This window comes from Pseudomonas sp. DE0010, from assembly GCF_007680745.1.
Classification (GTDB): Bacteria; Pseudomonadota; Gammaproteobacteria; order Pseudomonadales; family Pseudomonadaceae; genus Aquipseudomonas; species Aquipseudomonas parafulva_B.
On record NZ_VEJQ01000001.1, the window covers coordinates 1 to 57671 of the forward strand.

Below are 57671 nucleotides of genomic sequence, written 5' to 3' on the forward strand. Positions count from 1 at the left end.
TTCTACGCTTTCCTCATTGCCTGTCAAGCGTTTATTTTGAAGTTTATTTCGAGAAACTCGTTCAACTTCAAATACTTGACTCGCTTCGATCTCTCGTAGCGGGAGGCGAATTCTACAGCGTTTCAACACGCTGTCAACCTTCTTCTCAACCGCTGTCGATCTGTTCGATCGCAGCCCCTACAGCACCACCCGAACTAGCTAACCCATTGAATCTCAAGGAGTTTCGCGTTCCGATGTCGCTGGAAGTGGGGCGCATTATAAGGGGATTCGAAACCGCGTCAACCTTTAATTTCATATAAATCAAAAGCAAAGCGGGGGGCTGCCGCCCCCCGCTTATCTATAGATGCAATGACCCGCTAGATCACCCCGGCCACCCGCAGTCGTTCCACTTCGGAATCCGGCACGCTCAGCAGCGCCTTCAATACGCCCTCCGTGTGCTCACCTAATAGAGGTGGCGCATGCCTGTACTCAACAGGCGTCTGCGACAAGCGAATCGGCGAAGCGACCTGGGGCACTGTCCCCGCCAGCGGGTGCGCCATGGCCACCGCCAGTTCTCGCGCCACTACCTGGGGATCACTAAACACCTGCGCCAGGTCGTTGACGGGCCCGCACGGCACACCTACTGCTTCCAGATCACTCACCCACTGCGCCGTCGTTCTGAACACCGTCACCTGGCGGATCAAAGGCACTAGTTCGCCTCTATTGGCCACACGCGCCTTGTTGGTAGCGAACCGCGGATCATCCGCCCACTGAGCATTTCCAGCCACCTCTGCAAACTTACGAAACTGGCCATCGTTGCCCACGGTGAGAATGAAATCGCCATCGGCCGTGGGAAAGTCCTGATAAGGCACGATATTCGGGTGCGCGTTGCCCAGTCGCCGCGGTGGCGCGCCCGTTGTCAGGTAATTCATCGCCTGATTGGCCAGGCACGCCACCTGGACATCCAGCAGGGCCATGTCGATGTGCTGACCTTCACCACGCTGCTCCCGATGAGACAGTGCCGCCAGAATCGCCACCGTCGAATACAGCCCGGTAAGAATGTCCGTCAGCGCCACCCCAACCTTCACAGGCCCCGCACCCACCTCACCCTCCGGCAGCCCTGTCAGGCTCATGAGCCCACCAAGTCCCTGAATCATGAAGTCATAGCCCGCACGCTGCGCGTAGGGACCTGTCTGCCCGAACCCGGTGATCGAACAGTAGATGAGCTTCGGATTGACAGCCTTCAGGCTGGGATAATCCAACCCATAGCCCGCCAAGCCGCCTACCTTGAAGTTTTCAATGACGATATCGCTCTTGGCAGCCAGCTCGCGAATCAGTCGCTGGCCATCGGCCTGGGTAAAGTCGATCGTGATCGAACGCTTGTTGCGGTTGGCCGCCAGATAATAGGCCGCCTCGCCGGTACTGCCGCCCTCGCTGTCCTTGAGATAAGGCGGCCCCCACGCCCGCGTGTCATCCCCCTTACCTGGGCGCTCGACCTTGATTACATCGGCACCCAGGTCCGCAAGGATCTGACCAGCCCATGGCCCCGCCAGTACCCGTGACAGATCCAGCACGCGTAGATGCGAAAGCGCTCCCATGACCGCCTCCTTATCAATAGAAAGCCTGGATACCCGTCTGCGCACGCCCCAGTATCAGAGCATGCACGTCATGGGTGCCTTCGTAGGTATTCACTACCTCAAGGTTCACCAGATGACGCGCCACGCCGAACTCGTCCGAGATGCCATTACCGCCCAACATGTCACGCGCCAAGCGGGCGATGTCCAGCGCCTTGCCACATGAGTTGCGCTTCATGATCGACGTGATCTCGACAGCAGCCGTGCCCTCATCCTTCATGCGCCCCAAGCGCAAGCAGCCTTGCAGCGCCAAGGTGATCTCGGTCTGCATGTCGGCCAGCTTCTTCTGAATCAGCTGGTTGGCCGCCAGCGGCCGGCCAAACTGCTGCCGGTCCAGGGTGTACTGCCGCGCTGTGTGCCAGCAGGCCTCGGCAGCGCCTAGCGCTCCCCAGGAAATCCCGTAGCGCGCAGAGTTCAGGCAAGTAAAAGGCCCCTTGAGCCCGCGCACCTCAGGGAACATGTTCTCCTCGGGCACAAACACGTTGTCCATCACAATCTCACCCGTCACGGAGGCGCGCAGCCCGACCTTGCCATGAATGGCCGGTGCACTCAGGCCCTCCCAGCCCTTTTCCAAAACGAAACCGCGGATGTCACCTGCATCATCCTTGCCCCATACCACGAACACATCAGCGATAGGACTGTTGGTGATCCACATCTTGCTACCGGTCAAGCGATAGCCGCCCTCGACTTTCCGGGCACGCGTGACCATCGACCCCGGGTCCGACCCATGGTTGGGCTCAGTAAGGCCAAAGCAACCGATCCACTCGCCACTAGCCAGCTTGGGCAAGTACTTCTGCTTCTGTGCTTCGGAGCCGAATTCATTGATCGGCACCATCACCAGCGACGACTGCACGCTCATCATCGAGCGATACCCCGAGTCGATGCGCTCTACCTCGCGTGCAATGAGCCCGTAACACACGTAGTTCAGACCGCTCCCACCGTACTGCTCCGGAATCGTGGCGCCCAGCAGCCCCACTTCACCCATCTCACGAAAGATCGCTGCATCTGTCTTCTCGTGACGAAACGCTTCAAGCACACGCGGAGCCAGCTTGTCCTGGGCGAACTGATAGGCACTGTCTCGAACCATGCGCTCCTCTTCAGTGAGCTGTTGATCCAGCAAGAGGGGGTCGATCCAGCTAAAGCTTGCTTTGGCGGCCATGAGTGCATTTCTCCCAGAACGGTGGATGACGTATGCCGTGATCCTAGGCCGGGCAAGCGGCGAGGACAAACGACGTTTGTGCACCCAGGAGTGCTATTTTCTCACTCATAAATAAGTGAAAGCCCAAAAATCGATCATCCACGAGTGAGGGATAGGCATGCGTCGGAAGATACCCAGCACTACCGCCCTGGTTTGCTTCGAGGCTGCCGCACGCCACGAAAGCTTCACCAAGGCTGCTCAGGAACTGTCGCTGACCCAGGGTGCTGTGTGCAGGCAGATCGGCAGCCTTGAGAGCTTTTTGAACGTCGAGTTATTCCGCCGCTCACACCGGGGCGTGAAGCTGACCGAGGCAGGGCTGTCCTACAGCCGGCAAGTGGCGGCGCAACTCGATGCGGTAGAACGCGATACGCTGTCGGTGATGCGTCAGCAGGGCGCCAGCGTGATCGAGCTTGCAGTGGTGCCCACCTTCGGCACTCAATGGTTGCTGCCGCGCTTGATGGATTTCCAGCAGCGCCAACCCGATGTCACGGTCAACCTGACCAATCGCACAAGGCCTTTCCTATTTGCCGATACCAGCTTCGATGCCGCCATCTACTTTGGTGACGGTGATTGGTCAGGCACTCAGTCGCACAGGCTGATGGGTGAAAATCCTGTCCCTGTCTGCAGCCCCGCATTGCTCGGTGGCAGGCAAACCCTCCAGGCTCACGACATTGCACAACTCCCCCTGCTGCAGCAAAGCACCCGGCCCTATGCATGGCGCCAGTGGTTCAGTAGCGTCGGCATTTCTGTAGCCACCGACATGACCGGCCCCCGCCTTGAGCTTTTTTCAATGCTCGCACAAGCGGCCATGCACGCAATGGGGGTCGCGCTCATTCCACCCTTTCTGATTCAACGCGAGCTCGGCGAGGGTAGGTTGGTGGTCGCTAACAGGCATGTTCTACGTAGCGACAGGGCCTACTATCTGATGATTCCGGAGCGCAGGATCGAATCGACCACGCTGGATGCATTCCGTGAGTGGCTGGTAGCGCAGGCGGCGAACTACGCGGACGCCAAAGAAAGCTGACCCCGTAGTCAATTATAATTGACACCTACAGATATAATGATCTGTCGCATTTAAATAACTATATTGCAATGCTCCTGACGGTGATAAAGTGCTTCCGCGTTCTTCAATCAGGCATCTTTTTGCGACATTCGCCTGCTTAAATACGAAAAATTCAGATTTTCCGCTGAAAATCGTCCTAGTCTGCCGAGTAAACGTGCTTGAGTGCTTGCTACAGATTAGCTGCGACATCTGGTCACATGGTGACTTGTAGCTATTAGTTGGTTTCGCTCCAGATTCTATTGAAGCCCGTTCGGTTCGTCTGCAAAATGCTGTGCCCGCCCAGGATCGGGCGGTAAGGCCCTTAGCCGCTCCGGCGCACCCTACGAAGTGCGCTGGCCTCACAAATATAAAAAAGGTCATCGCAGGAGAAATAGTCGTGCACATTGGTGTTCCGCTCGAGACGCAGGCCGGCGAGACAAGGGTCGCCGCGACGCCTGAAACCATCAAGAAAATGATAGGTCAGGGTCATCAGGTTACGGTCCAGCAAGGCGCTGGGGTCAATGCCAGCATTCCGGACAGCGCCTATGAAGCTGTCGGTGCCCGCCTGGGCTCGGCGGCTGAAGCCTATGGCGCGCAGTTGGTGCTCAAGGTAGTCGCGCCAACCGATGATGAACTGGCGCTGATGAGCAGCGGCAGCCTTCTGGTCGGCATGCTCAACCCGTTCAACAACGACGTTATCGCCAAAATGGCCGCGCGCGGCCTCACGGCTTTTGCGCTGGAGGCCGCGCCGCGAACTTCCCGGGCACAAAGCCTGGACGTGCTTTCGTCCCAAGCCAACATCGCCGGCTACAAGGCTGTATTGCTGGCCGCGCATCACTATCCGCGCTTCATGCCGATGCTGATGACAGCCGCCGGCACGGTGAAGGCCGCGCGCGTCTTGATCCTGGGGGCAGGGGTGGCGGGGCTGCAAGCCATTGCGACGGCCAAGCGTCTTGGCGCCGTCATCGAGGCATCGGACGTGCGCCCTGCGGTGAAGGAGCAGATCGAATCGCTCGGTGCCAAGTTCATCGATGTACCGTACGAGACCGATGAGGAGCGCGAATGCGCCCAAGGCGTCGGCGGCTACGCCAGGCCCATGCCGGCAAGCTGGATGCAGCGCCAGGCTCAGGCCGTACACGAGCGCGCTCGGCAAGCAGACATCGTCATTACCACCGCACTGATCCCGGGCCGCAAGGCGCCTACCCTGTTGAGCGCCGACACGGTTGCCCAGATGAAACCAGGTTCGGTGGTCATCGACCTGGCAGCGGCCCAAGGCGGCAACTGTCCATTGACCGTGGCCGACGAGGTCGTGCATGCCCATGGTGTCACCATCGTGGGCCCAACGAACCTGCCAGCCCTGGTCGCAGCGGACGCTTCGGCCCTTTACGCACGCAACCTGCTGGACTTCACGAAACTGCTGTTCGACAAGGACGGCGCCCTGACCATCAACCTCGAAGACGACATTGTCGCGGCCTGCCTGATGTGCCGCGACGGTCAAATCGTCCGCAAGAACGGCTGAGGAGCACGACAAATGGAAGACATGCTGATTTCCCATGGCATTTATAACCTCATCATTTTCGTGCTGGCCATTTATGTGGGTTACCACGTGGTCTGGAACGTTACACCGGCCTTGCACACCCCGTTGATGGCAGTCACCAACGCAATATCGGCCATCGTTATCGTGGGTGCCATGCTCGCCGCTGCGCTGACGGTCACACCTGCCGGAAAGGTGATGGGCACGCTCGCCGTGGCCCTGGCTGCAGTCAACGTATTTGGCGGGTTCCTGGTCACCCGCCGCATGCTTGAAATGTTCAAGAAAAAGGTCAAGAACGAGGGGCAGAAGTCAGCATGAGCATGAATCTGGTAACGCTTCTGTATCTGGTCGCCTCGGTGTGTTTCATCCAGGCGCTCAAGGGCCTGTCCCATCCCACTACATCCCGGCGTGGCAACCTGTTCGGCATGATCGGCATGGGTATCGCGATCCTCACCACGGTCGGCCTCATCTATAAGCTCGGCACTGAGCTGGCCACGGCCGGCATCGGCTATGTGATCGTCGGGTTGCTGGTGGGCGGCACCGCGGGCTCGGTGATGGCCAAACGTGTCGAGATGACCAAGATGCCTGAGCTGGTCGCCTTCATGCACAGCATGATCGGCCTTGCCGCGGTATTCATCGCCATTGCCGCGGTGCTCGAGCCCCAGTCGATGGGCATCGTCGCTGCCATCAGCGATCCGATCCCTACGGGCAACCGCCTGGAGCTGTTCCTGGGGGCAGCCATTGGTGCCATTACTTTCTCTGGCTCGGTGATCGCCTTCGGCAAGCTGTCGGGCAAATACAAGTTCCGTCTGTTCCAGGGTGCGCCGGTGCAGTTTGCCGGTCAGCACAAGCTCAACCTCATTCTCGGCCTGACTACCATTGCGCTGGGGCTGCTGTTCACCTTCACCGGCCACTACAGCGCCTTCACCCTCATGCTGGTTCTGGCGTTCATCATGGGCGTGCTGATCATCATCCCGATCGGCGGGGCGGACATGCCGGTAGTGGTGTCGATGCTCAACAGCTACTCGGGCTGGGCGGCGGCAGGGATCGGCTTCTCGCTGAACAACTCCATGTTGATCATCGCCGGTTCGCTGGTAGGCTCGTCCGGGGCGATTCTGTCCTACATCATGTGCAAGGCAATGAACCGCTCGTTCTTCAATGTCATCCTGGGCGGCTTTGGTGGTGATGCCGAAGCTGGCGCTGCCCAAGGGTCCACGGAGCAGCGCCCGGTGAAGTCCGGTTCGGCCGACGATGCAACCTTCCTGCTCAGCAACGCCGACAGCGTGATTATCGTTCCCGGCTATGGCCTGGCTGTAGCACGCGCCCAGCACGCGCTTAAGGAACTGACCGAGAAGCTCACGCACAACGGTGTCACCGTCAAATACGCCATTCACCCGGTGGCAGGGCGTATGCCCGGGCACATGAACGTGCTGTTGGCAGAAGCCGAAGTGCCCTACGACCAGGTCTTCGAGATGGAAGACATCAATGCCGAGTTCGGCCAGGCCGACGTAGTCCTGGTATTGGGCGCAAACGACGTGGTCAACCCGGCCGCCAAGAATGACCCCAAGTCACCCATTGCCGGCATGCCGATTCTCGAAGCCTTCAAGGCCAAGACCATCATCGTCAACAAGCGCTCCATGGCCAGCGGCTACGCAGGCCTGGACAACGAGCTGTTCTACCTCGACAAGACCATGATGGTATTCGGCGATGCCAAGAAGGTCATCGAAGACATGGTCAAGGCCGTGGAGTGAGGCAGGTTCGGTTCTGACCCTGTGAACGAGAAGCCCTGGTCGGTAACGGCCAGGGCTTTTTCAATTATTGATCCGGATCAACGGCCATGAAGCGGCGAGGGTAATACGACCATGGTCGCGGGACGGCACCGGTCTAAATCACTAGACTGCGCTGCAGTAGCTTAGTAGCCCGAGATAACAATCCATGTACCGTGATCGCATCCGCTTGTCCTCCCTGCATAGCAAGGTAATGAGTGCGGCCGACGCCGCTGGCCTGATCGAGGACGGCATGACCGTCGGCATGAGCGGCTTCACCCGCGCCGGTGAAGCCAAGGCCGTCCCCCACGCGCTGGCCCAACGCGCCAAGCAGTCGCCACTGCAAATCAGCCTGATGACCGGCGCGAGCCTTGGCAACGACCTGGACAAACAGCTGACCGAAGCCGGTGTACTGGCCCGCCGCATGCCATTCCAGGTGGACAGTACGCTGCGCAAGGCCATCAACGATGGCAAGGTCATGTTCATCGACCAGCACCTGTCGGAGACCGTCGAGCAACTGCGCAACCAGCAACTGAAGCTGCCCGACATTGCCGTGATCGAAGCGGTGGCCATCACCGAGCAGGGGCATATTGTGCCGACCACCTCGGTTGGCAACTCGGCAAGCTTTGCGATCTTTGCCAAGAAAGTGATCGTCGAGATCAATTTGTCGCACAACCCGAATCTAGAAGGGCTGCACGACATCTATATACCTACGTACCGTCCTACTCGTACGCCCATCCCATTGGTCAAGCTAGACGACCGCATCGGCAGTACCGCCATTGCAATCGACCCTGCCAAGATCGTGGGCATCGTCATCAGTGACCAGCCCGATTCGCCCTCGACGGTACTGCCACCCGATGACGAAACCCAAGGCATTGCCGACCACCTGATCAGCTTCCTGAAGAAAGAGGTGGAAGCAGGGCGCATGACCAACCGGTTGGGCCCCTTGCAGGCGGGGATCGGCAGCATTGCCAACGCCGTGATGTGCGGGCTCATCGACTCGCCGTTCGAAGACCTGACCATGTACTCCGAGGTGCTGCAGGACTCCACCTTCGACTTGATCGATGCGGGCAAGCTGCGCTTCGCCTCCGGCAGCTCCATCACCCTGTCCAGTCGCCGCAACGCCGACGTGTTCGGTAACCTGGAAAAGTACAAGGACAAGCTGGTGCTGCGCCCGCAGGAAATCTCCAACCACCCCGAAGTGGTTCGGCGCCTTGGCATCATCGGTATCAACACTGCCCTGGAATTCGACCTCTATGGCAACGTCAACTCCACGCATGTCTGCGGCACCCGAATGATGAACGGCATTGGGGGTTCCGGCGACTTCGCCCGTAATGCACACTTGGCCGTATTCGTGACCAAATCGATTGCCAAAGGCGGCGCCATCTCGAGTGTGGTCCCCATGGTCAGCCATGTGGACCATACCGAGCATGACGTGGACATCCTGGTCACCGAGCAAGGTCTGGCCGACTTGCGCGGCCTGGCTCCTCGGGAGCGCGCCAGGGCGATCATCGACAACTGCGTGCACCCTGACTATCGCGCGGCCTTGAACGACTACTTCGAGCGCGCTTGCCTGCGGGGCGGACACACGCCGCACATCTTGCGTGAAGCGCTGGCATGGCATGAAAACCTGGAAGAAACAGGTCGCATGCTTGCCCTGTAACACGCGCTGAAGTATGCACAAACCTCAAAGGGTCGCTTGGCGACCCTTTTTTGCGTGCTCAACAAAACAGATACCAGCAAGACTCTATAAAACTGTACTACTGTACTGGTTTTTAAACTCAAGCCTGTCAACGAACCAAGCAGATTGTATAAATTTGCACCATATTTGTGCGCACCAGTACAGTTAAGCCACTTTCGAGTGCAACAGTAGCGTTACACAGTTAACTGGCTTGCCGTCTTTACCTGCAACTGTATCTACTGTTATGGACAAGAGGGGAGGATCATTGGCATCAGTTAAATCACTATCTAATGCCGCCATAAGCGGAAGGATGATCATCATGGAACGTACCCTCAGTTCCGGTCTGGTTTTTGAAAGCACCGCCAAGCAATCCAACGCTTCGTTCCCCCTGCGCGTAGCTTCCACTCTGCTGCTTTGGCAGCGTCGTATGGCCAGTCGTCGTCAACTGGCTCGCTTGGATGCACGCCTGCTGGCAGACGCCGGTATCAGCGAATCGCAGCGCTACGAAGAGTTGAGCAAGCCTTTCTGGCGCTAAGCGCCTGTGCTAGCCTGACTGGCAGCGTTAATCTCAAAAACCCGTCGCAGGGCCCTGCGACGGGTTTTTTGCTTCTGCTTTAAAGAAAACCCGCGCGACCGGTACAGTTATTTTAATGGATTTATCAGGCATAACAGTTGAGCAGCCCTCTATCATTAACATCTTGATACAGCACAGCGTGATACGCTTCGCTTAACTGTCTGGTAGAACCGACTGTCATACCCTAGGCAAGGGCCGTTGCCCACGTTCCCAGCTGGATTTCCTTACACCAGGAGCTAACGTTCATGACCCGTAATTACCTCATTGGCGCTGCGCTGATGCTTGGCCTGGCTGGTACAGCCAGTGCCAGCAGTTTCGTCGTCACCACCGACACCGTGGTACGAGGGGTCGCTGCCTCTACCAACGCCACCTCCGATGCGTCTTCATCTTTGCGCGACAACAAAATCGTGCAAGCAGCCCGCGACGACGCCGCCAGCTTCGTCGCCAGCCAAGGCAGCATCCGAGGCGCCAAACTCGAAAGCGCGCTGGCTCACATCCGTGCCCAGGCACCTGCCTTGCACGCCAGCGACGCGCAGCTGGCTCAAGCCATCCTGGCTCTCTGAGTCAGCAGGCCGCCCCCAGCTGATCGCTCATGCGTTTTCTGCTATTACCCCTGCTCTGGATCGCAGGCATAGCCACGGCTCACGCGCTGGACACCACTACCCAAGGCCTGGTGATCTCGGGTTACGTCACGACCCAGGTCACCACTGCACCTTTTGATCGCAAGCTCATAAGCGCAGCGCGCGACGATGCGGCAGTGTTCGTCGCCACCGAGGGTCGCGTGCGCGGCGCACGGCTTGAGGCAGCCCTTGAAGCCATTCGCGTGCATAAACCCGCGCGCTCTGCCAGCGACCTGGAACTGGCGCGAGCAATCCTCGTCGAATGACTATCCTTTTCCTCCCAGTATTTTCGGAGATGCTCCATGCGTAAACCGCTGATTGCCGCTACTCTCGGCATGTTTCTGCTGGCCGACCTGGCCCAGGCCCAGACCTTGGTGGCCACCAGCAACATCATCGTGCGCGCCTTTGGCCGTTCGATCGACTTCACGTCAGATACCACGACATCCATTCGCGATTCCAAAGTGGTACGTGAAGCTCACGACGATGCAGCCAGCTTCGTAGCCAGCAACGGCGATATCCGTGGCGCGCAACTGGAAGCGGCGTTCACGACGTTGCGCGAGCGTGTGCCACAGGCACGCGATGCCAGTGACCAGGTATTGGCCGAAGCCATTCTCGCGCTGTGAAGTTACTGCGTGCCGGGTGGTTCGGCTGCCTTCTGACACTGCTTGGCACGCCCGCGCTCGCAGACTTGCACCTTGACCTGCAAACCGCCGACCTGACCCCGCAGCAGGTCAGCGCCAGCCAGGCGCTGCTCGACCAAGCGATGGCCAGCCTGCCACCCTCGTTCAAACAGCGGCTTGATCGCACCGTCAGCGTCAGTTGGAGCGACCAGATGCCGCCTGACGCCTACGGCCAGGCATCACTGGTGTCCAGCTTGATGCTCAATCGCCGCCTGCTACCCAGCCTTGCCGACGGTACCGCGACAACTGAGCTGACGCATCGGCCCCATGGCACTGTGCGCAACGAACTGTTGGCGACCGTGGTGCACGAGCTCACTCATATCTACGACCGCGCCCGGTTATGGCCGGGGCAACAGCATGCCGTGCTCACTCGATGCAACCGCCTGCAAGGCACTGTCGGGAACATCGGCCTGCCCGGAGAGTGCCGCGGCCAGGCGGGGCGACGGTTCACGCTCAGCGATGACCCACGTCTGCTGGACCTCGCCGGCTGGCCCCAGTACGTAGGCCGGCGCGGCGAACGCGAACAGCATAACGGCCAGTTCGTGCGCAGCCCCGACCGCTACGAGCTGAGCAGCCCGAAGGAATACGTCGCGGTCAATATGGAGTACTTCCTTCTCGACCCCAGCTATGGCTGTCGCCGCCCCGCGCTCAATCGGTACCTGACACAACACTTTGGCTGGAGCCCACCCCAGGACGCCTGCGCCAAAGGCCTGCCGTTCATCAATGCCGGTAGCGATTTTGCGCGCCAACCCCTGGGTGAAGTCGACCCCGAGCGGGTGTACGAGGTGGATTACCTGCTGGCCGAGGCCAACCAGAACCTGGTCAGCCGCTGGGGGCACAGCATGCTGCGCCTGGTCATCTGCAAACCCGGCCGGCCGCGAGGCCCGGACTGCCGCCTGGATCTCGATCAAAGTCTGGTGCTCTCGTACCGCGCTTTCGTCAACGACGTCCAGTTGTCCAGTTGGGATGGGCTGGTCGGCGTCTACCCCTCGCGGCTGTTCGTGCTGCCGCTGGGACAGGTGATCGACGAATACACCAAGACCGAACTGCGCAGCCTGGCCTCGGTGCCGCTCAAGCTCAATCGAGAGGAGATCGAGAACCTGGTCCGCCAGGCCGCCGAGATGCACTGGAGCTACGACGGCAACTACTGGTTCCTGTCCAATAACTGCGCGGTGGAATCGCTGAAGCTGCTGCGCAGCGGTACCGCCAACCCAAAACTCAACGACCTCGACAGCATCATGCCCAATGGCCTGCTGGCCGTGCTCGACGGGCGTGGGCTGGCTGACACCAGCGTGCTGGAGGATCCGCGAGAGGCACTGCGCCTGGGCTACCGCTTCGACTCGTACCGCGACCGTTATCAGGCCATGTTCGACGTCCTGAAGAAGCAGCTGCCGGTGAAGCAGACCAAGGTGGAGGATTGGTTGGCCCTGGACGCCGAACAACGCAAGCCTTGGTTCGACCAGGCTGACCTGCGCACCAGTGCAGCCTTGCTGCTTCTGGAACAGGCGGGCCTGCGACGGCAACTGCTATTGGCCCAGGACGAGGTCAAGCAACGCTACCTCAATGCCGCAGCGCTCAAGGATGGCAGCGTCGACAAGGCCGATGCCACCCTCAAGCAGATGCTCGCCAACAGCGGTTTCCTGAGCCGCCCGGCTGAACTGCTCGATACCACCGGCTACGGGCTGCCGCAGCAAGCAGAGCGGGTTCACCTGGAAAAGGTCAGCAGCGAACGCCAGGCGCAGCTGCTGCGCTTGAGTACCAACCTGGACAAGGAGGTGAGGGCGCTACTGGAGCCTTCCCGTGCAAGGCAGATAGCGGCAGTCGAAGCCAACGTGAAGCACATTGGAGAGCATCTTCGCGCATTGCACAAGGCAGCGGGTGGGCTGCAGCTGTAGCGGCACGACAGCCCACTCACGCGCCTTCCCTACCTTTTGTCACCCCTGTTCGAGCGAAAGCTGGCTGAAAGCTTGCGCGCATAGGATAGCCCCATTGCCGGCACAGACCGGTCAGCCAGGGCGAGGTACGTGCCCCGCCCGGCGCATCCAACAACAACAATGGTGATACCGATGCCTTTCCGTGCCCGACTTCTCTCAGTCTTGTTCGACCCACTCCACGCGCAGCGTCCTGCACGCTGACCCGCCCGAACCGTCCTCTTTTTCGTCGCGCCTCGCCTGGAGTATTGCCATGCTGACCTTCCTCGGCTTCGCCATGGTCGTCACGTTCATGTACCTGATCATGACCAAGCGCCTGTCGGCCTTGATCGCGCTGATCCTTGTGCCCATTCTGTTCGCCATCTTCGGCGGTTTCGCCAGCAAGATCGGCCCCATGATGCTCGAGGGCATCAGCAAGCTGGCGCCCACCGGCGTCATGCTGATGTTCGCCATTCTCTACTTTGCCCTGATGATCGACTCCGGCCTTTTCGACCCTGCGGTGCGAAAGATCCTCAAGCTGGTCAAGGGCGACCCGCTCAAGGTGTCGGTAGGTACCGCCGTGCTGGCCCTGGTGGTATCGCTGGACGGTGACGGCGCCACCACCTACATGATCTGCTGTGCGGCCATGCTGCCCATGTACAGCCGCCTGGGCATGAGCCCGCGCATCATGGCGGGGCTCATCATTCTTGCCGGCGGGGTCATGAACATGACGCCATGGGGCGGGCCCACAGCGCGGGCGGCCAGCGCCTTGCACGTGGACCCTTCCGATATCTTCGTGCCCATGATTCCAGCGATGCTGTTCGGCGTAGTGGCAATTCTGGCCATTGCCTACCTGTACGGCAAACGCGAACGTGCCCGCCTGGGCGAGCTGCACCTGCCAACCGACGATGTCGATCACAGCGACATCAGCGTCTCGCAATATCCAGAGGCACGCCGGCCTAAGCTGCTGTATTTCAATGGCGCACTGACCGCTGCATTGATGGCAGCCCTCATCGCCGGCCTGCTGCCGTTGCCAGTGCTGTTCATGATCGCCTTCAGCATCGCCATGATCGTCAACTACCCATGCCTGCAACAACAGAAAGACCGTATTGCAGCCCACGCCGGCAGCGTGCTGGCGGTCACCGGTCTGATCTTCGCCGCAGGCATCTTCACCGGCATCCTGTCAGGCACCGGCATGGTCGATGCCATGTCCAAAAGCCTGCTGGCCGTCATTCCCGAAGCCCTGGGCCCGTACCTGGCGGTGATCACGGCGATCGTGAGCATGCCGTTCACCTTCTTCATGTCCAACGACGCCTTCTACTACGGTGTCCTGCCGGTGCTGGCCGAAGCGGCAAGCCACTATGGCATCAGCCCGGTCGAAATGGCCCGTGCATCCATCGTCGGGCAGCCGGTACACCTGCTGAGCCCGCTGGTACCCTCGACTTACCTGCTGGTCGCCCTGGCCGGCATCGAATTCGGGGATCACCAACGCTTCACGCTCAAGTGGGCAGTGCTGGTGTGCCTGTGCATAATGTTCGCCGCGCTGATCATGGGCATTTTCCCGCTGTTCAGCAGTCTCTGATAACAGACCTCTCTCCACCGCAATGCGCCTCGATGCAGGCGCATTGCCTATACCGCTCAAAGGAAAACACATGGAATGGCTGACCAGCCCGGAAATCTGGGTTGCCTTTTTCACCCTGACCGCGCTTGAAATCGTTCTGGGCATCGACAACATCATCATGATCTCGATCCTGGTCAGCCGCATGCCCAAGCACATGCAGCCGCGCACCCGGATCTTCGGCCTGGCCCTGGCCATGGTGACCCGCATCATGCTGCTGCTGTCCATCACCTGGGTAATGCGCCTGACCGACGATCTGTTCGTGGTCCTGGGGCAGGGCATATCCGGACGTGACCTGATCCTGTTCTTCGGCGGCCTGTTCCTGCTCTGGAAAAGCTCGCAGGAGATCTACCATGGCCTGGAAGGCGAAGAAGAAAACGCCGATGAACCCAAGGGCTCTGGCGGCAAGTTCCTCTACACCATCATCCAGATCGCGATCATCGACATTGTTTTCTCGCTCGACTCGGTGATTACCGCTGTTGGGATGGTGTCGCACGTGCCGGTGATGATCGCCGCAATCATCGTCGCCGTGCTGGTCATGATGGCGTGCGCCGGCACCATTGCCGACTTCATCGACAAGCACCCTTCGTTGAAGATGCTCGCGTTGTCGTTCCTGATCGTGGTAGGTACCGTGCTGATCGCCGAAGCATTCGATGTGCATGTCCCTAAAGGCTACGTTTACTTCGCCATGGCCTTCTCCCTGGCGGTTGAAGCCATCAATATCCGCATGCGTACATCGTTGGCACGCAAAGCCGGCAAGGAACACGAGGCCGTGAAACTGCGCAAGGATGTGCCGGGTCAATAACCCTGCGCGTCTCGAGAGAAAGGGCCCTGCGGGGCCCTTTTCGCATCCCGCCAGCCCTGGCCGCGGATGTTTCAAAATCATGACAACCATGCGAAGCTGGCGGCAGTGGCATATTAGAACTAAAGCTTGAACAGGCCTGTGCAAACAGCACTGCGCCCACGTCTTTTCGACTGGCCAGCTTGGCCGGTGCAATCAGGGGGCTCTCGTCATGCTGACCCTACTCAATCTGCTTTCGGCAGTCACATTGCTGGTATGGGGCACGCACATCGTGCGAACCGGCATTTTGCGGGTATTCGGTTCGGACCTGCGACGCATCATCGGCCAGAACATGGACAAACGTCCGCTGGCCTTCATCGCGGGCATTCTCGTCACTGCAATGGTGCAGAGCAGCAACGCAACCGCAATGCTGGTTACCTCATTCGTGGGCCAGGGCCTTATGGCCATGACCCCGGCGCTGGCCATCATGTTAGGGGCTGACGTGGGCACCGCGCTCATGGCCCGTGTACTGACCTTCGACTTGTCCTGGCTTTCGCCCCTGCTGATTTTCCTGGGGGTGATCTTCTTCCTTTCACGCAAGCAGACCCGTGCTGGCCAACTTGGCCGCGTCGGCATCGGCCTGGGCCTGATCATCCTGGCGCTGGAACTGATCGTCCAGGCAGCTGCCCCCATCACCCATGCCCAGGGCGTAAAGGTGCTTTTCGCCTCCCTGACCGGCGACATTCTGCTCGATGCCCTGGTCGGTGCATTGTTCGCCATGGTGTCGTATTCGAGCCTGGCCGCCGTCCTGCTCACCGCCACACTGGCAGGGGCCGAGGTGATCAGCCTGCCCGTGGCCATAGGCCTGGTGGTCGGCGCCAACATTGGTAGCGGCCTGCTGGCGTTCATCAGCACCAGCATGCAGAACGCCGCTGGCCGCCGCGTGGCGCTGGGCAGCCTGCTGTACAAGCTGATCGGCCTGCTGTTGATCATCCCCGTGCTCCACCCGCTGGTGGACTGGATGGACACACTGAGTTTCAGCCCGCAGGAGCTGGTCATCGGCTTCCACTTGCTCTACAACACTGCCCGTTGCCTGATCATGCTACCTACGGTCAAGCCCATGGGACGGCTGTGCAACAGCCTGTTGCCAGAGCGCGAGCGCGACAACGGGCAGATACGCCCGCGCCATCTCGACGCCTCGGCCTTGGAAACGCCCAGTCTGGCGCTGGCCAATGCTGCCCGGGAGACGTTGCGCCTGGGGGACATCGTCGACAACTTGCTCGAAGCCATGCTTGGCGCACTGCGCGGCACCCAGGCTGCATTGCCTCAGCAGGTGCGTGCACTGGGGGAGGATGCCGATGCCCTGTACAGCGCCATCAAGTTATACCTGGCGCAGATGACCCGCGAGGACCTCAGCGAACACGACAACCGTCGCTGGGCCGAGATCATCGAGCTGGCGATCAACCTCAAGCTGGCCTGCGACCTGATCGAACGCATGTTGCGCAAAGTCCAGCAGCAGAAGACCAGCCAACGACGCGCCTTTTCCCAAATGGGGCTGGAAGAACTGACCGGGTTGCAAGAGCAATTGCTGGCCAATCTGCGCCTTGGCCTCTCGGTATTCCTCAGCGCCGACCCGGAAAGCGCGCGTTTGCTGCTGCGCGAGAAGCGTCGTTTTCGCGCCCAGGAGCGGCGCCTGGCCCATGCCCATGTCAGCCGCCTGCAGCGCAAAGTGGTACAGAGCATCGAGACCAGCTCCATCCACCTGGAGCTCATCGCCGACATGAAGCGGTTGAACTCTTTGTTCTGCAGCAGTGCCTATGTGGTACTGGGCGGCTCGGACACGGGCGGGCTGATGCTCGACAGCGTGCCGGACGAAGCCCCGCCGCCGTGATGTCGCCGACCTGAGGACCCCCGCTCGCCCATGCGTTGCCTGATGTTCATCTGCCTGCTGATGTTTAGCCTCTGCTCCTTTGCCCTGGACCGCGCTCGCGTGGAGGGCTACCTGCTGCCCAACGGCCTGCAGGTCATCCTCAAGGACGGCTACGAACGCGACCATGTGTCCATTCGCCTGGTCGTGGGCGTGGGCCTGGACGACTTCGGCTGTGATCAGAAAGAACTGCCGCACCTGTTGGAGCACTTGCTGTTCAGTGGGGTGGACGACACGGGCGAAGGAGGCCTCGAAGAGCGCCTGCAGGCACTGGGTGGCGAATGGAATGCGTTCACGGGCAATGCCGACACCACGTTCGTGATCGAAGCGCCCGCACGCAATCAGCGCAAGGTACTCGACCTGTTGCTGTCGATCATTCGCGACACCCAGATCGACGCCAAGGCCCTGGCGACTGCCAAGCGCATCATTGAGCGTGAGGACGGTGGCCACTACGGGCATCTACAGCGCTGGCTGGACCGGCAAGACATCGGTCACCCCGCCGGGCAGCAATTGGCAACGGAATTGGGCTTGAAATGCCCCGAGCGTTCCAATCTCGACGACATGACCCTCGAACAGGTCCAGGGCCTGCGCGAGCGTTGGTACGCGGCCAACAACATGACACTGATCATGGTGGGTGGGCTGGACCGCCTGTTGCCCGCCTACCTGGAAAGAACCCTCGGCGAACTCCCGGCCACCGAGCCGGAAGACCGCCGCGACCTGGAATCGATCAGCCAAGAGGCCAAGCAACGGCGCGACCTGATGCACGGCTGGCTGGGCGACACGGCCAAACTCCACTGGCTGTTCATCGAGCCGGTGCTGGACAACGACCACCAGGCCACCCTGGATCTGCTCTCCCGTTATCTGGACTGGGCAGTATATGACCAGCTGCGCCTGCGCAATGGCCTGTCCTATGGCCCCTCGGTCCAGCGCGAGAGCTTCGGTGATACCGGCCTGCTCAGCCTCAACGCCGACCTTGAGCGCGATGATATAGGAAGGGCGATCGAGGTCATGCGGCGCTTGTTCGATCACTTGCGCGAGCAGGGCCTGGACCCGGACACCTTTGCCCGCATCAAGCAAGCGAGCATCGCCAAGGAAAGTTGGGCAACCCAGGGCAACAGTGCCCTTGCCGATTACTACTGGGGCGCACTGAACGACTACACCGACGGCCGCTTCGCCAGCCCTGTGCGTCAGTTGCAGCGCGTGACCCTGGAGCAAGCCAACCAGGCGCTCGAGCAGTTGCTCGCCCATGAAGGCTACATTCGTATCGAAAAACCGCTGCTCGGGTACGACGAGCTCTATGGCCTGTCGTTCCTGCTGGCAGGGTTGCTGCTCGCCGCATGCCTTCTGCGCTGGCGTCGACAGGCCCCTGACAAGCCAAGCGGTGCTACTCGGCACATGTGAAACGGCGGTATCCTTTCAATGCCCGCGTCGTGCATGCAAGGGCCGCCTCCTAGCCACTCCAAGCATTGCAGCCCCATGCCCCCAATACCTAAGATCGCCCAGCGCATCATCGAACTGCTCAAACGCTACCCGGGCGTCATTGCCTTGGGCGGTTTTCTATCAGGTGTAGGCAGTTTCATCCTGGTCGACCGGCAGGCGGGCCTCGCCAGCTGGATCGCCGTCCTGCTGCTGGTCAGCTGGGTCTGGCTGATGCTCGAAAGCACGCTCACCCGCCTGTTCACGCGTACCTTCAAGCGTGAAATACCCCAGCCGCTGTTGCGCTATGCCACGCAGATGATCCATCAGGAATCCCTGTTCTTCGTACTGCCGTTTTTCTTCATCACCACCACCTGGAACAGCGGCCAGTCGATCTTTACAGGCTTGCTGGGCGCCGCCGGACTGGTCTCGATCATCGACCCGTTGTACTACCGCTGGCTCGCGCCGCGGCGCTGGCTGTTCATGGCGCTTCACACCCTGACCCTGTTCGCCGCCTTGTTGACCGCCCTGCCGATCATCCTTCACCTCACCACTGCGCAAAGCTTCAAGCTGGCCCTGATCATCGCCATGGCCTTGTCCTTCCCGAGCCTGGTCAGCAGTTTCCCGGTCAGCAACTGGCGACGCGGTGTCGCCTTGGTGGTGATCACGCTGGCCGTCGGTGGCGGGGGTTGGTTGTTGCGCTCCTGGGTGCCGCCGGCCACCTTGTGGATGACCGAAGTCGCCGTGAGCACCGAGGTCATCAACCGTGAGCCGGGAGATTCACTGGATAAAATCGCTGCCAGCCGTATTCGCAGCAGCGGCCTGTACGCCTACACCGCCATCAATGCGCCGCGCGGCCTGAATGAGCGGATCTACCACGTGTGGCAGAAAGACGGGCAGGAAGTGGACCGTATCGCCCTGGATATTCACGGTGGGCGCAAGGAAGGCTACCGAGCCTGGACCCACAAGCAGAACTTCCCGCCCAACCCGGTAGGGCGCTGGCAGGTGAGGGTACTGACTGAGGATGGCCAGGTGATCGGTGTACTGCGCTTCAAGGTAGTCGAGGATGCCGCCGCTTCATGAGCGGCGCATCGTGTAGCGCCAGAAACGCCGGTCAGCCGAAGAACCAGTAGCAAACGCAGATCGCTGCCACCACACCGGAAAACTCGGCCAACAGTGCACACCCCACGGCATGGCGCACCCGTTGAATGCCCACGGCGCCGAAGTACACGGCCAGGACGTAGAACGTGGTTTCGGTACTGCCCTGGATGGTCGCTGCGACCAAGGCAGGGAAGCTGTCCACACCCTGGGCCTGCATGGTCTCGATCAGCATTGCCCGTGCAGCACTGCCGGAAAACGGCTTGACCAGGGCAGTTGGCAGCCCTTCGACAAAGCGCGTATCCAGGCCCATCCAGTTCACCGCATGGCGGATACCGTCCAACGCCACCTCAAGCGCCCCGGATGCGCGCAGTACACCGACCGCTACCAGCATCGCCACCAGGTAGGGCAGCAGGCTTTTGGCAACGTCGAAGCCTTCCTTCGCCCCTTCGACGAATGCTTCGTAGACCTGGACCCGCTTGAGCGCGCCGATGATCAAGAAGACGATGATCACCCCGAACAGCGTGAGGTTGCCCAGGATCGAGGACAAGCTGGCCAGCGCGGCTGCCGACAGTGTGCCGAGAAAGGCCATGAAGCCCCCCAGCAGCAACGCGCCGGGTACCAGGTACGCCAGCACCACAGGGTCCCATAGCCGCAAACGCTGCATCACCGCGACCGACAGCAGCCCGACCAGCGTCGACACACTGGTGGCCAGCAGGATAGGCAGGAACACCATGGTTGGGTCGGGCGCGCCTTGCTGGGCCCGGTACATGAAGACCGTCACAGGGAGCAGGGTCAAGGAAGACGCATTGAGTACCAGGAACAGGATCTGCGCGTTGCTGGCCGTGGTGCTGCTGGGGTTGAGCGTCTGCAGGGCACGCATGGCCTTCAGGCCGATAGGGGTAGCAGCATTGTCCAGGCCCAGGCCATTGGCCGCAAAGTTCATGGTGATCAGCCCTAGCGCAGGGTGCCCAGGCGGCACTTCGGGCATCAGCCGTGCGAACAAGGGGCCCAGTACCTTGGCCAGCCACTCGACGATACCTGCCTGCTCGGCGATCTTCAGAAAGCCCAGCCATAGGGTCAGGGTGCCGAACAGCAATACCATGACCTCGACCGACAGCTTCGCCATGGCGAAGATGCTTTCGACCATGGCCGCGAAGATGCCGGCGTTGCCACCCACCAGCCATTGAGCCATGGCAGATATGGCCGCTACCAGGAAAAAGCCGAGCCACAAGCCGTTGAGCATCCACGTACCTCCCCGAAAATGCCCGAATCATAACGTATCGAACACCGCCCTGGCTGCGGTTCGCCGTGAGTGTGGATGCCGCAGACGACAAAAAGCCCCGACGGGTCGGGGCTTTGGGTCCAACAGGTTTGGCCTCAGCGTTTGGCTGCTTCACCCACCATGGCAGTTTCAGGCTTCTCGGCGATCAGCGAAGCGTAGTACAGCTCGCCCTTGGCCGCGTCGTACATGCCTTCCCAGCGGGAGATGACCAGCGCCGCCAGGGCATTGCCGATCACGTTGAGTGCCGTGCGCGCCATGTCCATGATGCGGTCGACACCGGCAATGAACGCCAGGCCTTCCAGTGGGATACCCACGCTACCCAGGGTGGCCAGCAGCACCACGAACGAAACGCCTGGTACCCCGGCGATGCCTTTGGAGGTCACCATCAAGGTCAGCACCAGCAGCAACTGCTGGCTCCACGACAGGTCGATACCGTAGAGCTGGGCGATGAAGATGGCCGCGATGCTCTGGTACAGGGTGGAGCCGTCGAGGTTGAACGAGTAGCCGGTGGGTACCACGAACGAGCAGATCGATTTGGGCGCGCCGTACTTCTCCATCTTTTCGATAACCCGTGGCAGGACGGTTTCCGAGCTTGAGGTGGAGTAGGCCAGGATCAGCTCATCTTTCATGATGCGCATGATCTTGATCACCGAGAAACCGAACAGGCGCGCTACCAGCCCCAACACCATGAAGGCGAAGAAGGCGATAGCGAAATACACCAGCAGCACCAGCTTGGCCAGTGGCAGCAACGAGCTGAAACCAAAGTTGGCAACGGTCACCGCGATCAGCGCGAACACACCGATCGGCGCGTACTTCATGATCATGTGAGTGACTTTGAACATAGTCTCCGATACGGCCTGGAAGGTGCGTACCAGAGGGTCGCGCAGCTCGGCTTGCAGGCTCGATAGGCCAAGGCCGAACATGACCGAGAAGAAGATGATCGGCAACATTTCACCGCGCATCAGCGCCGCGAAGATATTCGACGGGATCAGATTGAGCAGGGTCTCGATGAAGGCATGCTCATGCTGCACCTCGGCGGCGGTCGCCTGGTACTTGGAGATGTCCACAGTACCGAGGGTGCTCATGTCGATACCCGCGCCCGGATGGAACAGGTTGGCAAGCACCAGGCCCACGACAATGGCGATGGTCGTGACGACCTCGAAGTAAAGAATAGTCTTCAGGCCAATACTGCCAAGCTTCTTGGCATCGCCAACCCCAGCGATACCCACGATCAGCGACGAGATCACGATCGGGACCACGATCATCTTGATCAGGCGAATGAAGATATCACCAGCAGGCTGAAGGACGTTGCTGATCCACCAGGCCTTTTCTGCACTGAAGTGGTTCAGGAGCGCGCCGATTGCAACGCCCAGTACCAGACCTATGACGATCTGCCAGGCGAGGCTCAGTTTTGCCTTCTTCATGTCTTTACCCTTTGTTGTAGTGGTCATGTCGACTAACGGCTACCGGACAGCAGATGGACACAAGCCCGGAGTGAATTCGCCGATTAGCGACGTGTTGTAAGGACAGCGCAGACGAGCGCAGGGCTCGGTCGGCGAAAAAGGCCGCAACTATTGCGATGGGAAGAAGGGAAATCTAATGCCGGAAACGCATAGCCCATACCGATTGAGCATGGGAAACTACGGGCATCTGCAAGGGTATAGGGGTCCTGCGAGGCGCTGTTCGGAATCCCGAACAAGACATAAACGCCATATGGCGGCTGAAATAGTCGCAAAGAAACGTAGGAAACATTGGTTTGTTCGACAATCCGAATGCTTCAAACGCAGCTGATATAGATAGCACAGCTCACGAAAAAAAAGACGCGCGGTTGAGACAAAATGTGTCCCCAGATGGATTTCGTGCATCGCGCACTGCCATCTGGATGGCTCCTCGGAAGCCAGCTCCACCCTGAAGATCGTTCAGGGCTCTACTGACCTGGAACTTCCGATTCTGCCTTGCCTGACCCGGCCCAACAGGTGGAGGCACTCCCTGTACCCCTAGGCCACTCCAATCCTGTAGCGATCAGAACAGCCCGGCCCCTTGGTCATGAGCTGCTCCTCCTCGGAGCGGCGCATCATAGAAGGCTGCAAGCCTACGGCCGTTCAGCTTCTATTTCATGACAGTGCCGAACCTGAACCACACCGGTCTTGCGACTCAGTACCAGTTCGGGTCCCGCTTGAGTTGCTCCTGAAGCATGGCTTTCATGCCATCGTCCGGTTTGCCAAGCCACCGGTACTGCGCATGGCGGGTAGGCGACTTGTCGCTGGGCAGGCCTTCCGGTACCTCCACCAGCATCCCGTAGGCGTCATCCTTGTCCCAGCTGAATGCCACGATCAAACGCTTGTAAGTGCATTTGTCCGCAGCTTCGCAGAGCGGGCCCACGAGGTATTTATCGCCGTCTTCCGTGACCGCCGACATCTGCTGAGGCGAGCTCCCCGTCAGGTTCAACACCCAATCGGGCAGGCGTTCCTCGCCTTTGACGGCGTCCTGCCAGGATTCCCGGTACTCGGCGTCGCTACCCAGCAATTGATCGACGCGTAGCTGGCCATCATTGGCCGCCAACGCTGCTGCAGTGGCGCTCATCATCAGAACGCCAGCTACGGCATTGCGTAACAGCCTGCTCATCTGCGACCGCGTCCAAAGAAGAACGAGGCAACGAAAAGAACCAGGAAGACGATGAACAGGATCTTGGCGATACCCGTTGCAGCGCCAGCGATACCACCAAAGCCCAGAACTGCAGCGACGATGGCGATGATGAGGAAAGTGATAGCCCAGCTCAGCATGGTGATTCTCCTTTGTTTTCAAAAGCAGGGTGATCAGAACACCCAACGGTCCTGTGGTACGACATGTTCAACGGTTGCAGGGGACTCGGCCTTACCCTTCGATGGCAGCGGCTCGGCTGCTTGTACGAGGTTACTGGCGCGGGTGTTCTGGATCTGCGACAGCAGGGCGGTTTGCGCCGCCACTTGGTCGGCCAGGCGGGCCGTTTGCACGCTGTAGTAGAACAGCCCTGCTGCCAAAGTCAGCATGACCGCGATGCCAAGCGACATGATCTGACGCAGTGGCAGGGCGGTAACGTGCAAACGGTTGACAGATGGGCGGTTCATACCGGCTTCTCCTGCTGTAATTTTTGTCCAGACTTGAACAAGTAATTGCAGCCTGCGTGCCAGCTTTGAAATTAGAAAATATCCTTATTTTTCAACAATTTAAAAGATTGAACCATTAGGACCTACCACGTATCCTGCACGATGCCCCCTGGGGGGCCGTGCGAAATGCACGATCACCCTTCAACCTTGGTTGCCACCTTGAGCATGTCGGCATCGACCCCACGCACACCAATGATCTGTCTGGCGATGTCTGTCGCGATATTCTTCTGCTCCGGGCTGACGACTTCGCCGGAGAGTCTGACCAAGCCATCCTGGCTCACCACCTTCAGATTCAGCCCGTCAAGGTTGCGGCTGAAGCTGTAACTGCTTTGGACCTTATCGACGATCCAGGCATCGCTTGGCTGCGGTCCGGTCGGGGCATCCACAGGCTGGTCTTTGGCTTTGATCATGGCTGCGGTGTCAAGGCTGATCAGGTTGTTGACCAGGTACACTCCCTCGGTCGTACGCGCCACGACGCCCGCAAGCTCCTTTGCCTCGGGGTTGTCTACCCGCCCCCGGAGCGTGACGACACCGCTGTCACTTTGTACCTCTATGGGTGCCTTCTCAGTCAGGCGGCTCCACAACAGCCGTGACCGTATGACTGCCGTAAGCGTCACGTCCTCCGTGCGCTGGGCATAAGCGCGCAACGCCAGTGGACGCTCGACCAGCTCAGGATTGACCTGCACCTGATTGTCGACCTTCTCGATACCTGAAGTGGCCAAGGCCACTTCCTCGACCAAACGTCGCTCAACCTCATTCTCGACCTCCCCAGCCAAACGCGCCGACGCGCCATCGACCTTAACGGTGATTCGGTAAGGGTTGAGGATCCGATTCAAGGACACTGCCGTCTGCAGCGAACCTTCCAGCCGAGCATTGTGGACAGGATCGTCACTGGCCACAGCGGTGAAGGGCAGCAAACTGACCGCTAGCGCAAGCGCGCGAAAGGGGAAAGGCATGTCGTAGTCTCCTTTTGTAGGCAAAATCTGAAACTCTTCGCAACCAATGTGCCAACCACTCTCTCTAAGCAAATTGCCGGCCCCACGGGGCATTCAAGCTTCTTGGTCGACCCGCTGGCGTGCAAAGGGCAGAATCCTTCAGAATTGACCATGCAACTTGCCCGATTTTTCCCACACTAAACCAAGATATTTCCCAAAGGAGCGCAGGTACATGGAATCAGCCCAGGACAAGCAAGGCCGCATTCTGCTGGTGGATGACGAGTCCGCGATCCTGCGCACCTTCCGCTACTGCCTGGAAGACGAGGGCTACAGCGTGGCGACCGCCAACAGCGCCACCCAGGCGGAGAGCCTGCTGCAGCGCCAGGTGTTCGACCTGTGCTTCCTCGACCTGCGCCTTGGCGAGGACAATGGCCTGGACGTGCTGGCCCAGATGCGTGTTCAGGCACCGTGGATGCGCGTGGTCATCGTGACCGCCCACTCCGCTATCGACACGGCGGTCGATGCCATTCAAGCCGGTGCCGCCGACTACCTGGTCAAGCCTTGCAGTCCTGACCAGTTGCGCCTGGCCACAGCCAAGCAACTGGAGGTACGCCAGCTTTCCGCCCGCCTGGAAGCCCTGGAAGGCGAAGTGCGCAAGCCCAAGGATGGCCTGGACTCCCACAGCCCGGCCATGATGGTCGTACTGGAAACAGCCCGCCAGGTAGCAACCACAGATGCCAATATCCTGATCCTGGGCGAGTCCGGGACCGGTAAAGGTGAGCTGGCCCGCGCCATCCACGGCTGGAGCAAGCGTGCGCGCAAGGCCTGCGTGACCATCAACTGCCCGTCGCTCAATGCCGAGCTGATGGAAAGCGAACTGTTCGGCCACACGCGAGGGGCCTTTACCGGCGCCAGCGAGAGCACCCTTGGCCGCGTCAACCAGGCGGACGGCGGTACGTTGTTCCTCGATGAAATCGGTGACTTCCCCCTGACCCTGCAACCCAAGTTGCTGCGCTTCATCCAGGACAAGGAATATGAGCGTGTTGGCGACCCCGTCACCCGCCGGGCCGATGTGCGCATCCTCGCCGCCACCAACCTCAACCTTGAGGAAATGGTGCGCGAGGGCCGTTTCCGCGAAGACTTGCTCTACCGCCTGAACGTCATCACCTTGCACCTGCCGCCCCTGCGCGAGCGCAGTGAAGACATCCTCACGCTCGCCGACCGCTTCCTGGCCCGCTTCGTCAAGGAATACTCAAGGCCAGCCCGCGGCTTCAGCGACGAGGCACGCGCAGCGCTGCTCAATTACCGCTGGCCGGGCAACATTCGCGAATTGCGTAACGTGATCGAGCGGGCCAGCATCATCTGTCCCCAGGAAAAGGTCGAGATCAGCCATCTGGGCATGGGCGAGCAACCGGCAAGCAACGCGCCGCGTGTAGGTGCCGCCTTGAGCCTGGATGAGCTTGAGCGCGCGCATATCGGCGCCGTGCTGGCTGCCAGCGACACGCTTGACCAAGCCGCCAAGACCCTCGGGATCGACGCGTCGACCCTGTATCGCAAGCGTAAGCAGTACAACCTGTGAAGTGGCCGACCATGAAGCTGCGCACGCGGCTCTTTCTCAGCATCTCGGCGCTGGTCACGGTCGCCCTGCTGGGGCTGCTGCTTGGCTTGGTAAGCGTCCTGCAAATGGCTTCGGCCCAACAGGCGCTGGTTCGCGACACCAATCACTCGCTGGATGTGGGGTTGAAGCTACGCCAGAACCTCGGTGAGCAACTCATCCTGCTGCTGGATACGGACACGGCTCCCGATCAGTTGCAAGCACTGCAAGACAATTTCCAACGCCTGCTCGACCAAAGCCTGGCCGACGGTGGCCAGCGGCCTGGGTTCAGCGAAGCCCGCGACCACTACCAGGCATTTCTCGAGGCTTACCACGCAACCCCGGCGCCTTCGCGCAGCCTGGCCGTGGACCAGCCACTGGGCGCCGCATTCAATCAAGTGCGCACCGACCTGATCGATTCCCACAAACAAGCGCTGGCCAACATCGCTCGCAGCGAAGAACAAAGCCGTGCCCGCGCCTTGCTGGTCGGCGGCGTGCTGGGCTTGATGGGCCTGGTGGTTCTGGTTCTGGGCTTTATCACTGCCCACAACATTGCCCGCCGATTCGGGCAGCCCATCGAGGCCCTGGCCAAGGCAGCCGATCAGCTCGGCAAGGGCAATTTCGATGTCACGCTCCCTATCACTCAAGCCAGCGAGCTGAACCAGCTCACGCGTCGCTTCGGGATCATGGCCGACGCCCTGCGCAAGCACCAGGCCACCAATGTCGACGAATTGCTCGCCGGGCAGCAGCGGCTGCAAGCCGTGCTCGACAGTATCGATGATGGCCTGCTGATCATCGATCGACAGGGCTTGCTTGAGCACTTGAACCCGGTTGCTCAACGCCAACTGGGCTGGAACGACAGCCGTGTTGGCAGCAGCCTGGCCGAAGCCCTGGAACGACCTGAGCTGGAACAGCAACTGTGCCAGGTGCTGCGCGGCGGCAGTCTGGACCGGCAACCGGACGACCTTCACATCGATGTTGACGAGGAAACGCGCCTGCTGACCTATAGCCTGACGCCCGTCAGCCATCCCCAAGGCCCGATCCTGGGCGCTGTGATGGTGCTTCACGACGTGACAGAACAGCGTGCCTTCGAGCGGGTGCGCAGCGAGTTCGTGCTACGCGCCTCCCACGAGCTGCGCACGCCTGTCACCGGTATGCACATGGCGTTCGGCCTGCTGCGCGAACGGGTCAAGTTTCCCGAAGAAGCGCGTGAGTACGATCTGCTGGAAACCATCGGCGAAGAAATGCAGCGCCTGACCCAGTTGATCAATGACCTGCTCAACTTCAGCCGCTATCAAAGCGGCCTGCAAAAGCTCGACCTGGCGCCCTGCGCCGTCGATGAACTGCTGGAGCGGGCGCAATTACGCTTCGCCGACCAGGCGGGCCAGAAGCAGATCGAACTGGTCCTGGCCCTTGAACCGCCATTGCCACGCATTCAGGCTGACGTTGCCCAGCTCGACCGTGTGTTGGACAACCTGCTGCACAACGCGGTCAGGCATACCCCACAGGGCGGGCGCATCCGCCTGCATGCGCGGCGCCATGCCGAACGCGTGATCATCAGTGTCGAGGACACGGGCGAGGGTATCGCCTATGGCCAGCAGGCCCGTATCTTCGAGCCGTTCGTGCAAGTAGGGCGCAAGAAAGGTGGAGCCGGCCTGGGACTGGCCTTGTGCAAGGAAATCGTGCAGTTGCACGGTGGGCGCATGGGCGTCTTCTCGCGACCGGGTGAAGGTACCCAGTTCTACCTGGCCCTGCCGGTCTGATGCTCGCAAGGCGCGTCAGGCCTGTCTGCCCCGTGGCAATTTATCCCGCGTGACCAGCTCGGCGAACTGACGGGCCGTCAGGGCCTTGGCGAACAGCCAGCCCTGGCCGTACTTAACGCCCTCCCCAAGCAGCAGCAGTGCCTGGTCTTCACGCTCGATACCTTCGGCGATCACCCGTAGATGCAGGTCGTGGGCCATGCGGATGATATGCGGTGCCACGCCGCTGCTGGCGGCATCGTGGCCCAGCGCATCGATGAATGCCTTGTCGATTTTCAGGCAATCCACGGGCAAGGTCTGGAGATAGGCCAGGCTGCAGTAGCCCGTACCGAAATCGTCGATCAGCACCTGATGGCCCTGGGCGCGCAGTGCTTGCAGGTTTTCGCGCGCCACCACCACATCGATCAGGCCGCGCTCGGTCACCTCGAAGGCGATCTGCCTAGGGGCCACCCGGTGCAGCGCCAGCAAGCGCGCCGCCACTTCCCCAACACGCGGAACCATCACGTCGCACGCTGCCAGGTTCACCGAGATGTACAGCATGGGCCGTGAGCGCAACAGCGGGCCGAGTTGCTCGAGGACGCGTCGCAGGACGAAGTCGGTGATCTCACGGATCTGCCCGGTATTTTCGGCCAGCGGGATGAACAGCTCAGGGCTGGTCAAGGTGCCATCGGGCCGACGCCAACGCACCAATGCCTCGGCTCCCACACAGCGCCTGCTGTCGAGCTCGAAAATCGGCTGGTAAAGCACTTGCAACTGGCCACGACTCAGCGCCTGCTGCAGCTCCGAGCTCATGGAGCGTCGCTGTTGCGCCAACTGCAAGACCAGCCAGCCGATGCAACAAGCACCCAGTACGCTGCCTGGAAACAGCAGCCACAGGGCGCCATTCATGCGCAGGGGGAGACTTGCGCGTGGTGCGATCAGAACCAACTGGTAATCAGGAGACTTGGTGGGCATGCGATAGATCAGACGGTCGCTGAACTCCAGCAGCGTTTTGTGGCTGGTCGACCACACAGAAGGCGGTGGCCACACTTGGGGCGGGCCCAGCACCGGGATCGCCCGGGCACCGTTATCCAGCACGACCAACAAGCTGCCGCCCGGGGGCAAATCCACCACATCGGTCAGGTGCCCGCGGGACGTTGACACCAGAAACCGGCCACGCCCCAGCATCAGCGCGGCAAGGTTTTCGTCGGGCTCGGTGGTGGTATTGAGCCAATAGCTGTAGACCGGCCCCTTGATGTCTGGCGGGCGCAGCGGCACGAAAGCCCGCTCGTCACCTCGGTTCGAGCACGCGACATCACCGTCCACATAGGCCGCCTCGTAGATGAACCGTGAACTCAACCCGATCTGCTGCAAGGCCGTCAGCATGGCGGGGCCGCAGCCACGCAAAGGCTGCGTCTCCAACAAGTCCACGCCTTCGCGCAACTGCCCGAACACCTGCTCGAGTCGCTCCAGAAAACGCTCGCCCTGAGCATTCATCTGTTCGCTTTCACTTTGTTTCATCTGCTGCAACGCAATGGCGATGCTGGCGGTCAGCAACAAGGCGGCACTGGCGATTGCCGCCAAAGCGGCAAGCATCCAGGGACGGTAGAAAAATTGGCGCAAGGCCGTCAGGCGATCAGGCATCGAAGGCATCCAGTTGATTACCAAGGTATAGCAACTCAATGGACAATTACCTTTGCCGTTTAGCGCTTCGCTTGGGCGAGGACCAAACTGCCAGCCGTCAACGCTTTACGGCATGCGGTTGAGCACCTCGAGCATGGCGGCCGTCTGCGCATCGGGCTGGCCGTCGAAGCGTTGAGGTCGAAAGCGCATCTGGAACGCCGCGATCACGTGCCGTGTCTGCACATCGAGCACGCCCGTCTGCTCGATGGCATAGCCAAACCGGGCAAGGGCCTGCTGGTACCACCCAATCGTAGGGGGATTGACCTCAAAATAGGCCTGCTGGCGAGCCACGGCAGAGGCGTCAGGCCAAACGCCCAGGCCGGCGTCGGCCAGGCGTTTCCACGGGAACAGCGGGCCGGGGTCCTGCTTGCGCAGTGGCGCGATGTCGCTGTGGCCAATGATGTGCCGTGGCTCGATGCCGTTACGCTTGACGATGTCCTTGAGCAGCGCGATCAGCGACTGGATCTGCGCTTCGCTGTAGGGGTGCCATACCCGCCCGGCAGGCGTATCGGTAAAGCCAGCATTGACGATCTCGATGCCGATGGACGATGAGTTCAACCAGGTTCTGCCCTGCCACTGGCTATCGCCAGCGTGCCAGGCTCGCCTGCTTTCATCCACCAACTGGTAGACAGTGGCGGGGCCATCACCGATCAGGTAGTGGCTGCTGACCTCGCCGTGGGTCAGCAACGCCAACGAGCGCTCCAGCGAAGCATTGGTATAGTGCAGCACCACGAACTGAATGCGGTTGTCGTGGTTGGCTGACGGGTGGCTGCGGTCAATGCGCAAGCCCGTCGAACAACCGGCGACAGTCAGCAGCAGCAGGGTGATCAGTGTTTTTTTCAGCGTGGAAAGCACGGCAGTGGCCTCAGCGAATGAGCGCTACAGTATAACGGTCTACCCGCATCTGCGCTCGCCCTTGCCAGGCCCCCGGTCAGTGCTGCTCCACGCAATTGCGCCCCCGTTGCTTGGCACGGTAAAGCGCTGCGTCAGCACGCTTGAGCACCTGATCGGCCACCTCACCGGGCCTGAAGGCGCTCAGGCCGATGGACGTGGACACTACCACCCGCTCTCCCTTGAAGTGAAACGGGCAGGCCTCTACGGCAAGGCGCATCGTTTCGACGACCTGCAATGCGTCTGCCGGCGAGGTGTCGGGCAGCAGCAACACGAACTCCTCGCCCCCGAAGCGGGCAATGAAATCCTGGCCCCGCAGCCGTTTGTGCAACTGATCGGCCACGATCTTCAGTACCTTGTCGCCGGCCAGATGCCCATAGCCATCGTTGATCTGCTTGAAATGATCCAGGTCCAGAATCGCCATGGCCAGGTCGCCGCCGTTTTCCTGCCAGCGCTGCATTTCGCGCTCTACCTGTTCGCTCCAGGCCGCACGATTGGGCAGGCCGGTCAGTGGGTCGAGCAACGCCTTTTGCCGCTGCTCCTCCAGGTGCTCACGATAACCCAACGCTTCCTGCTCCATGCTGGCCACGCGCTCGGACAGGCCCTGCAGGCGCCCAGCCAGCGCCTGCTCGCGGCGGTCGCGCTCGTGCTGGTGCTGGTCCATTGTCATCAGCAAGCCCTCGAGCCGGCTTTCGAGCAGGTGCTTCAAGCTCGATACGTCTGCGGCGCCCTGCATGTCGGTTTGCAGCCCGTCCACCTGTTCACGCAATTGAGTGTCCAGCTGGCGTGCTGCACTGCTGTTGTCGGCGTGACCGGCACTGGCGGCCTGCAAGTGGCCGTGGAAACCTTCGAGCCGTTCATTGAGCAATTGCAGATAGGTTTCGAACTCATGCTGGCCACTGTCGGTGATCGCCAGCAGCAACACGGCAAGATCATCCAGTACAGGAATCAACTCGTACCAGTTCATACCGCGCGCCACCCGTTCGCGCATCGCCTGCGCCTGGGCCTTGTGGCGATCTGGCAGGCTCAGGTCATCCAATAGACCGAGCAGCGTCTGCTCGATATGGGCGGCAACCTGGCTGTAGGGCGGCTCGACTGCGTAGGGCAGCGCATAGGCGTCTTGATCAGCCAACGGCACATCGGTCAAAGGGGTCGGGTCATCATCCCCCCCAGTTCGCAATGGCGTATCCATCGCCATGGGAGGTGCCGGGGGAATGGGTGGCGGCTCGACATCCGGCACGTGTTCAGACTCGACCAGCGACGGGGACGCATCGTTATGTTCATGCCCATCGTGTTGAGGCAGAAGAGATGCTTCCTGTACCAGGGGTTGGGCGGCAACAGGGGCGGGGCCCGTCACCTGCTCGCTGGCGGCCTCGACAGGCGCCGGTTCATCGCGGCCTTTGAACAATCGCTGCAGAAAGCCGCCCCGCGATCCGCCTTCGGGCCTGTCCAGCGCGGCCAACGCACGCCCTTGCAGACCACTGAGTTCCCCCAGCAGTGGCGGCAGATCACGAGACTGGGTAACGCCGGCCTCCAGCCGCTTGGCAAGCTTCTTCAACGGCCTTGAGACATCGCTGCTCAACGGCAGGCCTTGCAACTGATCGACCAGCGCCGTCAGCGCATCGCCCACTTGGTGCATGCGGGTTTCGCGGCGCTGTTCAGACTCCAGTACGGCTTTTTCAAGACGGGGGATCAGGCCGGCGAGCCCGGCGTCCATGTTGTCACTGCGAATGACCTCGCGCATTTCCTTCATGCACTGGTCGACGACCTTGTCGCTGCCCTCGGCGGCCAACGTACTGCGAACCAGGCCTCGACGCAGCAAGTCCAGGCGCGCTTCCCAGCGACGTTCGAGCTTCTCCTGTTGCTCAATGCTTATCAGGTATTTTTCTTTCCAGCGCTCGGCTTCTTCGGTCATGCCTGTGTCCGCACGGGTGATACAACTGGGGCTGTCTGATACACACTGTCGGCGCGCGCCCGGGACACTTGAGGGCAAGCGAGGCGTCAGTTGATTCAGCTCAAGGCCGGCAGCGTATCCACAGTCAATGCATCAGGCAATCGGATCTCGACGGCCACGGGAAGATGATCGGAAATCGGCTGGGCCAGCACCTCGACCCTTTCCAGGGTAAGGCTCGGGCTGAGCAGGATGTGGTCCAGGCAGCGCTGTGGTCGCCAGCTGGGGAAGGTGGCCTCCACCTGGGGCGCGATCAGGCCAAGGTCGCGCAAGGGTGAGTGCTCGAGCAGGTCGGTGGCATGGGTGTTCATGTCCCCCATCAACACCTGATGGCGGTACCCGCCGATCAGTTCGCGGATGTAGGCCAGCTGCAGTGCGCGGGTCTTGGCGCCCAATGCCAGGTGCATCATGACCACGATCAGCGCGTCCTCACCCTCGCCGAAGCGCACCAGGATAGCCCCGCGCCCTGCTGGGCCAGGCAGTGGGTGATCTTCGAGCTGATGAGGCTTCAGACGGCTCAGTACGCCATTGCTGTGCTGGGCGAAGCGCCCAAGGTTGCGATTGAGCTGTTGGTACCAGTAGGGGAAGGCACCCAGTTGGGCCAGATGCTCGACCTGGTTGACATAGCCCGAGCGCATGCTGCCCCCATCCGCCTCTTGCAGGGCCACCAGGTCGAAGTCACCAAGCAACTTACCGATTTTCTGCAAGTTGCTGGCCCGGCCAGTGTGCGGCAACAGGTGCTGCCAGCTGCGCGTCAGGTAATGCCGATAACGCTCGGTACTGATGCCTACCTGGATATTGAAGCTAAGCAGCCGCAGACGACCATCTTCCGGCAAACCGGGGGCTTGCAGGTGATGCTCGTTGACCTGCGGCTGGGGCAGGGCAACGCCGCGCGTGGCCCGTAGGCGAGGCATGGGTGCGCTGCCTACTTGGCAGCGCGCTCCTTGTCGATCAACTGGTCGGCCACGTTGAGGACGCCCTCAGGCCCACCAGCGGTGCCCAGGTCGAAGCGATACTTACCGTTAACCACCATGCTGGGAACGCCAGTGATTTCATATTTCTTGGCCAGTTCTTTCGCCTGGTTGACCTGGCCCTTGATGGCGAAGGAGTTGTAGGTAGCCAGGAACTTGGCCTTGTCCACACCTTGCGTTGCCAGGAAATCGGCCATGTCTTCTGGGTCTGTCAGACGCTTGCGCTGGTTTTGAATGGCGTCGAATACCGCCGCGTGCACCTTGTGCTCGACGCCCATCGCTTCCAGGGTCAGGAACATCTGGCCATGGGCATCCCAAGGGCCGCCGAACATGGCCGGCACACGCTTGAAGTTGACGTCCTTGGGCAGCTTGTCGACCCAAGGGTTGATGACAGGCTCGAAGTGATAGCAATGCGGGCAGCCATACCAGAACAACTCGACCACTTCGATCTTGCCAGGCACGGAAACCGGAACCGGGTTGCTCAGCTCGACATATTCCTTGCCGGCTACAGGCTCTGCGGCCTGGACGGAAGTCATACCAAGTACGCTGGCAGCGACCAGCGCAGCGCTGAGAATCAGTTTACGCATGCTTTACTCCTGAGCAGTCATGGGTCGCCACGGCACGACCTGGATTGAGACAGGCCGGGAAGGGCTCTAGTTCTGTAGTGTAACGGCTGCGGGCAAAAAAAAGGGCAGCCGCGCCGCCCTTTCATCTTTGGCTTGCAACATTAACCCGGCATTAATGCAGGCCCTGGATGTAGCTGGCCAAGGCCTCGATGTCATGGTTACTGAGCTTCCCGGCGATGGTGCGCATGGTCATGGCATCCCCATCATTGGTGCGGTTGCCTTCACGGAAGTCGGTGAGCTGCTTGCTCACGTATTGGGCATGCTGCCCGCTCAGGTGAGGGAACCCGGCCAGTGCGATACCTGCCCCGTCAGGCGAGTGGCAGCCCGTGCAGGCCGGCATGCCCTTGTCCAGGTCGCCACCGTTGAACAGCGCACGCCCACGCTCGACCAGCGCAGGGTCGGCTGCACCCACGCTGCCTTTCTGGCTGGCGAAATACGCCGCGATGTCGGCCAGGTCCTGGTCGTTGAAGCCGGCCAGCATGCCGGTCATCTCCAGCACGACGCGTTTGCCGGACTTGATGTCGTGCATTTGTTTTTCGAGGTAGCGCTGGCCTTGACCTGCCAGCTTGGGGAAGTTCGGTGCCAGGCTATTGCCATCTGGGTTGTGGCAGGCCCCGCAGACGGCCGTCTTGGCCTGACCTGCGGCGGCATCGCCTTTGACGGGCTGCGCAGCAGTGGCCGCACCTGCGACACCCAGGCTCAACAGCAGACTCACGACTAGTTTGTTCATCAGCTAATCCAACACGGCTAGGGGTGAAATGTTATGTATCGGGACTGCCATTCATCCAAAGGATGACCAGACGGTAGTCCTCGGCACTGCAGTCCATGCACAATCCACGCGGCGGCATAGCCTTGAAACCCTGAGCATTGTGCCGTGCCGAGCTATTCATGCATTGCGCCAGATCAGGATTCGGGTTGCCCGATCGCCCGTCTGGGCTCATGGAGCAGGCGTTCGCTGTACCCCCCGCACACACGCGGTTGTACAACACCTCGGAATCCTGTGTAGCCTGTGCGCTGAAAACCGGCAGGAACAGACCGACAGCAAGCGGCCATTGCGTATTGCGCCATGACGTTCAGGGTTGGGGGCCGCGCTGCGTTCTAATGCGCAAGCTCATGTTCGACACCCCATGCTCGTCCCCCAAAGCCGGGAGAATGAGCACACAAAAACTGGGGCATTATATACTTCCGCCACCCAAACGGAAACGACACCGCTTGCCAGGCCCCGCTCGACAGGGGGCTGGCATCACCACATCGGATATCCCATGCAAGTCAAGAACCCCATCCTCGGCCTGTGCCAGAAAGCCAAATTCGCCCTCAGCGCTGCCAAGGTCGAACAATGCCCGGACGACCAGGGTTACGAGGTGGCCTTCGCCGGCCGCTCCAACGCCGGCAAATCCAGCGCACTGAACACGCTGACCCATGCCAGCCTGGCCCGTACCTCGAAAACACCCGGCCGTACCCAGTTGCTGAACTTCTTCAGCCTGGATGACGAACGCCGCCTGGTCGACCTCCCAGGCTACGGCTACGCCAAGGTGCCCATCCCCCTCAAGCAGCACTGGCAGCGCCACCTGGAAGCTTACCTGGGCAGCCGCGAATGCCTGCGTGGCGTGATCTTGATGATGGATGTCCGCCACCCGATGACGGACTTCGACAAAATGATGCTCGATTGGGCCAAGGCCAGCGGCATGCCCATGCACATCCTGCTGACCAAGGCCGACAAGCTCACCCACGGCGCCGCCAAGAACACCTTGCTCAAGGTGCAATCGGAGATCAGGAAAGGCTGGGGCGAAGGCGTGACCATCCAACTGTTCTCGGCCCCCAAGCGCCTGGGCCTTGAAGACGCCTACCGCGTGCTGGCCGAGTGGATGGCGCTCGAAGACAAGCCTGTCGCCTGAGGGCGAAGGCCCGCGTCAGGCAAATTTCAGGCAAAAAAAACCCCGGACTTCGTATGGGGAGGGGGAAGTTCGGGGTCCAAGCCCGGACCGCTAGGGCGGGGTCCGGATATCTGCCAACACTTAACACAACATAGGAGCATCGAACGGCTTCACCAGCCATTCAGGTACTCTGAGTTGCAGTTCACTGCTTTAGTTCCTGGGGCCTGGAACTATTTGCCACAGTTTCATGAAACGGATGGATACAGGCCGGGGCGCCTGTAACGAAAATCGCCACACAACGCCCCTTTGCCCCGTGCAATCAGTGGGCTTCGTCCCAGTTCGCGCCTACACCGGCCTCGACCAGCAGCGGCACATCCAGTTGCGCCGCCTGGCTCATATGCTTTCGAATTTCATCTTTCACCAGGTCCAGCAAGTCTTCGCGCACCTCGAGAACAAGTTCGTCGTGCACCTGCAGGATCACCCGCGCATCCAGTGCGCTTTCGGTCAGCCAGTTTTCCACATTGACCATGGCGCGCTTGATGATATCGGCGGCCGTGCCTTGCATCGGCGCGTTGATCGCCGTGCGCTCGGCTCCCCGGCGCAAGGCTGGGTTCTTGGCGTTGATATCAGGCAGGTAGAGCCTGCGACCGAACAAGGTTTCCACGAACCCCTGCTCTGCGGCCTGGGCACGGGTACGTTCCATGTAGGCCAGCACCCCTGGATAGCGGGTGAAGTAACGATCGATGTAGTCCTGGGACTGCTTGCGGTCCACCCCGATCTGCTTGGCCAGGCCAAAAGCGCTCATGCCGTAGATCAGCCCGAAGTTGATCGCCTTGGCGCTGCGCCGCTGGTCATGGGTAACCTGCTCGAGCGCGACGCCGAATACTTCCGCTGCCGTCGCACGGTGCACGTCCAGATCGTTCTGGAAGGCGTGCAGCAAGCCTTCGTCCTTGGCCAGATGCGCCATGATGCGCAGCTCGATCTGGGAGTAGTCGGCGGCCAGCAGCTTGTAGCCAGGGCTTGCGATGAAGGCCTGGCGGATTCGCCGGCCTTCGGCCGTGCGGATCGGAATGTTCTGCAGGTTCGGGTCACTGGACGAAAGACGGCCCGTGGCCGCCACTGCCTGCTGGTACGACGTGTGGATTCGACCCGTGCGCGGGTTGATCTGCCCTGGCAGCTTGTCGGTGTAGGTGCTCTTGAGCTTGCTCAGGCTGCGGTACTGCATCAGCACTTCAGGCAGTGGATACCCTTGTTCGGCCAGCTCGTCCAGCACGGCTTCTGCCGTCGATGGCTGGCCCTTGGCCGTCTTGCTGATCACCGGCATGCCCAGCTTGTCGTACAGGATCGCGCCCAGCTGCTTGGGCGAACCCAGGTTGAATTCCTCCCCCGCCAGTTCGAAGGCCCGCTGCTCCAGCTCGGCCATCTTCACACCCAGCTCGCCGCTCTGGACGTGCAACAGCGCCGCATCGACCAACGCGCCCTGGCGCTCGATCTTGGCCAGCACCGGTACCAGCGGCATTTCGATGTCCATGAGCACCGGCTGCACACTGGGCGTCTTGGCCATGTGCGCCTGCAACGCCTGGTGCAGGCGCAGGGTGATGTCGGCATCTTCGGCCGCATAGGGGCCAGCCTTGTCCAGATGAATCTGGTTGAAGGTCAGCTGCTTGGCACCTTTGCCCGCAATGTCCTCGAAAGCGATGGTGGTGTGCCCAAGGTACTTTTGCGCCAGGCTGTCCATGTCATGCCGCGTGCCCGTCGAGTTGAACACGTACGATTCGAGCATGGTGTCATAGGCCACACCCCGCACCTGGATAGCGGGAAAACCATTGGCAAGGATGTTGATGTCGTACTTGGCGTTCTGGCCCACCTTGGCTTTTGCCGGATCTTCCAGCAGGGGCTTGAGCGCAAGCAGGACGGCCTCACGATCCAACTGGACAGGGGCGCCTTCGTAGTCGTGCATCAAAGGGACGTAGGCCGCTTCATGGGGCTCGACGGCAAAGGAAATCCCTACCAGCTGGGCGCGCTGTGCATCAAGGCCGGTGGTTTCGGTATCGAACGCGAACAGCGGTGCCTGGCGCAGCTTCTCGAGCCAGGCGTCGAAGCGGTCTTGGTCAAGGATAGTTTCATAGCGGGCCTCGACCATGGCCGCCGGGGCCTCCACCGGGGGCAGTTGATCCCCTTCCCGAGCCGCATCGCGCTGCAGGTCGGCAATCCAGCTCTTGAACTCCATTTCGGTGTACAGCGCCAGCAGCGCCTCGCGGTCCGGTTCGCCGCACACCAGTGCATCGACTTCGATGTCCAGCGGCACGTCGATCTTGATGGTAGCCAGCTCGTAGGACATGAAAGCCGCATCCCGGTGCTCTTCAAGCTTGGCGGGCAGGCTCTTGGCGCCACGAATAGGCAGCGCAGGCACCTTGTCCAGGTTCGCGTACAAGTCGCTGAGCCCCCCGCCGATCCCGGTCAACAGCCCGACGGCGGTCTTTTCGCCCACACCTGGCACACCTGGGATGTTATCGACCTTGTCGCCCATCAGCGCCAGGAAGTCGATGATGTGCTCGGGGCCGACCCCGAATTTCTCGTGCACGCCAGCCACGTCCAGCACGCTACCGGTCATGGTATTGACCAGGGTAATGTGCCCGTCGACCAGCTGCGCCATGTCCTTGTCGCCGGTAGAAATGATGACCGGGCGGTTCAGCGCTGCGCTGCTACGGGCCAAGGTACCGATGACATCGTCAGCCTCGACGCCCTCGACGCACAACAGTGGGTAGCCCATGGCCTTGACGCTGGCATGCAGCGGCTCGATCTGCACCCGCAGATCGTCCGGCATGCTGGGGCGGTTGGCCTTGTAGTCGGCGAACAGGGTGTCGCGGAACGTGCCGCCCTTGGCGTCGAACACCACGGCGAACAAGCTGTCCGGGTACTGCCTGCGCAGGCTCTTGAGCATGTTGAGCACACCCTTCACCGCACCGGTCGGCATGCCCTTGGACGTGGTCAGCGGGGGCAGGGCATGGAAGGCGCGATAAAGGTAGGAGGAACCGTCCACGAGGACGAGGGGCGCTTGGCTCATGAGCAGAATCAACCTTTTCGACGGGTCCGGCGCTAGAATAGCCAGAATCATTGACGACAAAGGGACTAGGTTATCATGCGTACACTCAATCGCCTGTTACTGCTCTGCCTGATGGCAGGTCTGCCCGTCGTCACCTTGGCGGCGGATGACGCGCCCTCGGCCGATCCCGAGGTGACCATTCGCACGGAAGGCGACAAGACCATCCAGGAATATCGCCAAAACGGCTTCCTGTATGCGATCAAGATCACGCCCAAACATGGCAAGCCTTACTTTCTGGTACGCGCCGATGGCTCCGATGGCAATTTCATTCGATCCGACCAGCCGGACATGCTGATTCCGTCCTGGAAGATCTTCGAGTGGTAATCTGACGCGCACCGTTCACATCAACCCGGCACTTCGGCCAGAAGTGCCTGCATGGGCAATCTTTCATCATGTCAGTCTTCACCCCCGTGACCCGGCCTGAGCTGGAAACCTTTCTGGCACCTTACGAGCTGGGTCGTCTGCTCGATTTCCAGGGTATCGCCGCCGGCACCGAGAACAGCAATTTCTTCGTCAGCCTCGAACAGGGGGAGTTCGTGCTGACGCTGATCGAGCGCGGGCCCAGCGAGGACATGCCGTTCTTCATCGAGTTGCTCGATACCCTGCACACGGCCCGGATGCCAGTGCCCTACGCCATTCGTGACCGTGACGGCCATGGCCTGCGCGAGCTGTGCGGCAAGCCGGCGCTGCTGCAACCCAGGCTCTCGGGCAAACATATCAAGGCGCCCAATGCCCAGCATTGTGCCCAGGTCGGTGAACTGCTGGCACACATTCACCTGGCCACCCGCGAACACATCATCGAGCGCCGCACGGACCGAGGCCTTGAGTGGATGCTGGCCGCCGGGGCCGAACTGCTGCCGCGCCTGAACGCCGAGCAGGCCAGCCTGCTGCAACCGGCGCTGGATGAAATCGCCGCTCACCAGGCGCAGATCCTGGCATTGCCCCGGGCCAACCTGCATGCCGACCTGTTCCGCGACAACGTGATGTTCGAAGGCACCCACTTGTCTGGGGTCATCGACTTCTACAATGCCTGCTCGGGGCCGATGCTGTACGACATTGCCATTACCCTGAACGACTGGTGCCTGGATGCACAGGCCGGCATCGATGTACCCCGCGCCCAGGCTTTGCTTGCCGCCTACGCCGCATTGCGGCCATTCACAGCAGCCGAAGCTGAACTCTGGCCGCAGATGTTGCGCGTTGCCTGCGTGCGGTTCTGGCTGTCTCGCCTGATCGCGGCTGAGTCCTTCGCCGGCATGGACGTGATGATCCACGACCCAAGCGAATTCGAAGTGCGCCTGGCGCAGCGCCAGCAGGTGGCCGTGAAGCTGCCATTCGCCCTCTGACCCGAACCCTGTCGGCAGGCCCTGCGCCTGCCCATGGGAATCAGGCAATGCCCAGGCGGCGCTCAACCCAGGCATGCCGCCACCTCATACCATTACAACTGCTCCAGGCAGCTCGCCAGGTCGCTTCCTAGCTTGTCGAGCAAGCGCTCGTAGCCTTGCGCATTTACCGGATCGGTGCCGCCAAGCGCATCGAGCTCGGCCAGGCGCACCGGCAAACCGGCTGTCAGGGTTTCGGCCAGTCGAGGGCGCAAGGGCGGCTCGCTGAAGACGCACGTCTTGCCCACTTCCTGCAGCCGCTTGCGCATGGCGGCCACGTGTTGAGCGCCGGGCTGCACTTCGGAGGCCACACTGAACACGCCGGTATGCTTGAGGCCATATTCAGCTTCGAAATAATCGAAGGCCTCGTGGAACACGAAATACGGCTTGCCGGCCACGCCCGCTACCCTTGCCTTGATACGGGCGTCGAGCGCGTCCAGGCGTTGGGTGAACGCCGCCAGGTTACGCTTGTAGCGGTCGGCATTGGCAGGGTCCGCGCTGGCGAGATCGGCGGCCATCTTTCCAGCGATCACCCGGGCGTTCACCGAAGACAACCACAAGTGCGCATCGAGGCTGCCCGGGCGGTGGTCATGGTCATGGTCGTCATGGTCTTCGTCATGGGAATGGCTGTCTTCACCGAAGTGACGCAGCTTCATGCCCGGCAGCGACTGTACCGCGACGGTCGACTTGCTGCGGTTGCCCAGCACCCTTGGCAGGAAGCCTTCCATGTCCGGGCCGATCCAGTACAGCAAATCCGCATCCGCGACCCTGCGCACGTCCGAGGGACGCAATGCGTAATGGTGAGGCGAGGCGCCTGGCGGCAACAGCACTTCAGGGCTGCCGACACCGTCCTGCACAGCAGCGGCGATCTGTTGCAGCGGCTTGATGCTGGTCAGCACACGCACGTCGGCGTGGGCGGAAAATGCGATGAAAGCGACAAACAGGGTAAGGAATCGGGCCACGGTAGGTACTCGAATCGTCAGAAACAGGTAACATAATAACGTCTCCATCCAGAATCGTCGCTGCCCATGTCCATTACGCCGCTGGCCAACCGTCCCCATGACCATTCCCATTGCGTGCACAGCGCCCTGGCCGAAGCCGACGCCTTGTGCGCCCGTCAGGGGCTGCGCCTGACGGCGCTGCGTCGCCGGGTACTGGAGCTGGTGTGGCAGAGCCACAAACCGCTGGGCGCCTACGACATTCTGGCGGTGCTCAGCGAACAGGATGGTCGTCGCGCGGCGCCGCCCACGGTGTACCGCGCGCTGGACTTCCTCCTGGAAAACGGCCTTGTGCACCGCATCGCCTCGCTGAACGCCTTCATCGGTTGTAGCCATCCCGAGCATTCGCACCAGGGGCAGTTTCTGATTTGCCGACTGTGCCATATCGCCATTGAACTGGAGCAGGCGAGTATCAGCGATGCCATCGTCGGCAGCGCCAGGCACGTGGGTTTCACGGTCGAGAACCAGACCGTCGAAGTCGTGGGCGTGTGCAGCAACTGCAAGGACGCGGCATGAGCGACGCGCTGATCCGCCTGGAGCAGGTCGGCGTCACCTATGGCGGCGAGGCCGTGCTCGACAGCATTGACCTGGCAGTCGCGCCCGGCCAGATCGTCACCCTGATCGGGCCCAATGGGGCGGGCAAGACCACGTTGGTCCGCGCCGTGCTGGGGCTGCTCAAGCCACACCGCGGCTCGGTATGGCGCAAACCCCGGCTGCGCATTGGCTACATGCCGCAAAAAATCCAGGTCGACGCCACGCTGCCGTTGTCGGTGCTGCGCTTTCTGCGCCTGGTGCCCGGCGTGGATCGCGTGGCGGCCTTGTCAGCGCTTCAGCAGGTCGGCGCCGAGCACGTGATCGACAGCCCGATCCAGACGGTGTCCGGAGGTGAAATGCAGCGCGTGCTGCTGGCCCGTGCACTGCTGCGAGAGCCGCAGTTGCTGGTGCTGGACGAGCCGGTCCAAGGCGTTGACGTGGTAGGGCAGACCGAGCTGTACAACCTCATCACCCGACTGCGTGACCGCCTGGGTTGCGGCGTGTTGATGGTTTCCCACGACCTGCACCTGGTCATGAGTGCGACCGACCAGGTGGTGTGCCTGAACCGCCATGTGTGCTGCTCCGGTCATCCCGAGCAGGTCAGCGGTGACCCGGCATTCGTCGAACTGTTCGGCCAGACCGCACCGAGCCTGGCCATTTATCACCATCATCATGACCACAGCCACGACCTGCACGGTTCGGTGGTCGCCCCAGCCCCCCATGTTCACGGAGCGCACTGCAAGCATGGCTGATTTTCTTCTCTACGCCCTGCTCGCTGGTCTGTCCCTCGCGCTAGTAGCTGGCCCTCTTGGCTCGTTCGTCGTCTGGCGGCGCATGGCCTATTTTGGCGACACCCTGTCCCATGCCGCCTTGCTGGGCGTGGCCCTGGGCTTCGTGCTGGATGTCAGCCCCACGTTGGCCGTCACCGTGGGCTGCCTGTTGCTGGCGATTCTGCTGGTGACCTTGCAGCAACGCCAGCCTCTGGCATCCGACACACTGCTGGGTATCCTGGCACCCAGTACCTTGTCCCTGGGCCTGGTGGTGCTGAGCTTCATGCACGACGTACGCATCGACCTGATGGCTTACCTGTTCGGGGATCTGCTGGCCATCAGCCCGACCGATCTTGCCTGGATCTTGGGCGGTAGCGCCCTGGTACTCGTACTGATCGCCGTCTTGTGGCGCCCTTTGCTCGCCGTCACCGTCCACGAAGAACTGGCAACGGTCGAAGGGCTGCCGGTTGCAGCCTTGCGCATGGCGCTGATGCTGCTCATTGCCGTAGTCATTGCGGTGGCCATGAAGATCGTTGGCGTCTTGCTGATCACTTCTTTATTGATCATTCCGGCGGCAGCTGCACAACGGCATGCGCGCTCTCCGGAGCAGATGGCCGTAGGCGCCAGCGTCATAGGCGTAGTCGCGGTCTGCGGCGGGCTGGCCTTGTCATGGTTCAAGGACACCCCTGCCGGCCCATCCATTGTGGTGTGCGCTGCGGTGCTATTCTTGCTGAGTCTGGCCCTGCCCAAACGGTGAGCGGAAGGCTTACAAGGCCTGCCTTGCAACCTTCGGCGCACTTAAGGGTCTGTAAGACCAGTTTTCGAGCGTGCGCACCTGGGTGTAGACTTGCTCGCTTTTTGCGCAAATAGAGAGCCGCAGGAATGAAGCCGTTTGCCTCCCGTTGTCTGCTTGTTGGCGTATTTTCCCTGGTCCTCGCCGCGTGCTCCCAAGCACCGGTCGAACAGGCCAGCACGCCTGCCCAGCCTGATGCATGGCAGCAATTGCAACAAAATATCGCCAGCAACGAGCTGGCCACCGCAGAAGACCAACTGGTCTCCCTGCAAGCGCAGTCGCCTGGCGACGGCCGCATCGAACAATACCAGCGCGAGCTGGCCGAAGCTTACCTGCAACGCAGTCAGATCATGCTGCAGAAGGGTGACGTGAACGCGGCGGTCACAGCCCTGGCGCGCGCACGCGCACTCATGCCACAGGCTCCGGCGGTTACTGGCGGTGATGCCGTTTCACAAGCGCGCAAGGCCGAGTTGGCCAAGGCCGAAGCCGCACTCAAGGCTGCCGAAGCCAAGCCTAGGGCTCGAATGATCGACCCCAGTGCGCCCAGCACGGTCATTGCGTTGGAAACCACCAACATCCAAGCCATGCGCCAGCAACTCGATGACATTGCCGCCGACGTTGTCAACTATGGTTGCGATGTGGTGTTCCAGGTGCCACGCAGCGCGGATGCGCCGTGGCTGAAGACATTATTGGCCAAGCGTGTTCGCAAGATCGACAGCACCTTCGAGCTGAAACAGAAGCACGATATCCAGCGCGCGCTGCCTGCTCAGGTGGTGCTGGTTCCCCACCAGCGCTAAGCCAGTGAACAGGGGCTGCGAGGCAGCCCCTGATACACCGGTGACTTAAGCAGGAACCGCTTCGGCAGCCGCTTCACGCTCCCACACGCGATGCCCTTCCACTGCCTTGACGAACGCGTCCATGGCCTTCTGGTCGTCGCCGGTCAGCAGACCTTTGTCTTCCTTCAGACCCAACGTTGCCAGCAGTTCCTGAGTCAGCACCATCGCCTTGAGGTGCTTGTAGCCCTCAAGCAGGAAGTGCTTGGCCAGGCCACTGGCCGCCATGGCATCGGTGGATGCCTTGCCAGCGGGTACGACGATGCCATCGAACATGATCGACGGCATGCCTTCCATCGACGCATCCACCGGCAGTTGCGTACCGTCGGCGGCCTTCACAGGCGCCGAGGTCGGGCCCAGCAGCATGGGGCGAGCACTCTGCGCCTCAAGAGCCTTGACCACCTTGTCGACACTGGCAGCATCCACGCCATTGGCGATCAGTACAGCGATCTTGCGACCCTTGATCCCAACCTTGCCCGGGTGGTTCATCTGGCTGAGGGCTGGCGATTCGGCCAACTGGCTGCCCTTGACCTTGACGGTACCGGCTTTAGGGGCTGGCAGGCCCAGGTTTTCGGCCACGGCGGCTGCCAGCTTCAGGTCGATGTTGGCGAGAATTTCATTCACCTGGCGGGCGCGGATGTGCTCACGCTCGACCTTGCCCAACTCGAAGCTGTAGGCCTTGATGATGTGCTGCTGTTCGGTCGGGCTCATGCTCTGGAAGAACAGGCGCGCCTGGGAGAAATGGTCACCGAACGAATCGCTGCGCTGGCGAATCTTGTGCGCATCGACGCGTTCCTGATAGGTCTCGAAACCGCCATCGCGTGGGCCGGGCGGGGTTTCCTTCGGCCAACCACCATCGATGGAGTTGGGCTCGTAGGCGGCGCGGCCCTTGTGCACGATATGCTGGTGCATCGCGTCGCGCTGGTTGTTGTGGTTCGGCGCGACCGGGCGATTGATCGGGATCTGGTGGAAGTTCGGGCCACCCAGGCGGCTGATCTGGGTATCGGTGTAGGAGAACAGGCGCCCCTGCAGCAACGGGTCATTGGTAAAGTCGATACCCGGTACGATGTGGCCTGGGCAGAATGCGATCTGCTCGACCTCGGAGAAGAAGTTGTCCGGGTTGCGGTTAAGCACCATCTTGCCCAGTGGCGTGACCGGCACCAGCTCTTCAGGGATGATCTTGGTCGGGTCCAGCAGGTCGAAGTCGAACTTGTGCTCGTCGGCCTCAGGCACGATCTGCACGCCCAGCTCCCATTCCGGGTAGTCGCCGGTTTCGATGGCTTCCCACAGGTCGCGACGGTGATAGTCGGTGTCCTTGCCTGCCAGTTTTTGCGCCTCGTCCCACAGTACGGAGTGCACGCCCTCGCTGGGCTTCCAGTGGAATTTGACGAAATGGGCCACGCCTTCGGCGTTGACCAGGCGGAAGGTGTGCACGCCGAAGCCTTCCATCATGCGCAGGCTGCGCGGAATGGCACGGTCGGACATGGCCCAGACGACCATGTGCGCCGATTCAGGCACCAGCGAGACGAAGTCCCAGAAGGTGTCGTGAGCCGAACCGCCGGTAGGGATCTCGTTGTGCGGCTCGGGTTTGACGGCGTGTACGAAGTCCGGGAACTTGATGGCGTCCTGGATGAAGAACACCGGCATGTTGTTGCCGACCAGGTCGAAGTTGCCCTCATCGGTGTAGAACTTCACGGCAAAGCCGCGCACGTCGCGCACCGTGTCGCCGGAGCCGCGCGGCCCCTGTACGGTGGAGAAGCGTACGAATACCGGGGTGATCTTTTCCGGGTCTTGCAGGAAGCCGGCCTTGGTCAGTTCGGCGTGGCAGCCATAGCTCTGGAAATAACCGTGGGCACCGGTGCCTCGTGCGTGGACGATACGCTCCGGGATGCGCTCATGGTCAAAATGGGTGATCTTCTCGCGCATGATGAAGTCTTCAAGCAGCGAGGGGCCGCGGTCGCCGGCCTTCAAGGTGTTCTGGTTGTCCGAGATGCGCACGCCCTGATTAGTGCGCAGCGCCTGCCCGGTGGCATCGCTGCGGTCTGCTTCCAGGCTCTGCAGCTTGGCATTGGTATTGGCCCGATCCGGGGTCTGGGTACCTGCGGCCTCGCTGTGCTTCGGCGCATCCTTGTTCTTGCTGGGCATGGTTGGCTTTCCTCATCAGTCTTCAGGCGCCCGATCGGGCTTGTCCAGCTAGTGACTCGGGCAGAGGAGCGAGCGTTCCATCGGGATGACCAGCTGTCGTCATATAGCGTTCAGATTGGTCAGAGGCAAAATAAATGCTAAGAACAGCGGTTATAAAAGGCTAAAATGCGGCCCCCAGCCCACCGCTGAATCAATTTCCATGCGCCCCACAAGGTTCGCTACGTGATCGAGTTCCAACAGGTACACAAGACTTACCGCGTTGCCGGTAGAGAAATTCCCGCACTGAATCCCACGACTCTGACGATCGAGGATGGCCAGGTGTTCGGCCTGATCGGCCATTCCGGGGCCGGCAAGAGCACCATGCTGCGCCTGATCAATCGCCTGGAAGAGCCTTCCGGCGGCAAGATCATCGTCGACGGTGAAGAAGTGACCGCATTCAATGCCACCCAATTGCGCGGCTTTCGCCAACAGGTCGGCATGATTTTCCAGCATTTCAACCTGCTGGCTTCCAAGACCGTTGCAGACAACGTCGCCCTGCCGCTCACCCTTGCTGGCCAATTGTCGCGCGCCGAGATCGACAAACGCGTGGTCGAGCTTCTGGCCCGGGTCGGTCTGTCGGACCATGCTCGCAAGTACCCTGCGCAGTTGTCGGGCGGTCAGAAGCAGCGCGTCGGCATTGCCCGTGCCTTGTCGACCAACCCGAAGATCCTGTTGTGTGATGAGGCGACCAGCGCCCTGGACCCGCAGACCACTGCCTCGGTACTGCAGCTACTGGCCGAGATCAACCGGGAGCTGAAACTCACCATCGTGCTGATCACCCACGAAATGGACGTGATTCGCCGCGTCTGCGACCGGGTAGCAGTGATGGACGCCGGTCAGATCGTCGAGCAAGGCTCGGTGGCGGATGTGTTCCTGCACCCGCAGCACCCCACCACCAAGCGCTTCGTGCAGGAAGACGATCACGTCGATGAAGGCGAACAGCGCGACGACTTCGCCCATGTGCCAGGCCGCATCGTACGCCTGACCTTCCAGGGTGACGCCACCTACGCACCGCTGCTGGGCACCGTTGCCCGCGAGACCGGCGTGGACTACAGCATCCTCGCCGGGCGTATCGACCGCATCAAGGACGTCCCCTACGGTCAGCTCACGCTCGCCCTGATTGGCGGCGACATGCAAGCGGCCTTTGCCCGCTTCAAGGCCGCGGATGTTCATATGGAGGTACTGCGTTGATGGACGCCTTGAGTTTCTTTGCCAATGTCGACTGGGCCGAAATCTGGTTGGCAACCGTCGATACCCTGATCATGCTGTTCGGCTCGCTGTTCTTCACCGTGCTGCTGGGTCTGCCGCTGGGCGTGCTGCTGTTTCTGTGCGGTCCGCGCCAGATGTTCGAACAAAAGGGCGTGTACGCCTTGCTGTCGCTGGTGGTCAACGTGCTGCGTTCGCTGCCGTTCATCATCCTGCTGATCGTGATGATCCCCATTACCGTGCTGATCACCGGCACGTCGCTGGGCGTGGCGGGTGCGATTCCGCCCCTGGTGGTGGGTGCCACGCCATTCTTCGCCCGCCTGGTCGAAACCGCCCTGCGTGAAGTGGATCGCGGCATCATCGAAGCCACGCAGTCCATGGGTGCCACCACGCGCCAGATCATCACCAGCGCACTGTTGCCCGAGGCCCGGCCAGGGATCTTCGCCGCGATCACCGTCACGGCCATCACGCTGGTTTCCTACACCGCGATGGCCGGTGTTGTGGGTGCGGGTGGCCTAGGGGACCTGGCGATTCGCTTCGGCTACCAGCGCTTCCAGACCGACGTCATGGTCGTGACCGTAGTGCTGTTGCTGGTGCTGGTGCAGGTCCTGCAAAGTGTCGGCGACCGGCTGGTTGTGCATTTTTCCCGTAAGTAACCCCAATGGGGTCGGCTCGGCCGACCCGTTCGGGGGCCATCGCGGCCCTCACAAGGAGTGATCAATGAAGAAGCTGCTTGCTGTCGCTGCCGCCATCGCGGCCTTCTCGGCCCAGGCCGATACCCTGACCGTCGCCGCTACGCCGGTACCCCACGCCGAGATCCTCAACGTGGTCAAGCCGCTGCTGGCCAAGGAAGGGGTAGAGCTGAAGGTGAAGGAATTCACCGACTACATCCAGCCAAACGTGCAGGTGGCGGAAAAGCGCCTGGACGCCAACTTCTTCCAGCACCAGCCTTACCTCGATGAGTTCAACAAGGCCAAGGGCACCGACCTTGTGAGCGTGACTGGCGTACACATCGAACCGCTGGGCGTTTATTCCACCAAGATCAAGAAGCTCGACGAACTCCCGTCCGGCGCTACCGTGGTCATCCCCAACGATGCCACCAACGGTGGCCGTGCCCTGCTGCTGCTGGACAAGGCCGGCGTCATCAAGCTCAAGGACAACACCAACATCCTCTCCACCGTGAAAGACGTTGCCGAGAACCCGAAGAACATCAAGTTCCGCGAACTTGAAGCGGCCACCATCCCGCGCGTGCTGACCCAGGTCGATGCCGCCCTGATCAACACCAACTATGCGCTGGAAGCCAAGCTGAACCCGGAAAAGGATGCGCTGACCATTGAGGGCAGCGATTCGCCTTACGTGAATATCCTCGTCGCACGTCCGGACAACAAGGACAGTGAAGACATGAAGAAGCTGGCAGCCGCCCTGCATTCGCCCGAGGTGAAGCAGTTCATCACCGAGAAATACAAAGGCGCTGTAGTACCCGCGTTCTGAGCCTTCCGCCTTGGGTCGCCTGGCGGCCCAGGGTGCGGTTGCTCTGGAGCGTAACGCAAGCACAGGTGCAATGCGCCTGTGTTATCGCTCCAGAGGCTCGGGCTCGCCGAAGGTCCTGATGCTCAGTCGCCCCGGACCAGGCCGGGCAGGCGGGCCACCAACTTCTTGCTGTCGAACGGCGCACGAATGAAGCCACGCTGACGGCCATCCGGGCCAACGATCGCCAGGTTGCCACTGTGGTCCACGGTGTAACCGGGCTTGCTGGTGTCGGCAGGGACGAAGGGGATGCTAAGCGCATTGGCCAGCTTCTGGGTATCTTCCACGGAACCGGCCAACCCCACGAAGTCCTTGTCGAAGTAACCCAGGTATTGCTTGAGCTGGTTCGGCGTGTCGCGGTTGGGGTCCACGCTCACCAATATTACCTGCATGCGGTCCAGCGCCTGCTTGGGCAGTTCACTCTTTACCTGTCGCAGCTGCGCCAATGTGGTGGGGCAGATGTCCGGGCAGTAGGTATAGCCAAAGAACAGCAGCGACCACTTGCCTTTCAACTGATCCAGTTGCACCGGCTGGCCATTCTGGTTGGTCATGGTCACGTCAACCACCGTCCGGCTTTGCGGCAGCAGGATGATGCCGGCATCGATGAGCTCGGTAGCGCTCGGTGGGCGCTTGGCGTTGAGCACATTGTTGAGGATCAGGCCCATGATCACGACGATCAGGGCAGCGATGATGAAGACGGCTTTCTGGGTTCGGGTCATAGGCTCGGTAACAGGTTGAGGTCGACGATCACTGCGATGAACAGCGCACAGGGTAGGCGCTAGGGTACGCCATGCCGGCGTACTGCGCATGCGGCGCGGCGCCACGGCCTGCATTGGTCTTGATAGGCCGTCCGGGACGATTAGCACAGTGCACCCGGGTTTTCATGAAATGAACTTCATCAACAGCCCAATGGCTCTAAACCGATGTAATTGAAGGAGAACGGTCACGCAGGGAGCGCCATATATGCTGGATGCGACAGGCAGCGCATCCGTTTATAACAAATGGATCTTAACTTAATTGAATATCCAGCTAAGTTAGTGTCTTCCGTTTGAAACGATTTGTCCTTGGAGTTGTCATGAACATCGCTGCTGTACGCGAGCAGGTGAGTCAAGCCCACCAACACGAAGGCCAGACTGGCCAGCTGCAAAAACGCCTCGCGCTGCAACTGCCGCACCTGCACCCTTCCATTCAATTGCCGGAGCAGGGTGCTCAGGACACGCTGGCGCGCTTTGTGGGTGCCTACATCGATCAAGTGCCGGAACTGCTTGAAGCGGCCCATGAAGTCGCGCGTGAAGCCGGCATCGAGTCGCAGATCACGCCGGTGCTGAAGATTGCCGAGGCTTACTTCCTGCAGCCGCCTAGCGTGATGCAAGGGCATGTCGGCCTCGACTGCCTGCTGGACGAGGCCTACCTGGCCCATCGCCTGGTGGAGGAGGTCAACGACCTGTACATCCGGCACTTCCAGCAGCCACTCATCCCTGTTGATACCACCGTTGCCAACCTGATCGCTCACCAGCTGATCGGCGAAGCCTTTGCCAATCAGCTCGATGAAGTGGTGCACCATTCGGTCGATGAAATGCTCGACGACGAGAGCTTCGCCGCCGAATCCGTGGAAGCCTACCGGGAAAAGCTGAGCAGCCCCGAAACCGGCGCCGCCTGGAAGCGTTGGCCCTGCCTGTCACGTCAGCTGGGCGTGGAGCTCGGCCAGCCGGCCTAAGCATGGCCGGGCTGGCCAATCGTGCGATGGCCAGCCTGGGCCATCGCCCGAGGTCAGGCGCCCACGCCGGACGTGGTGCGTAGCCGTCCTTCCACCCGTCGTTTCAAGCGCTTGTGCTCGACGCGAAGCTTCGAGCCACTGGCCGCATTGCTGCGGCTCCAGTCTTCGAGCAATTCCAGGCAGGCGTGGTCGATGTAGCTGAGGTTGCCCAGCGGCACATGCAGCGTGGTGCCGGCGGGAACGCCGTCGAGCACCTTGGTCAGCGCCGGCACCTTGAGGAAGGTTGCCGCGCCGCTCAGGCGAAGTTCCATGTGCCCGGCCTTGGGCAGGTCCACCAGGTTGATCTTGAGGCGTGCGGCTTTGAAGGCGAGCTTGAGCAACGTCAGGGCAAAGCCCAACAAGACGCCCGTGAGCAGATCGGTGAAGATGATCGCCAGGGCGATAGCCGCATAGGTGAACATCGGCATCCGGCCATAGCGCCCAAGGCCCCGGAAGGCTTTGAGATCGACCAGTTTTATCCCGGTAAACACCAGCACCCCGGCCAGGCTTGCAATCGGAATCTGCTGCAGAATGCTGCTGAGCACCACCACAAACGCTAACAGCCACACGCCATGCAGAATCGCCGAGGCCCGGGTTTGTGCGCCGGCCTGGACGTTGGCCGAGCTACGCACGATCACGCCGGTCATGGGCAGCGCGCCCAGTACTCCGCACAGCATGTTGCCGATGCCTTGGGCCGACAGTTCCCGGTCGAAATCCGAACGCTGGCCACTGTGCATGCGGTCCACTGCTGCGGCAGACAACAGGGTTTCGGCGCTGGCGATGAATGCCAGTGCAAAGGCCGCCACCAGCAAGCCAGGGTCGGTCAGTTTCATCAGGTCATCGAAGCGAATCCAGTCGATGGCCTCGGACAAGTCCGCCGGTACCTGCACGCGGTTCACCGGCAGCGCCAGCCACAGGCTGATGGCAGTCATGGCTGTCACGCCCAGCAATGCTCCCGGAATGAAGCGCAAGCGCTGTGGCCGCAATCGCTCCCAGCCCCACATGATGAGCATGGTGCCCAACCCCAATGCACCGGCCTGCCAACCCATGCCTGCGCTTTCCAGCGGCAACGCCCCAGCGACGGTTGCCGGGAACGCCAGCAGGTTCTGCATGCCTGACGGCTGAGGCGCCGTATCGAACATCACATGGACTTGCGACAGCACGATCAGTACCCCGATACCCGCCAGCATGCCGTACACCACCGCCGGCGCCGTCACTCGGAACCAGCAGCCCAGGCGCAGGCGCCCGGCCAGCAACTGCAGCAAGCCTGCCAGAAGCAGAATCGGCCCGAGCATGGCCATGCCGTGCTGGCGCACCAGTTCGAAGACCAGCACCGCCAGCCCAGCTGCCGGTCCGCTGACCTGCAACGGGGAGCCGGCGAGAAAACCGACGACAATGCCGCCGATGATACCGGTGATCAGCCCCTTGGCCGGCGGCATGCCGGAGGCGATCGCAATACCCATGCACAAGGGCAGGGCCACCAGAAAGACCACTACCGAGGCCAGCAACTCACGCGGCAGGGCCGCTTTCAGCTGTGTAATGTTCACCGTATTACTCCTTTCTCTATCGCACGGCCATTCCTCTGGCCGTGGGCACGTTTAGCCCCGACAGGCGCGCAGCAGCAGGCCGCCAGCGCAGCAGCCGGCACACCAGTCAGGGAATTCAGGGCAGCAGACGGCCACGCCACACCCCAGCGGGGTGTAGCCGGCCATCAAGGTTCAGCGGTGGTCGGGTCGCTTAGTAGCGGCCTCTCGGCGTAGCGCAGGGCACTGGCTGGTCTGCCGACAGCGGCAGGAAGCTGTCGCTCAAGGCGTCGTAGGCTTCGATCTTGCTGGTCTCGATGTCGTATACCCAGCCATGGATATACAGCTCGCCCGCGGCAAGGCGCGAGGCGACGGAGGGGTGCGTACGCAGGTGATGCAGCTGGGCGATGACGTTTTCCTTGGTCAGCACCTGCATGTTTTCATGCTCGGTTTCGCACGAGCAGTTGTTCTCTACCACGGTACGGGCTACTTCGGCATGACGCAGCCATGCGCTGACGGTCGGCATCTTGGCCAGCGACTGCGGGTTGAGCACGGCGCGCATGGCGCCGCAGTCGGAGTGGCCGCAGACGATGATGTGATGCACTTTCAACGCCATGACGGCGTACTCGATGGCGCTGGAAACGCCGCCGTTCATCTGTCCATAAGGAGGGACCACGTTACCGACGTTGCGGGTGACGAACAGATCGCCCGGCGAGCTTTGCGTGATCAGCTCCGGCACGATGCGCGAGTCGGCGCAGGTAATGAACATGGCGCGCGGCGTTTGCGCCGTGGCGAGTTTCTTGAACAGCTCTTGCTGCTCAGGGAAAACGTCATGATGAAAGCGCAGGAAGCCGTCGACAATGTGCTTCAGGGCGGCATCGGCGCTTTCCGCAGGGACCTGCGGCACGACCTTGGATGGGTCCTTTACGGGCATGATTCATCCTCTTGACGGTGAGTAGGCAAATCCATTTTACCGGTGAAAGATTCTGGCAATGCTGGGATTTAGATGACAGGCATTGAGCATAAATCACAGTCGGTGTGGACTGATTTCCTACGCTAGCCGGGAAAACTTAACTGAAACTTAATTCGGAGGCTCTAGAACGGGCGTTCCAGATGATCAGGAGGGTGCTTCAATAGTAGCAAAAAAGCATCAATTGCCAAGTACCATGACTGCAATTATTTGCTCGGATTAGTGAGGCTGGGGGTATTCCCCCAGCGCGTGGTAAAACGTAGGCTGTCGAGGCGGGAGGCAGTGCGCCTTCCGGGTTGCATTTCGCACAGCTGTAGTGCACTGGGTGCTCGAAGGGGACCACGCCTCGATGCCCGATCAAGCCTTCCGGTCGTTCAATGTCAGAATCAAATCACGAACGGCCTCGCCCGCAGCTGCGATGTAGCCTTTGTAGAAATCCCTGCCTTGGCGCAGCAATGGGGAGCCTTCCAAGGACTCAACAGCCGCTTCAACTGTTGCCGAGCCGTACTCTTCACTCATCGCTGCCACACTCCGGGCACGCGCCGCCGGATCGTCATACGACTTCTGATACCAACTGGATACTTGGTATTCAGCGCCCTCGCGCTCGAATTTTTCACGCATGCTCGTTGCCAGCGCATCCAGTGACCTTTGGATCACGACGGGGTCGATGTTATGGGCTTTCAGGTAAGTCTCAACGCGCGTCTGAGCCGCCGTTATCAAGGCACCATGGGTGTATCCCTGCATCGGTGGAAAAACACCTTCGGGGAGCTTCATGCCAGGCGTGTACGGGTGATAGGTGTAATTTTTGTCAGCCATGTTTGACTCCTTGGCGTAAACAGCGGAGTTGGTGAGTACCGCTAGTAGGCTGGCAGCCAAGGCTAGGCCCAAGCGCCCGGAATAAGCGTGCCTATGGTGTGTCCTTGATCGAAGACGAGGTCGTAGCATTCGCATCTTGGCCAGACTTTCATTATTCGCACGACATGCGGCAGAGATTATTTGAAGCACTAGTAGGCACTGGGTCATTTGCCCACTGAATCACTGCCCGACTTTTCCAATCCAGCTATCAGATCGTGCACACCATTTCCTGCGCTTTCAATGTAGTCGCCGAGTAGACCACGGTCTTTGTCCAGTAGCGGCGAGCCTCTAAGTGACTCGGTAGCAGCGCGAACAGCAAGCGCACCGAAGTGCTCGGCCATGTCGGCAACGCTCTTGCCACGGTCCGCGCTGTTCGCATAAGGCTTCTGGTACCACGTCGATATCTGATACTCGACATTTTGGGCTTCAAACACCCGGTTAAGCTGGTCGGCCAGGCCAATCAACGATTCACGGACAAGCGCTGGCTCGATACCCTTGTTGCTCAACACTGCTTGGGCGCGCGTTGTAGCAGCGCCAATCAAGTCCTCGTGGGTGTAACCCGGCATGGGTGGGAACACACCCTCCGGAAGTTTCATGCCTGGTTGATAGGGTTGGTAGTGGTTTGGACTATCTTGCATGGCAAGCTCCGTAGCTTGAGCGGTTGATGACATGGCCGACACGACGGTGAATGCGCCATAGGCAAGCAGGGCCAGTAAGCAAGGCCGCCAATGAGATCGGCAGAGGTAGGGAGACTGAAACGCTGCAGGTCCGATGGCTGCATCCAATTCGTCGGTATTATGCATATCTTCCCTGATGCTCACGTAAAGCCTGCTGGCTGGCCAACCCTTGTTATCTCCGTCGCCAATGTTGTGGCGGTCAGCAGAGCGTTGGAGGTCGGCTTGTTTCTGAAGGGCTCTTTTGATGGGCTGGCTTTTCAACTTCAACCGTGTACTGAGCGCTGTTCAGAGTGAGGTCCGAGGTTAACCGAGCACTACATGACCGCGGAATCGCAATATGCTTACATACTTGTAAGCATTTTCTTACACAAGTGACACCCGCGTTATTCTGCCCAAAAAGATAATGCGGCCTCAAAGCCTCGCCAATCGTGGCTTTGTCGATTACCGGGTTACTTCGCTGAACGCGTTACCTTCTTCAATGACGTGCTGGCTCCATACAATAAATCAACGTCCATTCACAATCACTGATGAGCGCTTTTTTAGGGTTTCAATGCGGCAGCGCATTTTCTCCAAGCAGGCACAGCGCTACCGCAGGATCTGAGGAGCCATACTCCATGGCTCAAAACAACTGAAGCTGGGCGCCAGGCGGATTAAACTGCGAACAGTCAAGTTGCAAGGCGTCACGTTCCTGGAATCCTAATTTGCGGACGCTCTTGGCGAAGCGCTGGGCAAGCAGCTGGGCATAAACACCTTCACCCCGCATACGAGCACCGAAGCGGCTGTCATAAAGCGCTCCGCCCCGGCTTTGCCGAATCAGGCTCATCACATGCGCCGCGCGCTGCGGATAGTGATCGTGCAACCATTGCTCGAACAGAGGGGCCACCTCCAGCGGTAAGCGAAGCATCATGTAGGCCGCGCTTTGCGCCCCGGCCTCTTGCGCCGACTCCAGCAACTGCTCCAGTTCACAGTCATTGATCATGGGAATGATCGGCGAACACAGCACGCCCACGGGTACGCCGGCATCGCGCAGCAGGCGTATGGCCCGCAAGCGCGCAGCAGGCGAAGCGGCACGGGGCTCCAGCACACGCTTAAGGCCAGCATCAAGGGTGGTATGGCTCATCATCACGCGCACAAGGCGCAAGCTGGCCATTTCGGTCAACAGGTCAAGGTCACGCAGAATCAAAGCGCCCTTGGTGACGATGGTCACTGGGTGTCGAAACTTCAGCAGCACCTCCAGCAAACGCCGAGTCAGCAAGTGTTCGCGTTCTATCGGCTGATAAGGGTCGGTATTAGCCCCCAGGTTGATCGGCGCACACACGTACCCAGGTTTGCTCAGCTGCTGCGCCAGCACATCGGCCGCATTGGTCTTGGCGATCAGCTTGGTTTCGAAATCCAGACCCGGCGACAGGTCCCAATAGGCGTGGGAAGGGCGCGCATAGCAATAGATGCACCCGTGCTCGCAACCGCGATAAGGGTTTATCGACCGGTCGAAGGGCAGGTCGGGCGAGGTATTGCGGCTGATCACGGTCTTGGCCGTCTCGATCCGCACTTCGGTCCCTTGCGTGATCGGCACATCTTGGTACCAGCCATCATCCTCATACGATGAGTGGGTGTGGCCGAAGCGATTATGCGGATTATGCGCAGTGCCGCGGCCCTTCAAAGGAGGTGAATATGACATGGCTAAACCCTTTACTGTATTTATGTACAGTAAAGGGCATGCCGGGTAATTGCCAGCCCGATCATCCGGCAGCCTGAAGCCACTGGAGGTAAGGGTGCAAGCTGATCTCACGACCTAGAAACTGTCTCACCCCTTCACGCAATGGGCGCGATGCCCCTGGGGCGATAAGTGACTCGAACAGCACCTGTCCAAGCGCACGATCAAGTAACCCCGTTTGCTCGAAGCGGGTAAAGATATCCACGGCACATACATCTGCCCAGAGATAGGCGTAATAGCCGGCGTCATAGCCGGTAACCAGGTGGTCGAAGGTGTGGGCCGGGTGCTCATGGGCGTGCAGGGGCCAATAACCACAGTGCTCGCGCGATTGAGCGAATCGCTGGCGAACGGTTTTCCCGTCACCTGGGTTCGTGTGCAGGTCCACATCGAACAAGGCCTTGCTCAGCTCAAGCGCGGCTTCGCCGATGGCTTCGTGCTTGTAGCGCTCGATGCACTGCTCGACCTGCTCCCTATCAATCTGATGCCCGTCCGATTGGTGGGAGGAAATGCTGACGAGATAGGCGGCGTTCCACACCCAACGTTCGAACAGCTTGCCAAAGAGCTCCGTCCCATCCGTGCCGAGTTCGATTACGCCCGACTGAACGTGGTTGTCGGTACGCACCATAAGGTGATGTAACGCATGGCCGAACTCGTGGTACAGCTTGCGCAGCGCAAGGTGATCCAACAATGGCT

The 57671-nt window shown here is 60.8% G+C and carries 54 protein-coding genes (1 of these 54 running past the window's edge); 28 read left to right on the forward strand and 26 right to left on the reverse strand.

From position 1 onward, the window contains the following. Positions 1 to 356: 356 nt before the first annotated feature. Positions 357 to 1577 carry a CaiB/BaiF CoA-transferase family protein gene (locus FS767_RS00005; RefSeq protein ID WP_144963709.1) on the reverse strand — a complete coding sequence of 407 codons (1221 nt, stop codon included), beginning with the start codon at positions 1575 to 1577 and terminating at the stop codon, positions 357 to 359. Between the two features lie 13 nt (positions 1578 to 1590). Continuing rightward, complete coding sequence (locus FS767_RS00010) at positions 1591 to 2772, reverse strand: acyl-CoA dehydrogenase (protein ID WP_144963710.1); 1182 nt, start codon at positions 2770 to 2772, stop codon at positions 1591 to 1593. Positions 2773 to 2929: 157 nt separating this feature from the next. Here FS767_RS00010 and FS767_RS00015 point away from each other — a divergent pair, with 157 nt between their 5' ends. The 5 genes from FS767_RS00015 (at position 2930) to FS767_RS00035 (ending at position 8816) form a co-directional block, all read left to right on the forward strand. Continuing rightward, positions 2930 to 3835 carry a LysR family transcriptional regulator gene (locus FS767_RS00015; protein WP_144963712.1) on the forward strand — a complete coding sequence of 302 codons (906 nt, stop codon included), beginning with the start codon at positions 2930 to 2932 and terminating at the stop codon, positions 3833 to 3835. A gap of 415 nt (positions 3836 to 4250) precedes the next feature. Further along, positions 4251 to 5372 carry a Re/Si-specific NAD(P)(+) transhydrogenase subunit alpha gene (locus FS767_RS00020; RefSeq protein WP_144963714.1) on the forward strand — a complete coding sequence of 374 codons (1122 nt, stop codon included), beginning with the start codon at positions 4251 to 4253 and terminating at the stop codon, positions 5370 to 5372. Between the two features lie 12 nt (positions 5373 to 5384). After that, a complete protein-coding gene (locus FS767_RS00025) occupies positions 5385 to 5705 on the forward strand; it encodes an NAD(P) transhydrogenase subunit alpha (RefSeq protein ID WP_023532697.1) in 321 nt (106 codons plus the stop codon). Continuing rightward, entirely contained in the window at positions 5702 to 7138 is a 1437-nt protein-coding gene (locus FS767_RS00030) for an NAD(P)(+) transhydrogenase (Re/Si-specific) subunit beta (RefSeq protein ID WP_144963716.1), read from the forward strand. The genes FS767_RS00025 and FS767_RS00030 overlap by 4 nt, the downstream gene beginning before the upstream one ends. Positions 7139 to 7322: 184 nt before the next feature. After that, positions 7323 to 8816, forward strand: a complete 1494-nt coding sequence (locus FS767_RS00035) for an acetyl-CoA hydrolase/transferase family protein (protein ID WP_144963718.1) — start codon at positions 7323 to 7325, stop codon at positions 8814 to 8816. Positions 8817 to 8999: 183 nt separating this feature from the next. On the opposite strand, the gene FS767_RS22770 is transcribed toward FS767_RS00035, so the two are convergent. Continuing rightward, the gene (locus FS767_RS22770; protein WP_167340202.1) at positions 9000 to 9155 is read right to left on the reverse strand and encodes a hypothetical protein; all 156 of its coding nucleotides are present in this window, start codon (positions 9153 to 9155) and stop codon (positions 9000 to 9002) included. Here FS767_RS22770 and FS767_RS00040 point away from each other — a divergent pair. The 10 genes from FS767_RS00040 (at position 9154) to FS767_RS00085 (ending at position 19443) form a co-directional block, all read left to right on the forward strand. After that, positions 9154 to 9369, forward strand: a complete 216-nt coding sequence (locus FS767_RS00040) for a DUF1127 domain-containing protein (RefSeq protein WP_027913215.1) — start codon at positions 9154 to 9156, stop codon at positions 9367 to 9369. The genes FS767_RS22770 and FS767_RS00040 overlap by 2 nt on opposite strands. A 284-nt stretch (positions 9370 to 9653) precedes the next feature. Continuing rightward, a complete protein-coding gene (locus FS767_RS00045) occupies positions 9654 to 9971 on the forward strand; it encodes a DUF2388 domain-containing protein (protein WP_144963720.1) in 318 nt (105 codons plus the stop codon). Between the two features lie 29 nt (positions 9972 to 10000). Continuing rightward, positions 10001 to 10294: a DUF2388 domain-containing protein gene (locus FS767_RS00050; protein ID WP_058603704.1), complete on the forward strand. Its 294-nt coding sequence runs from the start codon at positions 10001 to 10003 to the stop codon at positions 10292 to 10294. Between the two features lie 36 nt (positions 10295 to 10330). Next, positions 10331 to 10651: a DUF2388 domain-containing protein gene (locus FS767_RS00055; protein ID WP_058603703.1), complete on the forward strand. Its 321-nt coding sequence runs from the start codon at positions 10331 to 10333 to the stop codon at positions 10649 to 10651. Between the two features lie 5 nt (positions 10652 to 10656). Continuing rightward, positions 10657 to 12603: a DUF4105 domain-containing protein gene (locus tag FS767_RS00060; RefSeq protein ID WP_371921569.1), complete on the forward strand. Its 1947-nt coding sequence runs from the start codon at positions 10657 to 10659 to the stop codon at positions 12601 to 12603. Positions 12604 to 12892: 289 nt separating this feature from the next. Then, positions 12893 to 14200, forward strand: a complete 1308-nt coding sequence (locus tag FS767_RS00065) for a CitMHS family transporter (protein ID WP_058603701.1) — start codon at positions 12893 to 12895, stop codon at positions 14198 to 14200. A gap of 70 nt (positions 14201 to 14270) precedes the next feature. Then, entirely contained in the window at positions 14271 to 15041 is a 771-nt protein-coding gene (locus FS767_RS00070; protein WP_027913220.1) for a TerC family protein, read from the forward strand. Between the two features lie 208 nt (positions 15042 to 15249). Beyond that, complete coding sequence (locus FS767_RS00075) at positions 15250 to 16908, forward strand: Na/Pi cotransporter family protein (protein ID WP_144963723.1); 1659 nt, start codon at positions 15250 to 15252, stop codon at positions 16906 to 16908. Between the two features lie 30 nt (positions 16909 to 16938). After that, positions 16939 to 18345 (forward strand): pitrilysin family protein, encoded by a 1407-nt coding sequence (locus FS767_RS00080; RefSeq protein ID WP_144963725.1) that lies wholly within the window; start codon positions 16939 to 16941, stop codon positions 18343 to 18345. Positions 18346 to 18420: 75 nt separating this feature from the next. Beyond that, positions 18421 to 19443, forward strand: a complete 1023-nt coding sequence (locus tag FS767_RS00085; RefSeq protein ID WP_058638702.1) for a DUF5924 family protein — start codon at positions 18421 to 18423, stop codon at positions 19441 to 19443. Between the two features lie 31 nt (positions 19444 to 19474). On the opposite strand, the gene FS767_RS00090 is transcribed toward FS767_RS00085, so the two are convergent. From FS767_RS00090 to FS767_RS00115, 6 genes are all read right to left on the reverse strand, one after another. Next, positions 19475 to 20704: a nucleoside recognition domain-containing protein gene (locus FS767_RS00090; RefSeq protein WP_023532681.1), complete on the reverse strand. Its 1230-nt coding sequence runs from the start codon at positions 20702 to 20704 to the stop codon at positions 19475 to 19477. 134 nt (positions 20705 to 20838) lie between these two features. After that, positions 20839 to 22167 carry a glutamate/aspartate:proton symporter GltP gene (gene gltP / locus FS767_RS00095; RefSeq protein WP_058603696.1) on the reverse strand — a complete coding sequence of 443 codons (1329 nt, stop codon included), beginning with the start codon at positions 22165 to 22167 and terminating at the stop codon, positions 20839 to 20841. Positions 22168 to 22897: 730 nt separating this feature from the next. After that, entirely contained in the window at positions 22898 to 23368 is a 471-nt protein-coding gene (locus tag FS767_RS00100; RefSeq protein ID WP_058638704.1) for an inhibitor of vertebrate lysozyme family protein, read from the reverse strand. Then, a complete protein-coding gene (locus tag FS767_RS00105; protein ID WP_023532363.1) occupies positions 23365 to 23526 on the reverse strand; it encodes a DUF1328 domain-containing protein in 162 nt (53 codons plus the stop codon). The genes FS767_RS00100 and FS767_RS00105 overlap by 4 nt, the downstream gene beginning before the upstream one ends. Before the next feature lie 33 nt (positions 23527 to 23559). Then, entirely contained in the window at positions 23560 to 23850 is a 291-nt protein-coding gene (locus tag FS767_RS00110; protein WP_058603694.1) for a hypothetical protein, read from the reverse strand. A gap of 173 nt (positions 23851 to 24023) precedes the next feature. After that, positions 24024 to 24845: a BON domain-containing protein gene (locus FS767_RS00115; protein ID WP_144963962.1), complete on the reverse strand. Its 822-nt coding sequence runs from the start codon at positions 24843 to 24845 to the stop codon at positions 24024 to 24026. A gap of 211 nt (positions 24846 to 25056) precedes the next feature. Here FS767_RS00115 and algB point away from each other — a divergent pair, with 211 nt between their 5' ends. Both algB and FS767_RS00125 read left to right on the forward strand, forming a co-directional pair. After that, positions 25057 to 26403, forward strand: a complete 1347-nt coding sequence (gene algB / locus FS767_RS00120; protein WP_023532715.1) for a sigma-54-dependent response regulator transcription factor AlgB — start codon at positions 25057 to 25059, stop codon at positions 26401 to 26403. Between the two features lie 11 nt (positions 26404 to 26414). Then, a complete protein-coding gene (locus tag FS767_RS00125; protein ID WP_144963727.1) occupies positions 26415 to 28181 on the forward strand; it encodes a KinB sensor domain-containing domain in 1767 nt (588 codons plus the stop codon). A 15-nt stretch (positions 28182 to 28196) separates the two neighbouring features. Here FS767_RS00125 and FS767_RS00130 read toward each other — a convergent pair whose 3' ends face one another. The 7 genes from FS767_RS00130 to FS767_RS23130 all read right to left on the reverse strand — a co-directional run bounded on the left by FS767_RS00130 (position 28197) and on the right by FS767_RS23130 (position 35313). Next, entirely contained in the window at positions 28197 to 29801 is a 1605-nt protein-coding gene (locus FS767_RS00130; RefSeq protein WP_371921565.1) for an EAL domain-containing protein, read from the reverse strand. Between the two features lie 105 nt (positions 29802 to 29906). After that, on the reverse strand, positions 29907 to 30695 hold the full coding sequence (locus FS767_RS00135; protein ID WP_144963729.1) for an N-acetylmuramoyl-L-alanine amidase: 789 nt from the start codon (positions 30693 to 30695) through the stop codon (positions 29907 to 29909). 76 nt (positions 30696 to 30771) lie between these two features. Continuing rightward, positions 30772 to 32646: a GGDEF domain-containing protein gene (locus FS767_RS00140; RefSeq protein ID WP_144963731.1), complete on the reverse strand. Its 1875-nt coding sequence runs from the start codon at positions 32644 to 32646 to the stop codon at positions 30772 to 30774. Positions 32647 to 32741: 95 nt separating this feature from the next. Beyond that, positions 32742 to 33596: an endonuclease/exonuclease/phosphatase family protein gene (locus FS767_RS00145; protein ID WP_023532864.1), complete on the reverse strand. Its 855-nt coding sequence runs from the start codon at positions 33594 to 33596 to the stop codon at positions 32742 to 32744. 11 nt (positions 33597 to 33607) lie between these two features. Next, on the reverse strand, positions 33608 to 34240 hold the full coding sequence (dsbA, locus tag FS767_RS00150) for a thiol:disulfide interchange protein DsbA (protein WP_058603689.1): 633 nt from the start codon (positions 34238 to 34240) through the stop codon (positions 33608 to 33610). Between the two features lie 151 nt (positions 34241 to 34391). Further along, the gene (locus tag FS767_RS00155; protein WP_023532830.1) at positions 34392 to 35009 is read right to left on the reverse strand and encodes a cytochrome c; all 618 of its coding nucleotides are present in this window, start codon (positions 35007 to 35009) and stop codon (positions 34392 to 34394) included. Between the two features lie 31 nt (positions 35010 to 35040). After that, entirely contained in the window at positions 35041 to 35313 is a 273-nt protein-coding gene (locus FS767_RS23130; RefSeq protein WP_078477785.1) for a cytochrome c5 family protein, read from the reverse strand. 228 nt (positions 35314 to 35541) lie between these two features. Between FS767_RS23130 and yihA the strand changes: the two genes are divergently transcribed. Further along, positions 35542 to 36174 carry a ribosome biogenesis GTP-binding protein YihA/YsxC gene (gene yihA, locus FS767_RS00165; RefSeq protein WP_144963733.1) on the forward strand — a complete coding sequence of 211 codons (633 nt, stop codon included), beginning with the start codon at positions 35542 to 35544 and terminating at the stop codon, positions 36172 to 36174. A gap of 298 nt (positions 36175 to 36472) precedes the next feature. On the opposite strand, the gene polA is transcribed toward yihA, so the two are convergent. Further along, a complete protein-coding gene (polA, locus tag FS767_RS00170; RefSeq protein ID WP_178102695.1) occupies positions 36473 to 39220 on the reverse strand; it encodes a DNA polymerase I in 2748 nt (915 codons plus the stop codon). Positions 39221 to 39295: 75 nt separating this feature from the next. Between polA and FS767_RS00175 the strand changes: the two genes are divergently transcribed. Beyond that, positions 39296 to 39583: a DUF2782 domain-containing protein gene (locus tag FS767_RS00175; RefSeq protein WP_027913237.1), complete on the forward strand. Its 288-nt coding sequence runs from the start codon at positions 39296 to 39298 to the stop codon at positions 39581 to 39583. 68 nt (positions 39584 to 39651) lie between these two features. Next, on the forward strand, positions 39652 to 40602 hold the full coding sequence (locus tag FS767_RS00180; protein WP_027913238.1) for a homoserine kinase: 951 nt from the start codon (positions 39652 to 39654) through the stop codon (positions 40600 to 40602). Positions 40603 to 40694: 92 nt separating this feature from the next. Here the strand turns inward: FS767_RS00180 and FS767_RS00185 are convergent, their stop codons facing one another. Continuing rightward, positions 40695 to 41648: a zinc ABC transporter substrate-binding protein gene (locus tag FS767_RS00185; RefSeq protein WP_371921566.1), complete on the reverse strand. Its 954-nt coding sequence runs from the start codon at positions 41646 to 41648 to the stop codon at positions 40695 to 40697. Between the two features lie 18 nt (positions 41649 to 41666). Between FS767_RS00185 and zur the strand changes: the two genes are divergently transcribed. From zur to FS767_RS00205, 4 genes are all read left to right on the forward strand, one after another. Next, positions 41667 to 42152, forward strand: a complete 486-nt coding sequence (zur, locus tag FS767_RS00190; protein ID WP_058603684.1) for a zinc uptake transcriptional repressor Zur — start codon at positions 41667 to 41669, stop codon at positions 42150 to 42152. After that, positions 42149 to 42922, forward strand: a complete 774-nt coding sequence (znuC, locus tag FS767_RS00195) for a zinc ABC transporter ATP-binding protein ZnuC (RefSeq protein WP_058603683.1) — start codon at positions 42149 to 42151, stop codon at positions 42920 to 42922. Before zur ends, znuC begins: the two co-directional genes overlap by 4 nt. After that, on the forward strand, positions 42915 to 43697 hold the full coding sequence (znuB, locus tag FS767_RS00200; RefSeq protein WP_027913242.1) for a zinc ABC transporter permease subunit ZnuB: 783 nt from the start codon (positions 42915 to 42917) through the stop codon (positions 43695 to 43697). Before znuC ends, znuB begins: the two co-directional genes overlap by 8 nt. A gap of 125 nt (positions 43698 to 43822) precedes the next feature. Then, positions 43823 to 44530, forward strand: a complete 708-nt coding sequence (locus FS767_RS00205; protein ID WP_144963739.1) for a PA5502 family lipoprotein — start codon at positions 43823 to 43825, stop codon at positions 44528 to 44530. Positions 44531 to 44575: 45 nt separating this feature from the next. Here FS767_RS00205 and katE read toward each other — a convergent pair whose 3' ends face one another. Beyond that, positions 44576 to 46711, reverse strand: a complete 2136-nt coding sequence (katE, locus tag FS767_RS00210) for a catalase HPII (RefSeq protein WP_144963741.1) — start codon at positions 46709 to 46711, stop codon at positions 44576 to 44578. 222 nt (positions 46712 to 46933) lie between these two features. Between katE and FS767_RS00215 the strand changes: the two genes are divergently transcribed. The 3 genes from FS767_RS00215 to FS767_RS00225 all read left to right on the forward strand — a co-directional run bounded on the left by FS767_RS00215 (position 46934) and on the right by FS767_RS00225 (position 49447). Further along, positions 46934 to 47941, forward strand: a complete 1008-nt coding sequence (locus FS767_RS00215) for a methionine ABC transporter ATP-binding protein (RefSeq protein ID WP_058603679.1) — start codon at positions 46934 to 46936, stop codon at positions 47939 to 47941. Further along, on the forward strand, positions 47941 to 48612 hold the full coding sequence (locus FS767_RS00220; RefSeq protein ID WP_058603678.1) for a methionine ABC transporter permease: 672 nt from the start codon (positions 47941 to 47943) through the stop codon (positions 48610 to 48612). Before FS767_RS00215 ends, FS767_RS00220 begins: the two co-directional genes overlap by 1 nt. A 64-nt stretch (positions 48613 to 48676) precedes the next feature. Continuing rightward, positions 48677 to 49447 (forward strand): MetQ/NlpA family ABC transporter substrate-binding protein, encoded by a 771-nt coding sequence (locus tag FS767_RS00225; RefSeq protein WP_144963743.1) that lies wholly within the window; start codon positions 48677 to 48679, stop codon positions 49445 to 49447. A 122-nt stretch (positions 49448 to 49569) separates the two neighbouring features. Here the strand turns inward: FS767_RS00225 and FS767_RS00230 are convergent, their stop codons facing one another. Next, positions 49570 to 50202: an SCO family protein gene (locus tag FS767_RS00230; protein WP_144963745.1), complete on the reverse strand. Its 633-nt coding sequence runs from the start codon at positions 50200 to 50202 to the stop codon at positions 49570 to 49572. Positions 50203 to 50558: 356 nt separating this feature from the next. Here FS767_RS00230 and FS767_RS00235 point away from each other — a divergent pair, with 356 nt between their 5' ends. Next, positions 50559 to 51200, forward strand: a complete 642-nt coding sequence (locus tag FS767_RS00235; RefSeq protein ID WP_144963747.1) for a hypothetical protein — start codon at positions 50559 to 50561, stop codon at positions 51198 to 51200. Positions 51201 to 51253: 53 nt separating this feature from the next. Here the strand turns inward: FS767_RS00235 and FS767_RS00240 are convergent, their stop codons facing one another. The 6 genes from FS767_RS00240 to FS767_RS00265 all read right to left on the reverse strand — a co-directional run. Continuing rightward, entirely contained in the window at positions 51254 to 52786 is a 1533-nt protein-coding gene (locus FS767_RS00240; RefSeq protein WP_144963749.1) for a SulP family inorganic anion transporter, read from the reverse strand. A gap of 190 nt (positions 52787 to 52976) precedes the next feature. Next, a complete protein-coding gene (locus FS767_RS00245) occupies positions 52977 to 53696 on the reverse strand; it encodes a carbonic anhydrase (RefSeq protein ID WP_058603673.1) in 720 nt (239 codons plus the stop codon). 393 nt (positions 53697 to 54089) lie between these two features. Further along, positions 54090 to 54548 (reverse strand): hypothetical protein, encoded by a 459-nt coding sequence (locus FS767_RS00250; protein ID WP_144963751.1) that lies wholly within the window; start codon positions 54546 to 54548, stop codon positions 54090 to 54092. A 203-nt stretch (positions 54549 to 54751) separates the two neighbouring features. Continuing rightward, entirely contained in the window at positions 54752 to 55525 is a 774-nt protein-coding gene (locus FS767_RS00255) for a hypothetical protein (protein ID WP_144963752.1), read from the reverse strand. A 358-nt stretch (positions 55526 to 55883) separates the two neighbouring features. After that, positions 55884 to 56942, reverse strand: a complete 1059-nt coding sequence (locus FS767_RS00260; protein WP_144963754.1) for a PA0069 family radical SAM protein — start codon at positions 56940 to 56942, stop codon at positions 55884 to 55886. A 61-nt stretch (positions 56943 to 57003) separates the two neighbouring features. After that, positions 57004 to 57671, reverse strand: the end of a protein-coding gene (locus FS767_RS00265) for a M3 family metallopeptidase (RefSeq protein WP_144963756.1). The gene runs 1339 nt beyond the window's last position; the window shows 668 of its 2007 coding nt (coding positions 1340-2007); its start codon lies beyond the right edge, outside the window; its stop codon occupies positions 57004 to 57006.

Coding starts and splice junctions, on each gene's coding strand:
- FS767_RS00035 (WP_144963718.1), top strand. CDS start 7,323: ATGTACCGTGATCGCATCCGCTTGTCCTCCCTGCATAGCAAGGTAATG.
- FS767_RS00070 (WP_027913220.1), top strand. CDS start 14,271: ATGGAATGGCTGACCAGCCCGGAAATCTGGGTTGCCTTTTTCACCCTG.
- znuC (WP_058603683.1), top strand. CDS start 42,149: ATGAGCGACGCGCTGATCCGCCTGGAGCAGGTCGGCGTCACCTATGGC.
- FS767_RS00130 (WP_371921565.1), bottom strand. CDS start 29,801: ATGCCTGATCGCCTGACGGCCTTGCGCCAATTTTTCTACCGTCCCTGG.
- FS767_RS00080 (WP_144963725.1), top strand. CDS start 16,939: ATGCGTTGCCTGATGTTCATCTGCCTGCTGATGTTTAGCCTCTGCTCC.
- FS767_RS00105 (WP_023532363.1), bottom strand. CDS start 23,526: ATGCTGAGCTGGGCTATCACTTTCCTCATCATCGCCATCGTCGCTGCA.
- FS767_RS00205 (WP_144963739.1), top strand. CDS start 43,823: ATGAAGCCGTTTGCCTCCCGTTGTCTGCTTGTTGGCGTATTTTCCCTG.
- FS767_RS00260 (WP_144963754.1), bottom strand. CDS start 56,942: ATGTCATATTCACCTCCTTTGAAGGGCCGCGGCACTGCGCATAATCCG.
- FS767_RS00050 (WP_058603704.1), top strand. CDS start 10,001: ATGCGTTTTCTGCTATTACCCCTGCTCTGGATCGCAGGCATAGCCACG.
- FS767_RS00140 (WP_144963731.1), bottom strand. CDS start 32,646: ATGACCGAAGAAGCCGAGCGCTGGAAAGAAAAATACCTGATAAGCATT.
- FS767_RS00015 (WP_144963712.1), top strand. CDS start 2,930: ATGCGTCGGAAGATACCCAGCACTACCGCCCTGGTTTGCTTCGAGGCT.
- zur (WP_058603684.1), top strand. CDS start 41,667: ATGTCCATTACGCCGCTGGCCAACCGTCCCCATGACCATTCCCATTGC.
- znuB (WP_027913242.1), top strand. CDS start 42,915: ATGGCTGATTTTCTTCTCTACGCCCTGCTCGCTGGTCTGTCCCTCGCG.
- FS767_RS00225 (WP_144963743.1), top strand. CDS start 48,677: ATGAAGAAGCTGCTTGCTGTCGCTGCCGCCATCGCGGCCTTCTCGGCC.
- FS767_RS00090 (WP_023532681.1), bottom strand. CDS start 20,704: ATGCTCAACGGCTTGTGGCTCGGCTTTTTCCTGGTAGCGGCCATATCT.
- dsbA (WP_058603689.1), bottom strand. CDS start 34,240: ATGCGTAAACTGATTCTCAGCGCTGCGCTGGTCGCTGCCAGCGTACTT.
- FS767_RS00175 (WP_027913237.1), top strand. CDS start 39,296: ATGCGTACACTCAATCGCCTGTTACTGCTCTGCCTGATGGCAGGTCTG.
- FS767_RS00005 (WP_144963709.1), bottom strand. CDS start 1,577: ATGGGAGCGCTTTCGCATCTACGCGTGCTGGATCTGTCACGGGTACTG.
- FS767_RS22770 (WP_167340202.1), bottom strand. CDS start 9,155: ATGATGATCATCCTTCCGCTTATGGCGGCATTAGATAGTGATTTAACT.
- FS767_RS00230 (WP_144963745.1), bottom strand. CDS start 50,202: ATGACCCGAACCCAGAAAGCCGTCTTCATCATCGCTGCCCTGATCGTC.
- FS767_RS00155 (WP_023532830.1), bottom strand. CDS start 35,009: ATGAACAAACTAGTCGTGAGTCTGCTGTTGAGCCTGGGTGTCGCAGGT.
- FS767_RS00025 (WP_023532697.1), top strand. CDS start 5,385: ATGGAAGACATGCTGATTTCCCATGGCATTTATAACCTCATCATTTTC.
- FS767_RS00125 (WP_144963727.1), top strand. CDS start 26,415: ATGAAGCTGCGCACGCGGCTCTTTCTCAGCATCTCGGCGCTGGTCACG.
- katE (WP_144963741.1), bottom strand. CDS start 46,711: ATGCCCAGCAAGAACAAGGATGCGCCGAAGCACAGCGAGGCCGCAGGT.
- FS767_RS00235 (WP_144963747.1), top strand. CDS start 50,559: ATGAACATCGCTGCTGTACGCGAGCAGGTGAGTCAAGCCCACCAACAC.
- FS767_RS00055 (WP_058603703.1), top strand. CDS start 10,331: ATGCGTAAACCGCTGATTGCCGCTACTCTCGGCATGTTTCTGCTGGCC.
- FS767_RS00220 (WP_058603678.1), top strand. CDS start 47,941: ATGGACGCCTTGAGTTTCTTTGCCAATGTCGACTGGGCCGAAATCTGG.
- FS767_RS00100 (WP_058638704.1), bottom strand. CDS start 23,368: ATGAGCAGGCTGTTACGCAATGCCGTAGCTGGCGTTCTGATGATGAGC.
- FS767_RS00145 (WP_023532864.1), bottom strand. CDS start 33,596: ATGCCTCGCCTACGGGCCACGCGCGGCGTTGCCCTGCCCCAGCCGCAG.
- FS767_RS00180 (WP_027913238.1), top strand. CDS start 39,652: ATGTCAGTCTTCACCCCCGTGACCCGGCCTGAGCTGGAAACCTTTCTG.
- FS767_RS00185 (WP_371921566.1), bottom strand. CDS start 41,648: ATGGAGACGTTATTATGTTACCTGTTTCTGACGATTCGAGTACCTACC.
- FS767_RS00110 (WP_058603694.1), bottom strand. CDS start 23,850: ATGAACCGCCCATCTGTCAACCGTTTGCACGTTACCGCCCTGCCACTG.
- algB (WP_023532715.1), top strand. CDS start 25,057: ATGGAATCAGCCCAGGACAAGCAAGGCCGCATTCTGCTGGTGGATGAC.
- FS767_RS00245 (WP_058603673.1), bottom strand. CDS start 53,696: ATGCCCGTAAAGGACCCATCCAAGGTCGTGCCGCAGGTCCCTGCGGAA.
- gltP (WP_058603696.1), bottom strand. CDS start 22,167: ATGAAGAAGGCAAAACTGAGCCTCGCCTGGCAGATCGTCATAGGTCTG.
- FS767_RS00115 (WP_144963962.1), bottom strand. CDS start 24,845: ATGCCTTTCCCCTTTCGCGCGCTTGCGCTAGCGGTCAGTTTGCTGCCC.
- FS767_RS00040 (WP_027913215.1), top strand. CDS start 9,154: ATGGAACGTACCCTCAGTTCCGGTCTGGTTTTTGAAAGCACCGCCAAG.
- FS767_RS00250 (WP_144963751.1), bottom strand. CDS start 54,548: ATGGCTGACAAAAATTACACCTATCACCCGTACACGCCTGGCATGAAG.
- FS767_RS00010 (WP_144963710.1), bottom strand. CDS start 2,772: ATGGCCGCCAAAGCAAGCTTTAGCTGGATCGACCCCCTCTTGCTGGAT.
- FS767_RS00085 (WP_058638702.1), top strand. CDS start 18,421: ATGCCCCCAATACCTAAGATCGCCCAGCGCATCATCGAACTGCTCAAA.
- FS767_RS00065 (WP_058603701.1), top strand. CDS start 12,893: ATGCTGACCTTCCTCGGCTTCGCCATGGTCGTCACGTTCATGTACCTG.
- FS767_RS00030 (WP_144963716.1), top strand. CDS start 5,702: ATGAGCATGAATCTGGTAACGCTTCTGTATCTGGTCGCCTCGGTGTGT.
- FS767_RS00045 (WP_144963720.1), top strand. CDS start 9,654: ATGACCCGTAATTACCTCATTGGCGCTGCGCTGATGCTTGGCCTGGCT.
- yihA (WP_144963733.1), top strand. CDS start 35,542: ATGCAAGTCAAGAACCCCATCCTCGGCCTGTGCCAGAAAGCCAAATTC.
- polA (WP_178102695.1), bottom strand. CDS start 39,220: ATGAGCCAAGCGCCCCTCGTCCTCGTGGACGGTTCCTCCTACCTTTAT.
- FS767_RS00075 (WP_144963723.1), top strand. CDS start 15,250: ATGCTGACCCTACTCAATCTGCTTTCGGCAGTCACATTGCTGGTATGG.